Source organism: Streptomyces sp. NPDC030840, from assembly GCF_055572015.1.
The window spans coordinates 56,535-113,141 of the sequence record NZ_JBVIEE010000019.1; the positions used below are offsets into that span (position 1 = coordinate 56,535).

At 68.9% G+C, this 56,607-nt stretch carries 53 protein-coding genes and 3 pseudogenes (2 of these 56 running past the window's edge); 25 read left to right on the forward strand and 31 right to left on the reverse strand.

Going from position 1 to position 56,607, the window contains the following annotated elements:
- Together ACZ49J_RS32315 and ACZ49J_RS32320 are read right to left on the reverse strand one after the other, a co-directional pair.
- Positions 1-815 carry the 5' portion of a DUF6083 domain-containing protein gene (locus tag ACZ49J_RS32315; protein WP_467454223.1) on the reverse strand. It extends 46 nt beyond the left edge of the window, so the window shows 815 of its 861 coding nt (coding positions 1-815); the start codon lies at positions 813-815; its stop codon lies beyond the left edge, outside the window.
- A gap of 170 nt (positions 816-985) precedes the next feature.
- On the reverse strand, positions 986-1,249 hold the full coding sequence (locus tag ACZ49J_RS32320; protein ID WP_467454222.1) for a helix-turn-helix transcriptional regulator: 264 nt from the start codon (positions 1,247-1,249) through the stop codon (positions 986-988).
- Between the two features lie 177 nt (positions 1,250-1,426).
- Between ACZ49J_RS32320 and ACZ49J_RS32325 the strand changes: the two genes are divergently transcribed.
- From ACZ49J_RS32325 to ACZ49J_RS32350, 6 genes are all read left to right on the forward strand, one after another.
- On the forward strand, positions 1,427-2,488 hold the full coding sequence (locus ACZ49J_RS32325) for a hypothetical protein (RefSeq protein ID WP_467454220.1): 1,062 nt from the start codon (positions 1,427-1,429) through the stop codon (positions 2,486-2,488).
- A 180-nt stretch (positions 2,489-2,668) separates the two neighbouring features.
- On the forward strand, positions 2,669-3,313 hold the full coding sequence (locus tag ACZ49J_RS32330; RefSeq protein ID WP_467454219.1) for a hypothetical protein: 645 nt from the start codon (positions 2,669-2,671) through the stop codon (positions 3,311-3,313).
- Positions 3,314-4,375: 1,062 nt separating this feature from the next.
- On the forward strand, positions 4,376-4,642 hold the full coding sequence (locus ACZ49J_RS32335; RefSeq protein ID WP_467454217.1) for a hypothetical protein: 267 nt from the start codon (positions 4,376-4,378) through the stop codon (positions 4,640-4,642).
- 151 nt (positions 4,643-4,793) lie between these two features.
- Entirely contained in the window at positions 4,794-5,858 is a 1,065-nt protein-coding gene (locus ACZ49J_RS32340; protein ID WP_467454215.1) for a helix-turn-helix domain-containing protein, read from the forward strand.
- Positions 5,859-5,875: 17 nt separating this feature from the next.
- Positions 5,876-6,436 (forward strand): RNA polymerase sigma factor sigma-70 region 4 domain-containing protein, encoded by a 561-nt coding sequence (locus tag ACZ49J_RS32345; protein ID WP_467454213.1) that lies wholly within the window; start codon positions 5,876-5,878, stop codon positions 6,434-6,436.
- 158 nt (positions 6,437-6,594) lie between these two features.
- Positions 6,595-7,383: an SAM-dependent methyltransferase gene (locus ACZ49J_RS32350; RefSeq protein WP_467454212.1), complete on the forward strand. Its 789-nt coding sequence runs from the start codon at positions 6,595-6,597 to the stop codon at positions 7,381-7,383.
- Between the two features lie 31 nt (positions 7,384-7,414).
- On the opposite strand, the gene ACZ49J_RS32355 is transcribed toward ACZ49J_RS32350, so the two are convergent.
- Together ACZ49J_RS32355 and ACZ49J_RS32360 are read right to left on the reverse strand one after the other, a co-directional pair.
- Complete coding sequence (locus ACZ49J_RS32355) at positions 7,415-8,317, reverse strand: helix-turn-helix domain-containing protein (RefSeq protein WP_467454210.1); 903 nt, start codon at positions 8,315-8,317, stop codon at positions 7,415-7,417.
- A gap of 87 nt (positions 8,318-8,404) precedes the next feature.
- Positions 8,405-8,641, reverse strand: a complete 237-nt coding sequence (locus ACZ49J_RS32360; protein ID WP_467454208.1) for a DUF397 domain-containing protein — start codon at positions 8,639-8,641, stop codon at positions 8,405-8,407.
- A gap of 298 nt (positions 8,642-8,939) precedes the next feature.
- On the opposite strand from ACZ49J_RS32360, the gene ACZ49J_RS32365 reads away from it, so the two are divergent.
- Positions 8,940-9,392 (forward strand): ATP-binding protein, encoded by a 453-nt coding sequence (locus tag ACZ49J_RS32365; protein ID WP_467454207.1) that lies wholly within the window; start codon positions 8,940-8,942, stop codon positions 9,390-9,392.
- Positions 9,393-9,806: 414 nt separating this feature from the next.
- Here ACZ49J_RS32365 and ACZ49J_RS32370 read toward each other — a convergent pair.
- Together ACZ49J_RS32370 and ACZ49J_RS32375 are read right to left on the reverse strand one after the other, a co-directional pair.
- A pseudogene (locus ACZ49J_RS32370) lies at positions 9,807-10,028 on the reverse strand (helix-turn-helix domain-containing protein).
- A gap of 14 nt (positions 10,029-10,042) precedes the next feature.
- Entirely contained in the window at positions 10,043-10,342 is a 300-nt protein-coding gene (locus ACZ49J_RS32375) for a hypothetical protein (protein WP_467454206.1), read from the reverse strand.
- 150 nt (positions 10,343-10,492) lie between these two features.
- Between ACZ49J_RS32375 and istB the strand changes: the two genes are divergently transcribed.
- The 3 genes from istB to ACZ49J_RS32390 all read left to right on the forward strand — a co-directional run bounded on the left by istB (position 10,493) and on the right by ACZ49J_RS32390 (position 12,209).
- On the forward strand, positions 10,493-11,290 hold the full coding sequence (istB, locus tag ACZ49J_RS32380; protein ID WP_467454205.1) for an IS21-like element helper ATPase IstB: 798 nt from the start codon (positions 10,493-10,495) through the stop codon (positions 11,288-11,290).
- A gap of 47 nt (positions 11,291-11,337) precedes the next feature.
- Entirely contained in the window at positions 11,338-11,697 is a 360-nt protein-coding gene (locus tag ACZ49J_RS32385) for an Imm51 family immunity protein (RefSeq protein WP_467454204.1), read from the forward strand.
- Between the two features lie 167 nt (positions 11,698-11,864).
- A complete protein-coding gene (locus ACZ49J_RS32390; RefSeq protein ID WP_467454203.1) occupies positions 11,865-12,209 on the forward strand; it encodes a DUF2750 domain-containing protein in 345 nt (114 codons plus the stop codon).
- Here ACZ49J_RS32390 and ACZ49J_RS32395 read toward each other — a convergent pair.
- From ACZ49J_RS32395 to tpg, 6 genes are all read right to left on the reverse strand, one after another.
- Positions 12,206-13,053 (reverse strand): IS5 family transposase gene (locus tag ACZ49J_RS32395; protein WP_467454202.1). Its coding sequence is split into 2 segments (ribosomal slippage): positions 12,206-12,693 and positions 12,693-13,053, totalling 849 coding nucleotides; the frame shifts between segments, so codons are not numbered across the junction. The two genes, ACZ49J_RS32390 and ACZ49J_RS32395, sit on opposite strands and share 4 nt — an antisense overlap.
- 191 nt (positions 13,054-13,244) lie before the next feature.
- Entirely contained in the window at positions 13,245-13,964 is a 720-nt protein-coding gene (locus tag ACZ49J_RS32400) for a helix-turn-helix domain containing protein (protein WP_467454200.1), read from the reverse strand.
- Positions 13,964-16,000: a hypothetical protein gene (locus ACZ49J_RS32405; protein ID WP_467454198.1), complete on the reverse strand. Its 2,037-nt coding sequence runs from the start codon at positions 15,998-16,000 to the stop codon at positions 13,964-13,966. The genes ACZ49J_RS32400 and ACZ49J_RS32405 overlap by 1 nt, the downstream gene beginning before the upstream one ends.
- A gap of 23 nt (positions 16,001-16,023) precedes the next feature.
- Entirely contained in the window at positions 16,024-16,629 is a 606-nt protein-coding gene (locus ACZ49J_RS32410) for a DNA-binding protein (protein ID WP_467454197.1), read from the reverse strand.
- Between the two features lie 105 nt (positions 16,630-16,734).
- A complete protein-coding gene (locus ACZ49J_RS32415; protein ID WP_467454195.1) occupies positions 16,735-17,697 on the reverse strand; it encodes a hypothetical protein in 963 nt (320 codons plus the stop codon).
- A 15-nt stretch (positions 17,698-17,712) separates the two neighbouring features.
- Positions 17,713-18,282 carry a telomere-protecting terminal protein Tpg gene (gene tpg, locus ACZ49J_RS32420; RefSeq protein ID WP_467454193.1) on the reverse strand — a complete coding sequence of 190 codons (570 nt, stop codon included), beginning with the start codon at positions 18,280-18,282 and terminating at the stop codon, positions 17,713-17,715.
- A 102-nt stretch (positions 18,283-18,384) separates the two neighbouring features.
- On the opposite strand from tpg, the gene ACZ49J_RS32425 reads away from it, so the two are divergent.
- Positions 18,385-19,437: a hypothetical protein gene (locus ACZ49J_RS32425; protein ID WP_467454191.1), complete on the forward strand. Its 1,053-nt coding sequence runs from the start codon at positions 18,385-18,387 to the stop codon at positions 19,435-19,437.
- Positions 19,438-19,484: 47 nt separating this feature from the next.
- Here the strand turns inward: ACZ49J_RS32425 and tap are convergent, their stop codons facing one another.
- Positions 19,485-21,656, reverse strand: coding sequence for a telomere-associated protein Tap (gene tap, locus ACZ49J_RS32430; RefSeq protein ID WP_467454190.1), 2,172 nt, complete (start codon positions 21,654-21,656; stop codon positions 19,485-19,487).
- A 429-nt stretch (positions 21,657-22,085) separates the two neighbouring features.
- On the opposite strand from tap, the gene ACZ49J_RS32435 reads away from it, so the two are divergent.
- The 3 genes from ACZ49J_RS32435 (at position 22,086) to ACZ49J_RS32445 (ending at position 26,136) form a co-directional block, all read left to right on the forward strand.
- Positions 22,086-22,805 (forward strand): TnsA-like heteromeric transposase endonuclease subunit, encoded by a 720-nt coding sequence (locus ACZ49J_RS32435; protein WP_467454188.1) that lies wholly within the window; start codon positions 22,086-22,088, stop codon positions 22,803-22,805.
- Between the two features lie 38 nt (positions 22,806-22,843).
- Positions 22,844-25,039, forward strand: a complete 2,196-nt coding sequence (locus tag ACZ49J_RS32440) for a transposase (RefSeq protein ID WP_467454187.1) — start codon at positions 22,844-22,846, stop codon at positions 25,037-25,039.
- Positions 25,040-25,107: 68 nt separating this feature from the next.
- Positions 25,108-26,136, forward strand: coding sequence for a TniB family NTP-binding protein (locus tag ACZ49J_RS32445; protein WP_467454186.1), 1,029 nt, complete (start codon positions 25,108-25,110; stop codon positions 26,134-26,136).
- A 133-nt stretch (positions 26,137-26,269) separates the two neighbouring features.
- On the opposite strand, the gene ACZ49J_RS32450 is transcribed toward ACZ49J_RS32445, so the two are convergent.
- Complete coding sequence (locus tag ACZ49J_RS32450; protein ID WP_468351172.1) at positions 26,270-27,586, reverse strand: GNAT family N-acetyltransferase; 1,317 nt, start codon at positions 27,584-27,586, stop codon at positions 26,270-26,272.
- 98 nt (positions 27,587-27,684) lie between these two features.
- Entirely contained in the window at positions 27,685-28,425 is a 741-nt protein-coding gene (locus ACZ49J_RS32455) for a hypothetical protein (protein ID WP_467454182.1), read from the reverse strand.
- A gap of 512 nt (positions 28,426-28,937) precedes the next feature.
- Between ACZ49J_RS32455 and ACZ49J_RS32460 the strand changes: the two genes are divergently transcribed.
- Positions 28,938-30,794 carry a hypothetical protein gene (locus ACZ49J_RS32460; RefSeq protein ID WP_467454180.1) on the forward strand — a complete coding sequence of 619 codons (1,857 nt, stop codon included), beginning with the start codon at positions 28,938-28,940 and terminating at the stop codon, positions 30,792-30,794.
- 62 nt (positions 30,795-30,856) lie between these two features.
- Here the strand turns inward: ACZ49J_RS32460 and ACZ49J_RS32465 are convergent, their stop codons facing one another.
- Positions 30,857-32,242: a hypothetical protein gene (locus ACZ49J_RS32465; protein WP_467454179.1), complete on the reverse strand. Its 1,386-nt coding sequence runs from the start codon at positions 32,240-32,242 to the stop codon at positions 30,857-30,859.
- A 318-nt stretch (positions 32,243-32,560) separates the two neighbouring features.
- Here ACZ49J_RS32465 and ACZ49J_RS32470 point away from each other — a divergent pair, with 318 nt between their 5' ends.
- Positions 32,561-33,070: a hypothetical protein gene (locus tag ACZ49J_RS32470; protein ID WP_467454178.1), complete on the forward strand. Its 510-nt coding sequence runs from the start codon at positions 32,561-32,563 to the stop codon at positions 33,068-33,070.
- On the opposite strand, the gene ACZ49J_RS32475 is transcribed toward ACZ49J_RS32470, so the two are convergent.
- Positions 33,009-33,479 carry a transposase gene (locus ACZ49J_RS32475; RefSeq protein ID WP_468351177.1) on the reverse strand — a complete coding sequence of 157 codons (471 nt, stop codon included), beginning with the start codon at positions 33,477-33,479 and terminating at the stop codon, positions 33,009-33,011. The two genes, ACZ49J_RS32470 and ACZ49J_RS32475, sit on opposite strands and share 62 nt — an antisense overlap.
- Positions 33,480-33,746: 267 nt before the next feature.
- On the opposite strand from ACZ49J_RS32475, the gene ACZ49J_RS32480 reads away from it, so the two are divergent.
- Positions 33,747-34,049, forward strand: a complete 303-nt coding sequence (locus ACZ49J_RS32480) for an IS110 family transposase (RefSeq protein ID WP_467454174.1) — start codon at positions 33,747-33,749, stop codon at positions 34,047-34,049.
- A pseudogene (locus ACZ49J_RS32485) lies at positions 33,992-34,582 on the forward strand (transposase); the annotation flags it as partial. The gene ACZ49J_RS32480 and the pseudogene ACZ49J_RS32485, both read left to right, overlap by 58 nt.
- 216 nt (positions 34,583-34,798) lie before the next feature.
- Here ACZ49J_RS32485 and ACZ49J_RS32490 read toward each other — a convergent pair.
- From ACZ49J_RS32490 to ACZ49J_RS32555, 14 genes and pseudogenes are all read right to left on the reverse strand, one after another.
- A pseudogene (locus tag ACZ49J_RS32490) lies at positions 34,799-34,948 on the reverse strand (transposase); the annotation flags it as partial.
- A gap of 769 nt (positions 34,949-35,717) precedes the next feature.
- The gene (locus ACZ49J_RS32495) at positions 35,718-36,896 is read right to left on the reverse strand and encodes an MFS transporter (protein WP_467454173.1); all 1,179 of its coding nucleotides are present in this window, start codon (positions 36,894-36,896) and stop codon (positions 35,718-35,720) included.
- A complete protein-coding gene (locus tag ACZ49J_RS32500; protein WP_467454172.1) occupies positions 36,896-37,468 on the reverse strand; it encodes a glycosyltransferase in 573 nt (190 codons plus the stop codon). Before ACZ49J_RS32500 ends, ACZ49J_RS32495 begins: the two co-directional genes overlap by 1 nt.
- Before the next feature lie 694 nt (positions 37,469-38,162).
- Complete coding sequence (locus ACZ49J_RS32505; RefSeq protein WP_467454170.1) at positions 38,163-39,176, reverse strand: transketolase family protein; 1,014 nt, start codon at positions 39,174-39,176, stop codon at positions 38,163-38,165.
- Complete coding sequence (locus tag ACZ49J_RS32510) at positions 39,173-40,051, reverse strand: transketolase (protein ID WP_467454285.1); 879 nt, start codon at positions 40,049-40,051, stop codon at positions 39,173-39,175. The genes ACZ49J_RS32505 and ACZ49J_RS32510 overlap by 4 nt, the downstream gene beginning before the upstream one ends.
- A 256-nt stretch (positions 40,052-40,307) precedes the next feature.
- Positions 40,308-40,625, reverse strand: coding sequence for an ABC-2 family transporter protein (locus tag ACZ49J_RS32515; protein WP_467454169.1), 318 nt, complete (start codon positions 40,623-40,625; stop codon positions 40,308-40,310).
- A gap of 419 nt (positions 40,626-41,044) precedes the next feature.
- Positions 41,045-41,968 carry an SMP-30/gluconolactonase/LRE family protein gene (locus ACZ49J_RS32520; RefSeq protein ID WP_467454168.1) on the reverse strand — a complete coding sequence of 308 codons (924 nt, stop codon included), beginning with the start codon at positions 41,966-41,968 and terminating at the stop codon, positions 41,045-41,047.
- Positions 41,969-42,042: 74 nt separating this feature from the next.
- On the reverse strand, positions 42,043-43,251 hold the full coding sequence (locus tag ACZ49J_RS32525) for an amidase (protein ID WP_467454166.1): 1,209 nt from the start codon (positions 43,249-43,251) through the stop codon (positions 42,043-42,045).
- Positions 43,248-44,162, reverse strand: coding sequence for a sugar phosphate isomerase/epimerase family protein (locus ACZ49J_RS32530; RefSeq protein WP_467454165.1), 915 nt, complete (start codon positions 44,160-44,162; stop codon positions 43,248-43,250). Before ACZ49J_RS32530 ends, ACZ49J_RS32525 begins: the two co-directional genes overlap by 4 nt.
- Positions 44,163-44,238: 76 nt before the next feature.
- A complete protein-coding gene (locus tag ACZ49J_RS32535) occupies positions 44,239-45,096 on the reverse strand; it encodes a TauD/TfdA dioxygenase family protein (RefSeq protein ID WP_467454163.1) in 858 nt (285 codons plus the stop codon).
- A complete protein-coding gene (locus ACZ49J_RS32540; protein WP_467454162.1) occupies positions 45,080-46,318 on the reverse strand; it encodes a 3-deoxy-7-phosphoheptulonate synthase in 1,239 nt (412 codons plus the stop codon). The genes ACZ49J_RS32535 and ACZ49J_RS32540 overlap by 17 nt, the downstream gene beginning before the upstream one ends.
- Positions 46,319-46,408: 90 nt before the next feature.
- Entirely contained in the window at positions 46,409-47,278 is an 870-nt protein-coding gene (locus ACZ49J_RS32545; protein WP_467454161.1) for an SDR family NAD(P)-dependent oxidoreductase, read from the reverse strand.
- Between the two features lie 20 nt (positions 47,279-47,298).
- Positions 47,299-48,381 (reverse strand): SAM-dependent methyltransferase, encoded by a 1,083-nt coding sequence (locus tag ACZ49J_RS32550; protein ID WP_467454160.1) that lies wholly within the window; start codon positions 48,379-48,381, stop codon positions 47,299-47,301.
- A gap of 50 nt (positions 48,382-48,431) precedes the next feature.
- Entirely contained in the window at positions 48,432-49,367 is a 936-nt protein-coding gene (locus tag ACZ49J_RS32555; RefSeq protein ID WP_467454158.1) for a TIGR03560 family F420-dependent LLM class oxidoreductase, read from the reverse strand.
- A 305-nt stretch (positions 49,368-49,672) separates the two neighbouring features.
- Here ACZ49J_RS32555 and ACZ49J_RS32560 point away from each other — a divergent pair, with 305 nt between their 5' ends.
- The 7 genes from ACZ49J_RS32560 to ACZ49J_RS32590 all read left to right on the forward strand — a co-directional run.
- Positions 49,673-50,440: an ROK family protein gene (locus ACZ49J_RS32560; protein WP_468351234.1), complete on the forward strand. Its 768-nt coding sequence runs from the start codon at positions 49,673-49,675 to the stop codon at positions 50,438-50,440.
- Positions 50,437-51,141 carry an HAD family hydrolase gene (locus tag ACZ49J_RS32565; RefSeq protein ID WP_467454157.1) on the forward strand — a complete coding sequence of 235 codons (705 nt, stop codon included), beginning with the start codon at positions 50,437-50,439 and terminating at the stop codon, positions 51,139-51,141. Before ACZ49J_RS32560 ends, ACZ49J_RS32565 begins: the two co-directional genes overlap by 4 nt.
- Positions 51,138-52,208 (forward strand): Gfo/Idh/MocA family protein, encoded by a 1,071-nt coding sequence (locus ACZ49J_RS32570; protein ID WP_467454156.1) that lies wholly within the window; start codon positions 51,138-51,140, stop codon positions 52,206-52,208. Before ACZ49J_RS32565 ends, ACZ49J_RS32570 begins: the two co-directional genes overlap by 4 nt.
- A 68-nt stretch (positions 52,209-52,276) precedes the next feature.
- Complete coding sequence (locus ACZ49J_RS32575) at positions 52,277-53,164, forward strand: TauD/TfdA dioxygenase family protein (protein ID WP_467454155.1); 888 nt, start codon at positions 52,277-52,279, stop codon at positions 53,162-53,164.
- Between the two features lie 18 nt (positions 53,165-53,182).
- Positions 53,183-54,319, forward strand: a complete 1,137-nt coding sequence (locus ACZ49J_RS32580; protein ID WP_467454154.1) for a hypothetical protein — start codon at positions 53,183-53,185, stop codon at positions 54,317-54,319.
- A gap of 61 nt (positions 54,320-54,380) precedes the next feature.
- Positions 54,381-55,562 (forward strand): discoidin domain-containing protein, encoded by a 1,182-nt coding sequence (locus ACZ49J_RS32585; RefSeq protein WP_467454153.1) that lies wholly within the window; start codon positions 54,381-54,383, stop codon positions 55,560-55,562.
- On the forward strand, positions 55,559-56,607 hold the 5' portion of the coding sequence (locus ACZ49J_RS32590) for a DegT/DnrJ/EryC1/StrS family aminotransferase (protein WP_467454152.1). 181 nt of this gene lie beyond the right edge of the window; 1,049 of the gene's 1,230 nt are visible here — the first part of the coding sequence; the start codon lies at positions 55,559-55,561; the stop codon falls past the right edge of the window. Before ACZ49J_RS32585 ends, ACZ49J_RS32590 begins: the two co-directional genes overlap by 4 nt.

The following is a 56,607-nucleotide window of genomic DNA, read 5'->3' on the forward strand; positions in this document are numbered from 1 at the left end:
CGGATGTGTGCCGCGTGCAGGAAGGGGTCGAAGGCCTTCCATCCCGCCAGGACGAGGTCAGCGGCGCCGGGGGCAGCGGCGTGTGTGGGGCAGCGCTGGGCGCGCCAGCGCAGTTGCTCGCTGTAGGGGAGCTCGCTCAGGTCATAGACCGCCATCAGGACGTCGGGCAGGACCAGTTGGCCGCGGCCGGGTCCGGTGGGCAGTAGTTTCCAGGTGCCGGCCGGTGCTGTGGGGGCGAGGACGGGGTGGGTGCAGCGGTGGCGGTGGTGGGTCTGGGCCACGCAGCGGATGTGTTCGATCGCGTGCTCGCCGAGATAGCGGCACAGCAGGATCTGCACCACGGGACGAGCGGGGGCGTCGACGTCGAGGGCCTGTCCGCTGGTGAAGGGAAGGGCGGGAGTGAAGGCGCCGGTGTCAGCCAGACGGCGGGTACGGACGGCGAGTTGGCGGCGGATCGTCTCAAGGTAGGAGCCGGTTCGGCATGTGGGGGTGCGGCGGGGGCAGATCACGGCGTGCGGAATGCGGCACCAGGTGCTGCCGTCGCCGTGGGGGTAGGCGATGCCGCCGCTCAGGTGCCAGCGGCAGGGTTCGGGGACGTGAGCGGCGGTCAGTTCGTCAGGGTGCAGGGCAATGGGCCGCTGGTCGGCGCGCTGATAGAGGTCGATGCGGTTGCCGCACTGGCGGCATCGGCCGCTTTGGCCGGCGCGCAGCAGGCGGCTGGGGCTGGTGCCGGCCACCTGCAGGGGGCGAGGACGCCGGGTGATGCGCGGGCTGCCGTCCCAGTGACGGCCGGCGGGGGCGGGAGTGAAGCACATGGCCCGGACCGTGCCAGGCGACACGCGGATGTGGGCGGCGCGACGGCATGGGTGTCCCCTGACCGGCCCAGCGGAGCCGAACAGGCGACCCAGCGGGCAGTCTTCTGTTCGATGCCTGCTCGTCGGTACGGGTGATTTGCGGCATGCCTTGAGGGGCGAGTGCCGGGAGGTCAGGAGCCTTGCGTGCCGGGCGGAGTGTGGTCGTCGCAGAGGGTGGCGAGGAGGTCCTCGATGGGCACGTCGAAGGTGTGGGCGAGAGTGTGCCAGGTGGTGACACTGCCGGTGGTGCGGCCGTGTTCGAGGTCGATGAGGGTGCGCCGGGCCAGGCCGCTGCGTTCAGCAAGTTCGTCGAAGGTCCAGCCGCGCTCGCCCCGCAGGCGCGCGAGGTAGACGCGCAGTGCGGTGAGGTCAGGATCGGGCGGCAAGATCGTCACCCCACCATCCGACGGTGCAGAACCCTGCCCTGTCAGTGCAGACTTCTGCACTATCTGGCAGCGAAGGGGGCGTCAGCCGTAGTGCAGAAATCTGCACTACGGTGTCTCTGTTTCGGGCCCCTGATGCCGGGGGACACCGGTCACCGCACCATGTAAAGACGGGAGGGTAAGCAGCCGATGAGGCTTGTCGGCGCGCGTGCCGCAGTACGGCGCATCTGGACGGTGGAACTGCGTCCGCGGGCAGGCGGACCAACCCTCATCTGCGGCCACTGCACCGCCCACACCCCGCCCCTCGAGGCCGCCTCCGCGCGGTCCGCTGCCCTGGCTCACCTGGCCTGCCACGCCCGCGCCGAGGTGTTGCCGGACTATCTGCGCACCTGCCAGTGCCGGGAGAGAGGCTGCTCCTGGCATCCACGTCGCCGCGGCTGCGCCGGGCCGGTCCTGCTCGCCCTCACCCGCGACCGCAGTGGCCGTACGTGGCGGCTGGCCGATGCCTGCGCGGCCTGCGCGGCCGCAACCAGCCATACCGCCGTGGTCCCCGACACCCTGCTCACCGCCCGCTGGCCGCCTGCCCCGCGCCCCGCTCTCGCTGTCCGCATCGGCACCGATGACCGGGTGCGCGTGCGGGAGACACTCACCTACCTCTCCACCGCCCTGCCCCGGTGCACCTCCCCCGCCGCCCGGCTGCTGGCCCTCCAGTGCGCCCTGCGCGCCGACACTCGCGGCCACGTCCGGCTGCCCGGAGGGCTGCTGCGCGGCATGCGTCTGCACGGACGCCGGGAACTATGGGATGAGCTGTCCAACGCCGGCTGGCTGCAACTGCCTGACCTCAGGCCGACACACCTGGAGGTACGGCTGCTCGATGCCACTGCCCTGGATCAGGTGCCCGGCCGCGGCGCGCGCTGCCGCGCCGCCCACTGGGCGCTGCGCCCCACGCCACTGATCCTGCCGGGCCGTATCCCCCCGGCCCTGCGGCTGGCCGCCCTGGTCGTGGCCGCACACACCTGCCAGTGCACCGAGTTGGATATCCTCGCCCGCTTGTGCGGGCACTCCCCCCACCAGATGGAAGAACTCCTCGACCAGTTGGTGGCCGCACGCACCCTGACCAGCTGGCACCAGAACCAGACAGGCGAGGTGATGTGGCACCTTCCCCCACAGCCTGCAGAGGCCTGTCGCACGACCGGCCCCGGCAGTCGGTACATGACAGAGCCGACGGCACGACACCAGTCGTCACCATGACGGTGCGGAGGCGTTGAAGGCAGCACGGGAGGCGAACAACCAGGTCCCCTCATCCGTACTATCTCTGCGCTGGGACACCATCCATCGGTTGCACATCTGCTCAGCGGGCAGAAGTCACCACCAGCACTGTCACACGCCTCAGGCTTCAGGACTTCAACTGCCGCAGAAAGGCCAGTCACCATGCCGGACACGACACCCTCTACCAGCGAGTTGACTTCGCACTACATCGCCCAGGTAACCGGCGATCTCGAGAACAACACCAAAGAACGGGAACGCATCAGCGCAGAAATCGAGGCACTACAGGAGCAATTGCAGGCTCTCCAGCAAGACCACACCACCCTCGTGAACATGCAGCAGGCCCTCGGCGCCACGACATCACCCGTCCCGAGCAAGCCCGCGGGCGTGCCCGCACCCCGGGCGAAGAAGACCACCCCGCCGGCCCCGGCCCCGGCGAAGAAGACCACCTCCGCCAAGGGCGGCAAGACAGCCAAGAAGCCCACAGCGAAGAAGCAGACGCCGAAGAAGTCGACGGCGAAGTCGGAGACCTCGAAGACAGCAAGCCAGCCCACCCTGGTGGAACTTATCCGAGCCCACCTCACCGAGCAGAAGGAACCGCGCTCGGCAGCAGAAGTCGCCACCGCCCTCGGCCAGGCCCACCCCGACCGCCGCATCCAGACCACCGTCGTACGCACCACGCTCGAAGGACTCGTCGCCAAGAGCCACGCCCAGCGATCCAAGCAGGGCTCCTCCGTCTTCTACACCGCAAGCCCCGCCGACGCGCCCACCACGACCGCCTCAAACGACGCCCCGGCACAGGCAAGCTGACCTCGGGCCCATCCACGGCGAGGCCCGGCCGCCGCCGAGCACGCAACCAACAAGCAGCAGTGCTGCGGTGCACGGCGGCTCCGGGTCCGGCCTCCAGCCGTCGACCGACCTCTCGCAGCACAGGCAGAGCGGATCCAGACGCTCCCGCCCCGGGCGCTCCCACAGATCCACATCGAAGTCGCTCCCTTCGGCCGCATCGAAAGGGGATCGCCCACACCTCGGCTGACGGTGGAGGGCCGCACGCCCAGTCGCGCTCACCGACCTGATCGACAACGTCAGTCGCTACCTTCGAACGATAGTGGCGCGCGGGCGTAGAGCAGGGTGCTGACGCTTGGTTCACCTGGAACGGGAGCGAGCCGGTTGCCTCGCAGAGACTGGTGAGCTGGTGAGCGAAGGCGAGGACGGCTGCTTCGTCGAGTCCTTCGATGGTGATGCGGACCAGGCCGGGGTCGTGCAGATGGGCCGCATGCGAAGAGGTGGTGATGTCCTTTCAGGCGGGCGGCGCTGGGGGCGGCGTTGCAGGTGGGGGCGATGTTCACCCGCGGGCTGTACAGGCTGGTTGGGGTTGACCCGACAGGGCCTGCGTCTTGCGTGGGTTCTTGACGTGGGTTGAAGGGTTCCAACGCGGCACGAGCGGTGATGCGTTGCCTTCCCAGGGCGCAGTGCAAGTTTGCGCAAACGTTCGCGGGCGGTTGTGTCGGGCGGTTCCGGCCTGAGGGGCGTATTCGCCTTCCGGGTAGTGCGCTCAGTGGTACTGCGCGGCGGATTCGGCTGGAACGGCCACGGGGGTTGGTGCATTTATGCAGACGGATAGGCCGCTCGATCATTTGCGGTCACGGGTGGTCACAAAGCGGCCGGAGTGAAACCAGTCGTGTGTTCGCGGCGCCACCGTTCGGCAATTAGTCATCGCTGAGGCATTCGAACTTTGCGCGATGAACCGTTTATATAGCGCCGCGTGTGACGGAGGCATTACGGTCCGTTGACGCAGGGAACCCCGGACAGGCTGGCTACCGACTCCGGGGTCCCCCATGGACCAGACCAAGAAAGGCAGGTAAGTGCCCCGTGCTTGACCGGCTTTCCATTGCCGCCCTGTTCCAGACGGCAACTCGCGACGACGCTAGCATTCCGCGTCCTCCCCGGAAGGAAACACGTATTGCGAGTGCCTGGACTGTCACGGTGCAGGCAAGCGTGTTCCTGGCCGTCGTCGTGGTGGCTGTGATCTTGATCCGTGGCTGGTGGACGGCTCCCGCCACCGCGGCGGTCGTGGCGGGCCTGGTCATGGCGGTGCGTCAGTCGCACTGCCATTACCAGCGTCTTCGGCTGAGCTGACCGGTGGAGCGGGCGGCGGCGGACTATCCGGTGCGCCGCCGCCCGTCATCCCACCGGTTGATCTTGCACCGTGCCGAAACAACGAGTTCCTCTTCCGGATGCGCAAGAACCCGCGCATCGCGGAAAGAAACCTCAGCACTTGGGAGGAACGATGGCGGGCACCAGTCCCCGCTACGACATCTGCCGCCACTGCCGGGAACGTTTTGCCCAGGCCAACGGCCCAGGACGGAAGAAGGAGTACTGCAGCATCGCCTGCCGACAGAAGGCCCAGCGTGAGCGGGACGGCCGGCTGGGACAGCAGCAGGCACGCAGTGCGCATCCGCTGGGCCGGCGGATTGCGGAGGACCTGCAGGCTCTTGCGGCGGCGCTGCTGGAGGCCGAGTACGACGGGCGGCCGCTGGCCGAGCTCCTGCGCTACGCCGATGAGGTGACCCGGGAGGTGGAGTGCTATACGGCCGCGGCGGTCCACGACGCCCGCAACCAGGGTGCGGACTGGAAGCAGGTGGCTGCGGCCGCTCAGGTCAGCGCGACGACGGCGCGCACCCGGTGGGCGGAGAGCCGCGTGCAGACCCGGCTGAAGCGGCGGGCCGCAGAGCGCGCTGCGGTGCGGCAGCCTCATGCGCCGCCGGCTGGGGAAGGGACGCCACTGTCCAAGGCGGCCGAGCGGGCGTCGGCCAAGCTCGCCTCGGCACTGTCGTATCTGCACCGCTCCAGCAGCCTGACGATCAAGGAGGTGGCCGAGCAGACCACGCTCTCGCCGTCGTACGTGTCGCGGATCCTCTCGGGCGAGCGCACGCCGACCTGGCCGGTGGTGCGCACTCTGGTGGAGTTGTTCGGCGGGGACCCGGCTGAGCTGAGTGTGCTGTTCGAAAGCGCCCACGGGCTGGTGCCCACGCCCCGGCATGCGATCCCGGACGCGGTGGCCCGGCTGCAGGCGGCCTTGCAGGGGCTCCATCTGGCTGCCGGCCGCCCGCAGCTCGGCGTCATCCGCAAGGCGTCCCGGGGCACGCTGAACACCCAGACGATCAGCGACATCCTGAGTGGCCAGATGGTCCCCGGCTGGGAGCAAACGGCAGCCCTGGTGACGGCGCTGGGTGGCTGGCCCTCCGACATCCGGCCGTTGTGGGAGGCCATCCACTACGCCTTCTTGTACTGCCTGGACCCCATCCCGCAGGGCCCTCGACAGCTTCCCCCCGCCCGCCCCGAGTCCACCTGAGGCTGAAGAGAGGTGCCATGTTCTTGTCTTTGCGCCGCCGCCGCAGCGAGCCCGTCCTGGCTGCCTGTGCTCCGCTCGCACAGGACGAGACCGAGCAGCAGGTTCTCGTGCTGACGCTGCCGGTGGAATACACGGCCTTCTGCCTGCTGCACCGCGAGCGCTATCTGCGGTACGCCCGGGAGCGGGTGCAGGATGCGTGGGTGAGCCAGAAGGTTGTCGAAGCGGCTCTGGGCAACCTGGCCACGATCTGGCCGACGGTCATCAGCAGTTCGCGCCCGGCGGCGATTGCCTGGCGGCTGCTGGATGCTCTGATCGCTTCGGCGCTGCGCGGGCAGGGCGCCAGCAAGATCCAGCAGTTGGACGCGGTGCACCGGGTGCTGCCCAAGGCCCAGGCGGATGCGGTGATCTTGCGCTGCCGGCTGCGGCTGAGCGAAGCGCAGGCGGCCGAGCTGATGGGGGTAGAGAAGCCGGTGGTCGCTTCCCATCTGCGGATGGCCCAGCGGGCGTTGCCCGGCCTGTTAACGGACGTCCCCGCCGTGCCGGGGGCGCCTCGGGATAGCGGCCGCGTGCGCCGGTGAAGTGAACGCGCCGGGCGCTTGTAGCGCACTTCGGGCTGCCCTGGGTGGTTCTACTCAGAACTGCCCCACCGGAGAACGGTTTTCCTACCATGGAGGGCCCGCAGCATGCCGTGTGCTGTGGCTCGACGGGGTGGGGTGCCGTAGTGGAGCGCGGGCGGATGCCGCTGGGCGACATCGCCGATGTCGCATCGCCCAGTGTTGCCCGGATCAACAACTTCCTGCTGGGCGGCAAGGATCATTACCCGGCCGACCGGGAGGTGTGCGAGCAGCTGCTGCTCATCGCTCCTGGCGCCCGGCGGGCGGCCGAGGCCGGCCACCGGTTCCTTTTGCGGGTGACCAGCCGCCTGGCGCGTGAGTACGGTGTGCGGCAGTTCCTGGTCTTCGGCGCCGGGCTGCCTGCCCGGGTGGGCGTGCACCAGATCGCCCAGCACGTCGATCCGCGGGCACGTGTGGTGTATGCCGACGACGACTCCCTCGCGCTCGCGCACGCCCGTGCGGTGTGGGAGGACCGGCGCCGGACCATGGTGGTGCGGGCCGAGCCTGTCCAGGCCGCACACGTGGTGTTCGATCCGTCCGTGGGCAGGCTCATCGACATCAGCCAGCCCGTGGCCGCACTGTTCGTCTCGGCGCTGCACACGGTGTACGAGCCAGCCGGACTGCTGGGGCACACCGCGTCGCTGCTGGCGCCGGGAAGCTTCGTCGCGGCCAGCCACCTGACCAGTGAGGACGCGGTGGTGCGGCAGCGGGCCACCCGTCTGATGCGTCAGGCGACGGCCGGACGGTGGGGTCGTGTGCGCTCCCGTGAGGAGGTCGACGAGCTCTTCGGCAGGCTGCGGCTGCTGGCGCCGGGGCTGGTCGATGTCTCGCAGTGGCGGCCGGGCGGTGACCGGGGCGTTGAGACGGGCCCGGAATGGGCCGAGTACGGCGGCGTGGCCTGCGCGCCCTGATCCGCGCAGCGGGGTCGCAGGACGGGGGGGCTCAGCTGAAGCGGTGCTCGAGCAGGTCCAGGCTTTCCTGGGGGGAGAGCGCGGCCTGGGCTAGGCCGTCCAGGACGGAGCGGTAGTGGTCGGTCTCTTCGGGCTTGTTCAGGTATTCGGCGTCGCGCAGTTGCTCGAGGTAGACGATGTCGGGCAGGGCGGGCAGGTTGAAACGCAGGTGGGTTATGGGAAAGCCGGCCGCGACGCAGGCCGGGCGGCTGAACGGTGCGATCTGCAGGGTGATGTGGTCGAGTTGGGCCATCTTCACGAGGTGGTGCACCTGTTCGCGCATGATGTGCTCGCCTCCGATGGCGTGGTGGAGAACGGCCTCGTCGAGGACCGCCCACAGGTGGGGGGCGTCCGAGCGGGCGAGGAGGGTTTGGCGGGCCATCCTCAGCTCCACGCGGATGTCGATCTCTTCCTGCTGGGCCAAGGGGTAGCCCAAGCGCATCACCGCCTCGGTGTAGGCGGGGGTCTGCAGGAGGCCGGGGATCAGCTGGATCTCGTAGGTGCGGATCATGGAGGCGGCTTCCTGCAGGCCGATCAGTTTGCCGCACCAGTCCGGCAGGACTCCGTCGAAGCGGTGCCACCAGCCGGGCTGGCGGGAGGCGCGCACCATCTCGGCGAAGTGGGCGAGGACTTGACTGTCGCTCACGCCGTAGAGGGCGAGCAGGTCCGTCACATCGTCGAGCTTGCAGGTGACCTGGGCCCGTTCCATCCGGGAGATCTTCGCCTCGGAGGCGCGAATGGACCGGCCCGCCGCCTCCGCGTCGATGCCGGATGCCTTGCGCAGCGTGCGCAGGAGGTGGCCCAGCACCAGGCGCAGCGCTATCGGGCTACGCGCGGAGGCGGCGAGGTAGTACTCCAGGGTCGGGGCATCGACCGGGCGGGCGGACGTGGGCATCGAGTCTCCTGTGAAGGACGGACGACGAGCGTCAGTTTCCCAGGATGCCGCCCGGCAAGGACCCAATTGGGCCTTTCTTCTTGCGCGTTAGCCGACGATCGGGTCGAACTCGCCGTCCTTCACCCCCGCGATGAAGGCCGCGATCTCCGCCCGCCTGTACACCAGCGCGGGGCCCTGCGGGTCCCGCGAGTCGCGCACGGCCACCGCTCCCCCGGCCAGTAACGCCAGCTCGACGCAGTTCCCGTCGGCCGTGCTGTGCCGGCTCTTCACCCAAACCGCCCCGCGCAGTGAATCCGCCGGGACACCGCTGCTGATCTGCTCCATCTCTCGCCTTCTTTCAGTGCTGTCCGAAGTTCTCCTGCCTCTGGTCCTTTCCAGCCTTCACTCTGGGGACATGCGTTCCCTTTCCGTCCCGTTCGGATGCAAGTCACCGATGCAATTGCATCCGGGGCGGGGCGGCGAGGATACTTACCGGTCAGGGCGAGGTGTTCACAGCCCGTCAGCTGGACGTCTTCCGGGGGGATGAACAGTGGCAATAACAAGGACAGCGGCACTCAGCCGGGCCACCGGAGTCTCTCCGACTCTGTTTCCCGCCCATCCGGGTCCGTTCGAACACGCGACGATGGCACCGCCCACCACACCGGACTGGGGCCTCGCCCTCGGTATCAGCGCGGCGGGCTTCGCCGCCCGTGCTTTCACCTGCGAACGCGAAAGTCTGGAAACTGTCCGCCGCTTCGCCCGCGACGTGGTCCACGACTGGGAGCTTGACGCCCTTGCCGACGACATGACCACCGTGGTCGGCGAACTCACCGCCAACGCCGTACGGCACGCCCTTGATGGACAGCGCGAACACTCCGGCAAGGCATGGCTTGGCATGGCCCGCACCGGAGGCGCCCTCATCTGCACGGTCGCTGACCCCAGCCCTGCTCCCCCCTCCCCACGCCAGCCTCACCCCCTCGCCGAAACAGGATGGGGACTCCTCATCGTCAACGCCCTGACCAGCCAGTGGGGTTACTCCGAACCCGACCCCACCGGAAAAACTGTCTGGGCACGCATCGCCACCCCCAGTCGTTAATCCCCATCAACGATGCAAGCCGGGCTCCGGCCCAGCCGTCCAGCCCTTGCGCGATCTCACTCATCGCCGCCTCGCGGCCGCTCGGTGGCGCACCGAGGTGGATCGGTCTGACTAACTGCCGACGCTCCCAGCGTGTAACCCGCCTGTTCTGTCGGCCAGATCGGACGCAGGAAGTGCGCAGACATGGCCTCCCTGATCGCTGGTGGAGATGCAGACTTGCGTCATGCGGAGCGAGGCCATGCCACCAGTGCAGCGAACAGCCCTCGCGTAATTCGAGAACGATGGTCGCGCTTCACTCGGACCAGCGAGGCCACGAACACCGGCGCGCTCTGTGCGTGCGCCGGATCCCGTCGACTTGGACGGCTGGGCCAGCGAACGGCCGGGCATCACCGTTCTGTGCCCGTTGCTTCGGTGTCACCGGCGTTGTGGGGTGCGCCAACGTGTTGGTGGCAGGCATTCGCAGGCGCGGGTAGGACCGGCCAGCAAGTCGATGACGTCGATTCCGTAGTGCTCGGCCAGGTGGTCGCAGTCGTCCAGAGGCCATGCTGCGTGGCCGGACTGACGGCGGCTGACCTGTGCTTAGCTTATTCCCAGCGCCGCCGCGAGGTCGGCCTGCGACTCTCCCGTCAACTGCATGAGTGCGGTGGCATTCACGCTCTGATTCGGCTCCACTTTCCGGCTTGAGTTGGCCCCACCCCTGGGGGCGTACGGGAGCGTTCACCGCTGCCCACGAAGCGTTCTGGGCTGCGGCGAACAAGGCCGAAGGCGACACCGAGGGCACCAAGCAACTGGTCCACGTGCTCTTGCTGCACCGGCATCTCGAACACCGCGATGTGATCGCCGGAATCCGATCCGCCCTCGCGGTCGGCGCCCACGCCGCCGACATCATCGCCCTCGAAGCCCGCAAGGCCGCTCAGAACGATGGCCGTTCCCCCCACCGTGACGGTCACCGGGCCGGCACCTGTCCTGCAAGGGCCGGCACCCAGTGAGGTGGTCAGCCTCAACGCCCGCCGGGCCGTCCGCCTCCCCACCGACCAGCGTCCCCTGCCTTCTCTCGACCGCTGGGACCAGCTGCTGAACCGTTCCAGGAAGGACGCGCCATGACCGGCCTGCACCACAACCTGACCGAGACTGCCTCCGACGCGGCGATCGACACCGCCTGCAGGGTCCTGCGGCTACCCACGATGCGGGCGCAGTTCCCCGACCTCGTCGCCCGCGCCGAACGCGAACAGCTCTCCTACCGAGGGTTCCTGGCCGAGCTGCTGATGTCCGAGTGCGAAGACCGCGACCGGCGACGCTCGGAGCGACGGATCCGGGCGGCCGGCTTCCCCCGCCAGAAATGGCTCTCCGACTTCGACTACAACGCCAACCCCAACGTTGTCCCGGCTGTGGTCAACAACCTCGCCACCTGCGACTGGGTCAAGAAGGGCGAGCCGCTCTGCCTGATCGGGGACTCCGGCACCGGCAAGTCCCACCTGCTGATCGGTCTCGGGACGGCAGCGGCCATGGCCGGCTGTCGCGTCCGCTATGCGCTGGCCGCCAAGCTCGTCAACGAGCTCGTGGAGGCCGCCGACGAGAAGCAGCTGTCCAAGACGATCGCCCGCTACGGGCGCGTCGATCTTCTCTGCATCGATGAGCTGGGCTATCTCGAGCTCGACCGGCGGGGCGCGGAGATGCTGTTCCAGGTTCTGACCGAGAGGGAGGAGAAGAACAGCGTGGCGATCGCTTCGAACGAGTCGTTCGGAGGCTGGACCAAGACGTTCACCGACCCGCGGCTCTGCGCGGCCATCGTCGACCGGCTCACCTTCAACGGCACCATTATCGAGACCGGCACCGAGTCCTACCGGCTCGCCCAGACCAAAGCCAGGACGGCGAAGACGAACGCACGCTCAGCCTGACGAACCGCCCCGTCCCGACCAAGACCAGGGCACCTACCATCACCCCCATGAGTGACCCATCAGCCCTGGCCCCATTCCACCTGGACGAAACCGGCGAACCCGACCCCTCCCACTGCCTCTATCTCTTCGACGGCGACATGGAGCAGGTCGCCGACGTCTTCGAGGAGCACAACGCCGAGAGCCATGGTCACGGCTGGGAGGGGCTGGCCGAGTCACTGGTCCATTCCCGCATGCCCGGCAGCGCGGACAAGCTCCACTTCGGATCAGAAGCCGGCACGTTCGTCGTCTCGAGCAGCGACCTCAAAGCCCTCACGGAGCTGGCCGTCCTCTTGCACTTCGCCTTCCACAACCGCGAACTCCTCAGCCAGTACATCCTGACGGCCGACCCACGCTTTCTGGACCGATAGGGCCTGTGAGTGGGGCCAGCACTGACCGGAACCCGGGGCCGCCTCAGACCGTTCTGACAGCACCAGACTCCGCTGAATGGGGCCACCCTAGACCGGAAAAGTGGGGCCAAAACAAGGCGTTAGAACCGCTAACGAAATGAGTGACGGGGGCACTAGGCTCACTCGGCATGAGTCAGAGTGGTTCGCAAGCGGCAGCCTTCTTCCGAGAGGTTGGCCAGAGCGGAGTGGTCTGGTTTGTTCGGGATGACGAGGGAAGTCCGGCTCCCCTCTCCGCGGACGGCACGCGGAGTCTTCCCTACTGGTCGACCGCGGCCCGCGCTCAGAGGGCCGCGAAGGTCTGGGGGCATGGGCTACGTGTTGAATCCATGTCCCTGGATGCCTGGCGCGATCGTGATCTGCCTGATGCCGCTCGAAAGGGATACATGATCGGCATCAACTGGAGCGGACCGCGCCTCGTCGGCTGGAGCCTCACCCCAGGGGAAGTTCTCAACCGACTCGCAGCGGGCGCCTAGCCCACGGCGCCGCACAACACAGAGCGCAGTCGCCGCCAACAGATCAGCGCGCATCCGAGGGTGAGAAACGCTTCGTGGATGTCGTCGCGGATCTCCCACCGGATCCGCAGGCGACGGAACCAGTGCAGATGGGCGAACGCGCGCTCCACGACCCAGCGTTGCGCGCCGAGCCCGGATCCGTGGGAGGTTTCCCGGCGGGCGATCCGCGGTTTCACACCGAGGCCCCAGACCAGACGGCGGTACTTGTCATGGTCGTAGCCGCGGTCGCCCAGGACCACGTCCGGACGGTGCCGGGGCCTGCCGCGTTTGCCCCGCACGGCTGGCACGGCCTCAAGGAGGGGGATCAGCTGGGTGACGTCGTTGCGGTTGCCGCCGGTCAGGGTCACGGCAAGCGGGATGCCGGTGGCATCGGTGATCAGGTGATGTTTGCTGCCCGTCCTGCCCCGGTCGACAGGGCTTCGTCCGGTCTTGGGGCCCCCTTTAGAGCCCTGATGTGGGAGCCGTCGACCGCCGCCCGGGAGAAGTCCAGGGCGTTCGCGCTGCGGAGTTCGGCGAGGAGAACCTCGTGCAGTTGGGACCACACGTCGGCCTCGGTCCACTCGGCCAGGCGGCGCCAGCAGGTCATGCCCGAGCCGAAGCCGAGCTCCTGCGGCAGGTGTTCCCAGGCGATCCCGGTGTGCAGCACGAACAGGATGCCCTGGAACACCAGCCGGTCCGCATGCCGCTTGCGTCCCGGATGCCGGGCTCGACGCTCAACCCTGGGCAACAGCGGCTCGATCACCGCCCACAGCTCGTCGTCGACCTCCCATGGCTTCGGCCGCGCCACTGCCCACCTCCGGATCATCGCTCCCGGAGTGGTCCAACCACCTCGAAGATCATTTGGTTAGGAGTTCTTATAGCCAGTGCGGCCACCGCCGCCCGCAACCGTTCCCCCGACGACAGACCCATACCGTGCAACCTACCGGTCATCACGCTGTGCTGGTGCTGCAAGTGGCTGCAGTTGGTGTGGGGGCGTGCGGTGGTGGGTCTGTTTGCTCAGCGCGGGCGCCAGGTGCGGACTTCAAGGTGGGTGATGTGGGCGTCGGCGCGGATACGGCCGGTTTCTACCAGCCACTGGTGCACGGCGGCGGTGACGTCGCCGCTGGCTGCGTCGACGCGGCGGGCGAAGTCGGCGGCGTCGAAGCCGCCGGTCTGAGCGGAGCCGTAGGAGCGTTCCTCGGTGTGGTCGGCGCGCTGGATGACGTCGCGGCGGATGCCGGGTGAGTCGGTGCGGCTGCCGGAGGGGTGCAGGTAGCCGGTCTTGGCAAGGCGGACGGTGAAGGCCAGGCGCAGGCCCCGGCGGGCGGCTTCGGCGATGAGGGGGCGCAGGCTGGCGGAGCCGGAGGCGATGGCCTGGGCGCCGACGCGTCCCGTGCCGGAGCCGGTGGGGGTGATGAGGACGGCTTTGCCGCGTACGCGGGCGCGGGCGCCGGAGGCGGTGGTTCGGCGGTGGGTGTGGCGTGCGGCGATGGCGGCGAGTTCGGGCAGGTCGGTGATGCCTGCGGTTTCGATGGCGGTGAGGACTTCGCGCAGGGCGGTGACGAAGGCTGCGCCTTTGCTTTTTGTGTAGAACTGCGAGACCAGGGAGGGGTCGCGGTTGATGATGCGGGCGATGTCGCGTTTGGTGTAGCCGGCTTGTTGGAGTTGGTCGGCGAGTTGGGCGGCTTCGTTCAGCGTGGGCCGGGAGGCTGGCTGGTTTCGGCGTCGGGGCGGCATCAGGCCTCTTCTGGTGCTGTGGTCAGGGCTTGACGGCCGGTGTCGCGCAGGGTGAGGAGTTCTTCTTCGCTGGTGGGGGCGTTGACGGGGCCGGGGAGGTGGCCCTTGAGGAGGTAGTCGCCAGGGCGGTGGCGGTAGGGCCAGTTCTGCGCCGTGGTGAGGTAGACGGCGTCGGTGCGGAAGGCGACGACGGTACCGGGGGGTGTGTGCAGGGCTCCGGCGTGGGTGTCGTCGTCGCGGTGGTACTGGGTGAGCAGGGCGGCACGTGCGGCGGACCAGATGGCGGCGGACCATTCGGGGTGGGCGTTGGGGTCGCGGGCGAAGCCGGTGGGGCGCTGCCAGGTGATCAGCTCGTCGTCGAAGCCGACGATTTCGGCGTCTGGGGGTACGTCGCGCTCCATGCTGCGGGGGGTGGTGCCGGTGACCATGCGGGGGCGCTGGGCGAAGGAGCCGATGCCGTACAGCAGGATGGAGCGCACGGCGCGGGAGGCGAGGTGGGCGGCCCGGGCCTGCTGGGCGTCGCCCTGGAAGTGGGCTTGGGCGGAGAGGTTGGTCCAGGCTTCCTTGAGCTTCTTGGACCATTCGTCGAGGGGTTTGCCCGCCTCCCACAGGATGCCGTCGAGGATCTCGACCTTCCACGGCTGGATGGGGTTGGCCAGGGCGGTGTGGACTTCGGGCCCGCCGGCCCAGGTGGTGAAGGTGGCGCCGGGCGCAGCCGGGTAGTGCCAGGCGCGCTCGCCGGGGGCTGGGGCGGGCAGCAGGCCGACGTGGTTCCAGCCGTCGGGGACGGTGACGCGGATGTGCCAGTGGCTGCAGCCGTATAGGGCGTCGTGCTGTTCTTTGGCCGACCAGGAGGCGAAGGTCTTGCCGGTGACGCGGCGGGGGGCGCCGACCGGGGATTTCCAGGTGTGTTTGGCGTAGGCGAAGGTGCGGTCGTATTCGATCAGCGCGGGCAGTTGCTCAGGGACGCGGGGCGGGATGATGAGTTCGTTGCGGCCCTGTCCTGCGGTGGCGTGCAGCAGGCCGCGCAGTTCTTCGGACAGGACGGGGAAGCCGTCGGCGTGTTTGCCCAGGCGGGGGATGGTGCGGGTCCACAAATCCCGGCCGGTCTGGGAGGGCGAGCCGAGGACGACGGCGTCGCTGAAGTGGCGGCGCAGTTCCTCCCACAGCAGGCGGAAGGCGTCGCGGACGATGCCGGGGTGGTCGGTTTGGTCGAGGTCGAACCACTCCCCCACGCTGCGGATTTCGACGTGGTGGTCGCCGTTCTCGCGCTGGTAGCGGGCGACGGGGTTGCGGGCGTGGACGAAGTGTCCGGCCATCCGGTCACGGCCGCGGCCGGTGTCGACGCGCCAGCCGGGGGTGGGCGCGTTCATCCAGGCGGCGACGGCGTCCCGGAGGTAGGGGTAGCGGTCGGCGTCGCGGTGCCACGGGGCCCCGGCGGTGATGTAGATGCGCTGGATGGTGTGGGGGACGGTGTGGAAGACGGCGGTCAGGATGGCGGTGGCCGACCGGTCACCCAGGTCGAGGCGGATGGTCTGGTCGCGGTGGACGAGGACCCCGGTTGCGGCGTCCAGGAAGACGGTGGGGTGGGCATTCTGGGTGAAGTTGGGGTACTGGGAGACCAGGCCAGCGGTGGGGGTGAACCAGCGTCCGGTGTCGGTGTCCTGGGGCAGGGTGGGCAGTTCGCGGGGGGTGGTGGGGTCGGTCGGCTGCTGGAGCGGCGCGGGGGGCGCCGGATCGGGTGCGGAGGCGGCCGGTTGGGGATCGGGCTGTGCCTGTTCGGTGGCGCCCGGGGCGGGGGTGGTGATGTCCAGGGTCTGGGGGGCGAGCCTGGGGGCGAGGGCGACGACGGCGGCGATGCTGAGTCCGGCCGCGGGCGCGATCCGCTCGGCCTTGGCCTTGTCGTGGGCGGCGAGTGCTGTGACGGACTTGTCTCGTTGTGCTTCCAGGCGGGCCAGGGCTGCCGAGGTCTTTTTGATGTCGTCGCGCAGCGTGCGCAGCTCAGCGAGGCCTTCTGTGTAGGTCTGTGCATCCATCGTGGTTCCTCGTGGGCGCTCGGTCAGCCGGCGGTGGTGTCGGGGGTGACGTAGGCGATCGCGCCGCCGGAGTGGGATTCCAGGCGGGTGCCGAGCAGCAGGGTGGCGAGGGCGCGGTCGTCGTGTCGGGCGGAGGTCAGTTCTGTTGTGGGGGCGGCGAGGTCGGTGATGTAGCCGGCCAGGCGGGCGTCGGGGAAGGCGTAGCGGCCCTGGTCGTTGCGCTGCCAGGTGTCCAGGCCGGTCAGGACGGCGACGACATAGCCGGACAGGGTGACGGGCAGCATGCCTGCGGCGGCGATGCTGACGGGGTCGCAGCGCCACCAGCCGCGGAGGCTCTTGAGGAGGTGGGGGGCACCGAGGTGGGGGGCGTAGCCGATCCAGGTGCGGTCGTCCTGGTCGACGCGGCGTGCCGCGTCGACGCGCAGGACGGCGATCTCCCGGGTGTCGAGGCGGTGCAGCGGGGCGTGCGGGCGCTGGTGGAGGGCCTGGACGACGTGGAGGGGGATCATGACGCGGACGCCGCGGTGGGAGAGGCCGGGCAGGACGTCGGCGCGGATGAGGCGGCGCAGCGTGGTGATGGCGCAGTCCAGTTCGGCGGCGGCCTGGCCCGTGGTCAGCAGCACGGCCATTTTCTGTCTCCCCGGTTGTGTGGTTCCGCAGCAGGACGTTAGCGGCACACACTCAGCATTGCAAGCCAGATCAGATATCTGATTTGGCTTGCAATGAGGGTGGTGTTACAGGGCGTTGAGGCGGGCTTGGTCTGCGGCGGGGCCGACTGCTGCGATCTTCAACAGCCTGCTTTCGATGGCCTGTTCGCTGCGGCCGAACTCGTTGCTGAGCTCGGGGGTTAGGACTCCGTCGGCGCAGCGCTGGGCCAGCTTCCGCTCCTCTTCGTCGCTCCAGCGGGCGTGGGAGTTGGGGTGGATCTGGCGGCGTTGCTGCATGACGTCGGAGAGGGGGCGGCTGGCGGGGGCGGTGCGGCCGGATCCGGGCGTGCGGATCAGTCCCTGGCGTTTGAGTTCTTCGTAGATGGCGCCGCGGCGACAGCCGAACTCCGCGGCCAGGATGGTGACGTCGCGTTCCTGGTGGAACCGGGCGGCGAGCCGCGCGCTGTCCGCGGGCGCCCACCCGCCGCCGTGGCGGGGCGGGGGGATGGAGGCGGGGGCGGAGGCGGTGAGAGTGTGGGAGGCGGCGTCCAGGAGACGGACCAGGGACGCGAGGTCGTCAGCGGCGATGGCGCCGCAGAGTTCTCCTTGGATGTCTCCCCGCTCGCTGCTGACGGTGAGTTCCAGGGTGAGCTGTCCGTTGTCGCAGCGGGTGCCGGTCAGGACGTAGCGGCGGCCGTTTTCGGTGAAGGCGGACTCCAGGCAGGGTGCCGGTGCGGGGTCGGGCGGCGTGTCGGACGGTACGGGAGCGGTGCCCATCGGGGCGGCGAGGAGGGTGTGGATGTGCCAGGTGGCCAGGAAGCGGCCGCCGGTGTCGAGTTGGTAGGTGACGGGGCCGGCCTCCAGGTCGGTGACGCCGTACAGGACGGTGAGCCGCTGGCCGGCGAAGGGGCTGGCCGCTTCGGGGGTTCCGGGCACGGGCTGGTAGCTCAGGATTCCGCGGCCGGGCTCCTCTGCAGGGTCGAGCAGGGGGGCGCCGGGGTCGCCGTGCCAGCGTCCGCTGCTGTCCTGGAAGGCGTAAATGATGGTCATGGGTGGGCTCCTTACTCAGTAGTGGAACTGGATGAGGTGCAGGTCGCTGATGGTCACGGCGGCCTGCTGCTGGTCGGCAGGCAGGGCGCGGAAGAAGTAGGCCTCGCCGATGCCGTCGGCGAGGATGCGGCGCAGCTCGTCTTCTTCGGCGTCACGGTGGCGGGCGTCGAAGAGTTGGCGGGCGTGGAGGGCGGGCAGGTCCTCGATCACGCGCAGCAGGCGGGGGTCATGGAATTCGCCGCTGAGGGTGGTGTAGGCGAAACGGGCGTGGAGCTCGGCGGTGACGCAGCCGCCGCGGTCGAGGATCTGCTGGTGCGCGCGGCGGCGGATGTCCGGTTGCCAGGTGCGGTAGATCTCGCGCTCGATGAGGGTGGCCTGGGCGGGCGTGAGGTCGCTGAGGTCGCCCTCGGCCCACCGGGTGAGGGCGTGGGGATAGGCGAACAGTCGCGGCGCCAGGACGCTGGGGCTGTGATCGCGCAGCAGGTGGCGCAGGCGTGTGACGGGGCGCTTGGGGGGTTGCCGTGTCCAGTGCCGGGCGTCGGCGAGGTCGAGCGCGTGGGCGACGGACGTGTTCAGCAGCGGCACGGTGGGGTGGTCTCCTGCCGGGGGTTACCGGGGTGGGGGCTGGTCGTTGTCCGCCGTGAGGGGCTGGGCGGGTGGCCTGGGCCGGGGATGCGGGAGGCGGGCATGGACGAGGAAGCGGTGCCGAAACCGGTGGGACTGGAGCCGGTGCCGGGCGAGGCGGCGGCATCCTTTGTCCGGCGGCTGGCGTACCTCAACGGACTGCCTGTGGAGGAGGTGCTGCGGGAGGCGGGAGCGAGCCGGCCGCCCCGGGAGCTGGATCCGTGGGCGCAGGAGGTGTTCCTGGGTGAACAGGCGGCCTCGCGGCTGGCGGTGATGGCCTGGCGCACAACGGAGGAGCTGTGCCGCGCCCTGCCCACCCTGGCTGACGGTGGCGGTCGCGGCCGACGGCGGCCGGTGCGGGTGGAGCCCTGGCCCGGGCAGTGGACGCCGCTTGAGCCGTGCGCGGGGTGCCTGGCCCGGCACGACGATCTCGTGACGCCGGTGGTGCTGGCCGGTGGCGATCCGTGGCAGGTGTGCGTGCGCCACGGCCGGTGGCTGCGCAGCACCGACGGCGGCGGTCCTGCCCAGGTTTCCCTGGCCGGGCTGGAGGAGGTGGTGCGGGCGCATCGGCGGCGGGTACGGCTGCAGCAGCGGGTGGGACCGTATGCGCGGGCGCTGCTGGCCGATGCGCTGCAGGTGGCCGCGGTCTGGTGGCAGGGCCGCCAAATGGCCTCGGAAACGCTCTGGGCTGGTCGGGAGGCGGTGCTGGGCACGGGGCGGCAGCGGTGGGCGGTGCCGCTGGTCGTCTACCCGGAGGCCGTCGTCGTCGCCGAGGCCATGGCCGTGTACGAGCGGCAGCGGCGCTGGGGCCGGGAGTTCGCAGGCGGTGCACCAGGCTGGGTCTCGCGGCGCTGGATCGCCTTCGTGGGCGAGCGGCTGGGAATGGCCGGCCCGATGGAGCACGACGGTTACCGGATGCTGCGCCAGTGGACGCTGCAGCATCGCATCACCGCACCCGTGGTGGCCCGGCTGGCCCAGCCGGCGCCGCCGCCCGGCTACCGGGCCGAACACCTGCCGGTGATGGACCCGCATGACGGCATGCCGGAGCGAGGGCCGCTGGAGGACGCCTCGTGTCTTGACTGGCGGCTGGGCCGGCCCGTGACCGCCGTGGAGTGAGGAGGCGGCCCGCAGCCGGCAGGGGACGCCGCGGGCGGGCGGGGCGGTCACCATGACGGGCAGGTGCTCTTCAGCAGCTGGGCGGGGTTTACGCCTTCGGCGCAGCGGGCCGTGTACCAGTGCAGGGGGTGCACCGCGACGGGACGGACGTGGCCGGGAGAGATGCCGATCCGGAAGTCGCTGTAGGGGGTGTCGGTGATCTCGGTCAGGTGAGGGGTGCGGGTGGCGTAGACGATGTGGTCGCCGGCGACGGCGAGGGGGAAGTAGCCGCTGCGGGATGTGCGGGCGAGTTTGCGGTGGAGGTTGGCGCGGGCGTTGGCGATGACCGCGGCGCGCAGGTCGGGGCGCCAGGTGGGCTCCTTTGGGGTGGGCCAGGCGGCCAGCGCGGCTTGGTCGGGCTGGCCGGGTGGCTGGGCCAGGGCTGTGAAGGCGTCCTGGGCGGTGGCGTGCAGGGCGTGCAGCAGGGTTCGCTGCAGCGGGTCGGCTTGGGGTAGGTCGGCCAGGGCGGCCAGGAGGTCGGGGGTGTCCATGGTGGGGGTGATGCCGAGGCGTTCGAGGACGGCCAGGCGGGCCAGGCGCAGGTGGTCGTACCAGGGGGCCAGGTAGGGGCTGGTCGGGCCGGGGCGCAGCCAGCCCTGGACGGGTTGTAGCTGGGCTGCGCCCACGCGCAGCGCGGCGTAGGCGACGGCGGGTGTGGTGTGCCAGGCCAGACCGGTGCTGGCGAAGGCCGGGGGCAGCAGGGGGTGTTGGGGGACGGCGGAGAGGTCGACGAGCCAGCTGCCGGGCCGCTTGGGGTCGAAGGGTGGGTGGTGGAGGTGGTGGGCCGGGCCGTCGGCGACCCGGATCTCGTTGCTGCCGGCGAGGTGGAGCAGGTTCACCGCTAGGCACAGCACGTATGCGCGGTCGGTTTCGTCGGGGGCGGGTTGGCGCCACCAGTCGATGTCGGTGTCGGCGAGGGCGTCCTGCTCGGCGCGGTGGCTGGCCAGTTGGTGGCCGGGCGGGGCCTCGCAGGGGGCCGGGTCGACGGGGGTCGTTAGGGCTCCGCGGACCCCCACGGTCAGCAGGGCGCCGGTGGTGGTGTGGCGGTGTGCGGGCGGTCGTAGGTCGCGCATGAGCTGGTGGCCGCAGGTACCTGGGGGGCCCAGCGGGGTGCGCACCAGCGCGGTGTACTGGCCCAGGGTGGCGGCGAGTTCGCCGGGGGTGAGCCGTTCGGGCAGGTTCCAGGCGTCGTGGTGCAGGGCGCCCCAGTCGGTGACGGCGAGGTGGATGCTGTCGCAGGCGGGATCGCCGGTGTTGGGGTGCAGCCGCGTCCAGGGGCCCAGGCCGTCGGTGTCGCTCTGCCAGCCGATCGCGCGGGCCTGCTGCAGCAGCGGGTGGTCGCTGCGCGGATGCCGTGCGGGCGGCTCGGGCAGGTCGGCGGGCAGCGCCAGGCGGGCGCGGGCGGTGGGCGTGAGCACCAGTAGTGGTCCGGGCGGCAGGGCTTCGCGGCGGACGGGGGCCGCGCCGAGCGGGGCGTTCACGGCCCAGGCCAGCAGCCCGTGCAGGTCGTCGGCGGGGCAGGTGCGGGTGCGGCCGTCGGCGAGGTGGGCGATCAGTCCCGACGGGCCGGCCTCGAGGACGGCCAGGGGGCCGTCAGAGATGTCCCTGGCCTTGATGGGCGGATAGGCCAGCCGCACCGTGGGGCCGGTCTCGCGTGGCGGCCGCTGCGCCGGCAGCGAGGGGTGGGCGGCTGGAGGCTGGGCGGGGGCCGGCCGGGAGGCGGGGGAGGCAGGCGGGAGCTGGCCGGCGTCCGCGGGGGGTGCGGGGCAGCGGGTGCCCAGGTGCTGGGGGTGGCCGCCGACACGGTGCTGCGTGGGTTGCTGGCAGCGGCGGCACGGTGCGGGCAGTGCGGTCTGGGTGGGGATCTCGTGCCGCAGGGCGCCCAGGGCTGCCCAGTCCGGCGTGTGGGCGGGTGGGGGCTGGGGTGCGGCCTGGCCCTTCAGCCGGGCGTCCAGCGCGGCCAGCAGGTGGCGGTAGATGGCCGCGGTGGCGCCGCGCGGGGTGGTTCTGCCCTGTTCCCAGGCGTGGACGGTGTTTTCGCTGACGCCGCAGGCGTCGGCGATCTGGTACAGGGAGAGTCCGGACTCGCGGCGCAGTCTGCGCCGCTGTGCCGCCACGGGCAGGCCGCCGCTCGTCGGGCCGGGCTGTGGGATGGCGTCGAAGTCGAACAGTCCGTCCATGGTTGGGTCGGCTCCCCCGCTGGTGCTTGGTCTCGGATGCGGCCCTGCCGGTCCGAGCAGATGCGCTTGGCAGCGCAGCATGCAGGAATCCGCAAAGCATGCGTCACACGCATAAACGTTCAGGTGGGCTTTAGCCTGCACAAACACCGTGGGAGCGGGCTGGAAATCTGCTCCGTTCGAGCGATGCGCGCACTCCGTGTTGCCCTGCGCCCCCCTTTCCTGGCCTCCGAGACGCGGGTTCACCTGGCACGACGGCCGGTTCGCCCATGCGATCGAACGGCGCGCGGGTGCGGCGCGCGCTCGCTCGTTCGAGGGTGTTCGACCCGGATCGCTTTCCTTGCGCGCAGCGGGCGGCCACGGTGATCGGCATCGCCCGGATCGATCACACGGGCGACGTGCGTGCTTTCGCTGTGGTGAGAGGTGTTGAACGTGGCTGAGGCGGTGTGGGCGCAGTTTTTGTCCCCGGCCGGGCGGCTGCTGGAAAAACCTGTGCGCCAGGTCCGTCAGGAGCGGCTGGAGGAGCGGGGTGAGGTGTGGAGACCGACGCGGTACCGGGGCCGGCGGGCGATCGCCACCTGGTGGCGGCCGGCGGGGCAGGCCCGGCACGCGGGCTGCGCCAGCCTCGGTGCTCTGGAGGCGGCGCTGTCCTTGGAGTTCGATCCACAGGTGGTGTCGTTCACGGGCTGGCCGGTGCGGCTGGCCTGGGCGAACAGCGCAGAGGGATATGTGCCGGACTTCTTCGCCCGGCTGGCCGACGGGCGGGCGCGGCTGCTGGTATGCCGGACACCGGAGCGGGCCGCGGGCGGCTGGGAGGAGACATCGAGGCTCCTTCAGGCGGCCGGTGAGCAGGCCGGCTGGGAGGTGCGGGTGCACCCGGGCGCGGATGACCCGGCCGCGGCCGCGAATCGGCAGCGGCTGGCCCGCTACCGGCACGCGCGGCTGGCAGACGCCGACACCGCGCGCGTCCTGCATCAGGTGTTCGCCCGGCCGCGCCCGTTCACTGACGGGGTGACAGCCAGCGCCCTGCCCGAACTGGCCACGGTGGCCCGGGCGTTGCACCTGGTGTGGACGCGCGAGCTGCTCATCGACTGGAGCAGCCCGTTCGTGCCGGCCCGCTCCCTGGTGTGGTCGCCGCAGGGGGTGCGCTGATGGCAGTTCACGCACCGGCTAGGCCCGAGGTTGTGACGGTGGGCAGCGCCGTGCGCTGGCGCGGTGAGACGTATGTGGTGGCGGCGCTGCAGGGCAGCAGTGTGCACCTGCTCAGCCAGCACGCCGACGGCGAGGACGCCGTCGTGCTGCTGGACGCGCTGCACCACTCCCCCGGCTTCCGGGTGCTGGGCGGACCCGATGTGCCGGCCGAGGAGGACGGCCCCGCCCCGCCGTCGGTGCCCTCGCGCAGGCCCCTGGGCGGAGCGGACCTGCTGGAGGGGCTGTCGGACCAGGCCCGTCAGGAGGTCGACTTCTGGCTCGACCATGTGCTGGAAGTGCACACGGGACTGCCCGGGTTCGCCGCCCCGGGCACCGTGCCGCGCCCCTGCTACGACCCCGAGGCCACCACCCTGCGCGACCGGTATGCGACCAAGGCCGCCGAACTGCGCGCGGCTCATCACCAGGTGTCGGCGGCCACGGTGGAGCGCAAGCGGCTGGCCTGGCTGGAGCAGGGCGTGTGGGGACTGGTCGACAAACGGCGGGTACGTGGTGCGAGCCGGCACGGCCGTGTCGACGAGCAGGTCATCAAGCTGCTGTGGAAGGTGCACAAGCGGCAGGAGAAGCGGTCCATCGGGACCAGGTCACGGCTGTTTGAGCTGCTCAGGAGGGCATGCGTGCGCAAGTTCAAGAAGAAGGCGGACACGCTGATGCCGTCCAGGGCGACGTTCTACCGGCTGCTGGACCGGCTCGGGATCGTCTGCGGAAAGCAGGCCGCCGCCCGGCGCGGGGACGGCAGTCATCGTCCCGAGCCGCCGTTCACGCTCGCCGTGGCCACGGCGCCTGGCGAGCAGGTGCAGATCGACACCACCTCGCTGGACGTGCTGGCCGTGGACGAGACCGGACGCGTCGTCTCGGTGGAGCTGACCGCGGCCATCGACGTGGTCAGCCGGACGATCCTGGCCGCGGTCATCCGGCCCAAGTCCAGCGGCACCAAGGCCGGTAGCAAGTCCCGCCGTCACGGCGGGCGGGCCACCAAGGCCGTGGACGCCCTGTTGCTGCTGGCTGAGATGTGCACCCCGCAGCCGATGCGCCCGCACTGGTCGCTCAAGGCGGGCGCGAAGGGCTCCGATCTGCCCTACGCGCAGCTGGTGGAGGCCGACGAGCGGATGGAGGGCGCGGCCGCCCGCCCGGTGATCATCCCGGAGATGATCATCATGGACAACGGGAAGGTGTTCGCCGGGCGGGCCTTCATGGACGCCTGCGCCCAGCTCGGCATCTCCGTGCGCCCGGCCTGTGCCTACTCCCCCACCCACAAGGCGATCATCGAGCGGACCTTCGGCTCGGTCAAAAGCCTCTTCAGCCAGTTCCTGACCGGCTACACCGGCAAGGACCTCACCCACCGCGGCAAGCACGTCGCCGGTGAGCGGCTGTGGCGCATCGACCAGATCAACGACTTCCTGCAGCAGTGGATCGCCCTGGGCTGGCAGCAGCGCCCGCACAGCGAACTGCGCAACCCCTTCCTGCCGTCCATGCCGCCGCGCACCCCCAACCAGGTGTTCGCCGCCCACGTCGCCAGCAGCGGCTACGTCCCCCTGCGCCTTAGCGCCGAAGACCGGCTGCGGCTGCTGCCCACCGCCTGGGTGCAGGTCACCGACAAGGGCATCCGGCTCAACAACCGTACCTACGACAGCCGCGCCCTGAACGGTTACCGCAACGCCCGCTCCGGGTGGCCGGGCAAGGGCCAGCGGTGGCCGGTGCGCTACCACCCCCACCAGCCGGAGAAGGTCTGGCTCGAGGACCACCCCAACAACACCTGGGCACAGGCCGACTTCGTCTACCAGCGGCTGATCGGCGATGCCTGGAGCGAGCACGTCTGGGACCAGGCCACCGCCGCCCACCTGGACAAGGGCGGCACCACCCGCGACGAGTGGGCCATCGCCCGGCTGGTGCGCTCCCTACTGGAGCGCACCAGCCGCGGCCCCTCCCGCACCGCCACACCTCAGCCAGCTCCCGTCGACCGTGGCATGCACGTCGGGCCGGCGCGCGTGCATGACCCCTACCGCGGCATCCCCTCCCCCGTCTTTAACAGCGTGGCCAGCCTGCCGGTCATCGACGTCGACCCGCGCCCGCTGTGCGCGCCGGCTGTACGCCTGGCTCTGCCGGGCGGGTCGTCGGGCCCATCGCTGACGGGCGATGACGGCAGTCACGGCGGCGCATCCGCCGAACACTCGTAGCTCTCCTTCCCAGTGGCCGGTGCGGGTGCCCGCGCCGGCCACCGCCAGCTTCCCCGAGGACACGTGCCATGTCTGTGCCCGAAACTCCTGTCACCGCCGACCGGTTCCTGCCCCTGACGACCCGCGCGGGCTGGCAGGCTCGGCTCGACCGCGTCATCGAACCGCCCGACCTGGCGGCCTGCCCGCTCACCGACAGTCCCGTCGCACTGGATGATCCGCGGCTTCTGTACCACGCCACGATGCGCACCGTGCAGACTCCGGCGCTGAAGAAGGCGGTGGCCGTCGCTCGGCGGCTGTGGCTGGTGGGCGGCCCGCGCAGCGAGGGGCCGCTGCACCTGGCCGTGGACGGGCCGGGTGAGACCGGGATGACCACGGTGCTGCGGCAGATCGGCCGGGCCTACGAGAAAATCGTGCGGGACCGGCTGCCTGCCGACCCCAAGCGGACCCCGGTCGTCCACATCAACACGCCCCTGGCCCCGAGCAGCAAGCTGGACATGTCGATTCCGTTCGCCGAGTTCCTCGGGCACAAGCACACCAAAGACCCCGAAAGCAGCCAGCGCAGCACCGACATGACCGGACCCGTGTGCCACGTCATGAAGACCCGCGGCACCCGGCTGGTCCTCGTCGACGGCATCGACCGGCTGGACAACTGCGAACTGAAAACGGCCTTCGACTACTTCGGCTATCTCGCCGCCGAATGCAACGTGTCCTTCGTCTACTGCGGGGTCGGCTCCCAGGAGATCGTCAACGAGGCCCGGCGCGGCAAGCGGCCTGGGCCGCCCGACGGCGGCGCAGGCGGCATCCCCACGCTGGCGGTCAATCCCATCCCCTACAGCGCTGACGACTACGAGCTGTTCCACCAGGTCGTCAAGGCCCTCGATGAGGGCCTGTGCCTGCACCACCACCGCCCTGGCGACCTGCTCAAGCTCGCCGCCCACCTGCACCGCCGCACCGGCGGCTACATGAAGCCGCTGTCCTACCTCGTGTGCCAGGCCGCGCAGGAGGCCATCGAGACCGGCACCGAGGCCATCACCGAGGAACTGCTGGACAGCCAGTTGGTGGGCCGCTTCGACGACGATCCGCTCCAAGCATGGTGAAAGGATCCTGGGCGCGCCCGGTGGGTGCGGCGGCCCGCCGGTGTAGGTGCGGCCGAGCTGCGCGGGCTCTGCGCACCTGCACGGGATGAAACGCCGGGCACCGAGGATGCGGTGCCCGGCCGGTGCGGCGTTGTCAGAAGGGCGGCTCGGCGCTGCGGTACGGGCTAGAGAGGGAGACCAGAAGAGAGCAATGGAGATTGCGCAGCGCCGCCTGTTTGGTCTGCCCCCTGCGGGACCGGTCGAGCACCGTCAGGCTGGGGGCGACACGGTGGAATCCGACGGCTTGTACGAGGTGGCTGGCCGGGGAGTCCGTGTCGTCGACATCGGTGGCGACCACCCGGCAGTCCCGGCCGAGGACGTCAAGGGCCTGGCTGGTGAGGATGGCACCGAGCCCGAAACCCCGCCATGCCGGGTCCAGTTCCACATTGAGCAGGAGCAGCAGGTTGCCGTCCTGGCCAACGTCCAGTTGGTGGATCGGACTGTGCGGGTTGTCGACGGCGTCGAAGGCGGCGGCCGCAGTGACGCCGGCGCAGAATGGTGCGTCGCCGGTGGCGAGCATCTGGGGGTCCTGCCTCCAGATGGTCTTTGCCAGCACCAGTTGGCCGACTTGCCCCATGTCGCGTTCTGCATCTGCCTGCGCCCCGTCCGGCAGGCGGTGGTGTACGCCCACGTGCCAGTACTGGATGTGGTTCTCGGACTCCCAGGAGGGCGGGGCCTCCATGGTGCACCTGTAGTCCAGCACCAAGTGGTCCGGGGAGCCGGGAAGTTGGAGCGGGTCGAGAGGGCCGATCTGGCGAGCGGCGCCGCGGCTGGTCGGGGCCGGCTCCTTGGGGGGCCGGACTCCGACATAGCTCAGCAGGCGCCACCGGTCCTCGTTGATCTCGATCTCGTGATCGTCGTAGTCCCAGTCCTGCGCGCTGTCGGCGTCGGGCAGGTGGAGCCGCACGGCGAAGTAGTGAGCGTGCTCTGCCGCCGGGATGCCGACGGCGAGCGCGGCCTCCATCAGCTGCCGCAGGGCCTGGTCGCGGCTGAAGTGGGCGAGCTCACTGTCCCCTTGCAGGCCCTGGGCGACCAGGCAGGTCTCTTCCTTCACTGCTGGTGGGCCGGCGGCCTTCATGTGCGGGTCGCACAGGGTGCGGTGCCGGTCGAGCCCGAGGTTGCATCCGGGCTGCCGGCACAGCTGGTACACCCCGGAGCTGTAGCCGTGGCCCAGCCGGAAGCGCCGGGCCCGCCGCGTGGTCTCGGCCAGGACGGTGCCCTCCCTGTCGTGGCCTTCCAGGCGCAGGGATGTGTCTTCCAGTTCGCTGCCGGAGGCGGCCAGCAGGTCGGCCAGGCCAAGGAGGCTGTCGCGGGTCACCGGGACGCCCAGCAGGCTGGAGGTGTAGGTCATGGTGCCGCCCTGGCAGGGGTGAGCGGGGGCGTGCAGGGCCTCGTGGAGGAGCTCCCACACGGACACCGTGCGGGATGCGCGGGGGTCGGCTGCGGGCGGACAGGAGGCAGGCAGGGCAGGGGAGTTCACTGGGAGGGTCCTATGCAGGCGTGGGGGACTCAGACGTGCTGCATGTCGCTACAGGGGCAGTGCGAGCACGGCTCGTCCTGCTCTGCGTTGGTGGGGTGGCACGACCAGTCGTGTCCGCAGGTGCACAGGATGCCGCCCTCGGCGGCGGAGAAGGAGCAGATGTTGCAGGCCGCGCTCTCCGGCTGGGGGTTCTCGGGGGAAGTGGTCTGGAGTTGTTCAGGCAAGTGCTCGAGCAGTTCACTCGGCAGGGCGGAGCGGCCCTGGTTGAGGATGATCTCGCACAGCTCGTGGTCGAGCCAGGCCTGGGCGGGGTCAGCGGTGTTGGCGATCAGCCAGCTGCGAAACCCGGCCGGTGCGTCGTCCAGTAGTGCCGCTTGTCCCCGGCTGGCGGTCTCCATCAAGTGGGCGAGGCGGGAGGTGAGTTCGCAGCCGAGTTCGTGGCGGTCGGCAGCGGCCTTGCGCGCGTGCAGCAGGACGCTGGTGCCGCGCGGCTGCACGGTGATTTCGGCTGGTAGATCGGGGCCCGATGCTCCGGCCACGGGGTTGGTGTGCCAAGGGCAGGGCACGATCGGGCGGCTGATGCACCAGTTGCTGAACGTCATCGGGTCGGCGGTCTGGCTGCTCCATCCCCAGTCGACTACGCAGCCGCATGCCTGCTTCAGCGGTGTCCAGGCGATCTGCGCCGCGCAGGCCTTGGCGCTTCGGCGCTGGCTGGTGTCGTGCAGCCCGCGCAGCTTGTGGCGTGGCTTGTTCTTCTTCGTGCGTCCCATGGATGCCCTCTGCTTCGTCACGGAGGTCACCGCCCGTGTGGTCGGCGGTGTCCCTCCCCCAGGGCAACGACCGATGAGACCAAGAGCAGTGGATGTGATCGCCTTCTCGCTACTTCGTGTGATGGTCGAGCATTTACGCGATCCGGTGGCAGGCATATGAGGTACTTCCCCGGGCGGATTCGGCTTGTGCTGCGGCCCGGGTCTGCGTGGGGTGACGTCGCGTCAACTCTTCAACATAGCAGCGGGTTGACGCTCCAGGACAACGCCTTCCTGACCGGTGGTGGAGTGTCTGGCCACCGGCGGGGCTTCGACGCCGTGCGTCATCGGGGGTGCCGTGCCGGCGGCCTGGTCGGTCGGGGGTGTGCCGTGCGGGGCCCGGCCGGAAGGTCACGCCTGCGTCTGCTGATCATCCGTGCGGATGAGATGCGGCGGCGCCCGTCACGTGCGGCGCGGGCTGTTCGTTGGCGCCAGGGCACTCGGCCATGCGGGCCGGGCGGAGGGAGATGTGCACGGTGCGTCGGCGGTCTTTCATCATCGAGCGGCACGAATTCCAGGTCCTGGAGTCCTGGGTGGGTCAGGTCTTCACTGGCGTGGTGACGTTGCTCGTGGGGTGCTCCGGGTCGGGCAAGTCAACGGGTTTTGAGTCGCTGCTGTACCCGCTGGGCCTGAACAGCGGGAAGATCATGCACGCGGTGAGGTCGTGTACCCAGGTCCGCCTGATCTTCCGTATCGGCGATACGCGCTGGCAGGCGACGCGGCCGGCCCTGCACCGCGGCGGCTATGTGTCCTTCGAGAATCTCAGTGACCCGACGGTCGGCGAGGTGCGTCGGCCGGTCGCCCGCGGGCGCGGCGTCGAGCAGAGCGCCAGTGAGTTCGTCATGGAGTTGCTGGGGATCCCGATCGTGGGCAGCGGCGGGGGCCGGGTCGGGCTGGCCGAGGTCGAGCGGTGGATGTCGCTGCGGCAGTCGACCATTGCCACCGCCTACCTGGGCGGGGGAAGCGACGCGGTCCGTCGGCTGACCGGGCGGGTGTTGCTGGGCCTGCACGACGAGCACATCGATGCCCTCCAGCAACGGTTCCAGGAGGCCAAGTCGGCCCATGCGCAGGCGAAGGCGTCGGCCGCAGCGATGCGCGCGGCACGCCGTGACGCCGGGCTGCCCGGCCCGATGGACCTGGAGGCGACCGAACTGCTGTGGAAGCAGGAGCACGCGATCACGGCCGAGCGGGCGAGGCAGGCCCAGGAGGAGTTGAGCAGGCATCAGCGGCACCTGGCCGAGCTGGACAAACAGCGCGATCAGGCGAGGTCCGCGCAGCACTCGGCACGCCGGCATACCGGTGCGGTGGAGGAGCGGCTGCGCCAGGCCCAGCGCCATGAGAGCCACCTGGAAGGCCGCTTGGAGGGGTTGAGGCAGCAGGCGTCCCTGCCCCAGCACTGCCCGCAGTGCACTCAGGTGCTGTGCGCGGACGGCCTTCCCGAAGACCACTGCCGGGTGTGCAAACAGCAGGACAGGCTCCACGCGGAGCGGCTGTCGGGCCAGGCGGCGCAGTTGGCGCAGGCGGAGCAGGCGCTCGCCTCCGCACGTCAGGCCTGCGGGCGGCTGGAGACCGAGCTGACGCGGGCACAGGAGACGGAAGACACGGCACGGGAGACGGTGCGGGCGGCCGAGCTGTCGATCAATGACTTCACGTGTTCGACACTGGACCCGTGCCGGGCATCGGCCCTGGCGCACGAGAAGGAAGCCGCTCACCTTGCCGGGCGTCTGGAGCAGCTCCGGGAACGGATCAAGGAAGTGGGGGTGCTGGCGGCACTGGAGGCTGAACGGGACCGGCTGCTGGAGGCGAGAAACCAGGCGCACGAGGTGTGGAAGGAGGCGGAGAAGAAGCTCGCCACCGAGCTCAAGCAGCTGGTGGAGCAGTGGTCGCAGCACTTCCCCACCCGGCTCAGGGCGGTCAACCCTGACGTGCGCCACGCCCGCATCGATTCGGAGACGTTCCTGCCCCATGTGGACGGGCTGGCCTTCGACGACCAGGCGGTGGCCGGCGGGCCGCAGACGCTGGCCAACCTCTGCGCCATGCTGGCCCTGCGCGATCTGGCCCGTTGTGTGCCGACGGTGCTGCTCCCGCTGTTCTTGATGGTCGACTCGCCGCTCAGCGGCCTGGGCGGCCAGGGACTGGATGGGCAGATGGCCGAGCGGCTCATGGAACAGCTCGCCGACGCAGCCGCCGTCGCGGATGCGGACGGCACGCCGGTGCAGATCATCGCCGCGGTCAACGACCCCCTGACCCGTCCACTGACTGGGGTGCGTGAAATCCGCCTGGACCGCAGCAACCGCTACATCCCTGCCCAGCTGGACGCAGAGGCGGCCTGACCAGCACGAAGTGCCAGTCAGGACGAGTCAGTGCGGCCGACCGGCCCTTCGTGTCCGTCGGCTTACTCGTCGGCCAGCCATCGCGCGGCGTGGGTGTCGTAGTTGGGAGCCAGCAGGCGCTGGACGCCGGTGACGTACTCGGCGGCCGGTCGGCCCTCGGGCGCAGCCAGGACACCGGCGTGGACCAGGTTGGCGGACACGACCCGCATGGTCGGTACGGTCGGGCCGGACCAGCCGTCAAAGTCGGGCACGTTCACCGTGGGTGCGCTGCCCGATGCACGCCACGCGGCCTGCCGCAGCTGACGGTTGCTGCTGAAGGCGTGGTGTGCAAGGTCGGCCAGGACCCGTGCCGTGGTGCCCGCTGCCAGCCCGAGCCGCTCGTCCGTCCCGGGAGCTACATCCGGCCCCAGCACGCGCAGGGCCTGCGAATCCAGCCGCAGCAGCAGATCCGCCATCGGCTGGGTGAGCATCGGATCGCGCAACAGATCCGCGAGCAGTTGGCGCACCTGGTCTTGTAGTGGGGCCGGGATGTCCAGGTCACAATGGGCTGCGGCGGTGGCCACCAGGCAGATCTCCGGGTGCCGCCGCCTATCGTCGTGGTGGTGCTCGAGCATGAGGCACAACTGGCGTTCCTCGTCGGCCAGCAGTTGCAGCGCGCGAGCCGCCGGGGTGTCGCCGAGCCACCGGATGAACTGAGCGGGGCTGTCGACCAGCCGACCTGCTTGAGCCATGCGATACCAGGGTGCTACGGCATACATGCACCAGGGCACGAGCCCGATCATCTGCTCCAGCCGGGCAAGGTCAGTACGTCGCCGGCGCAGCACGATGGAGCAGATGCGGTAGTGCAGCTGTTGGCGGGGGCCTTTGTCGCCGTAGCTGTGCAGGTCCTGCAGCTCGCAGAACAGGGCGTCGACCGCGTCCGTCAGCGGGCCTTCGAGGCGGTCGGTGTGTTCCCGGGTGCTGAAGCGTTCGGAGAAGGTCAGGGTGTCGCGATCGATGTCGGGCAGCACGGGGATGTGAGTCCTGACCGGCTCGGGCAGCCGCATCGCCGTCGTGGAACTCGGCGGGAAGGGCCCGCCCAGGCGTGTGCGCAGGGCGTGCGCCATCTCGGCCCAGGCGGCGGCCTCATCGGCTGCGCGCTGGGCCATCACCCGTTCCTGGCGCAGCTTGCGCCCCTTGGCGGCGCCCTGTTCGTTCAGGAGCGGGGCTCCCGCGGCAAGGCGCTCGGTCAGCTCCTCCTGCAGGACACGTTTCGCCTCGGCGGCCGGCACCTGGTCGCGGACGACCTCCACCGCCGGGGTGTGGCCGGCTTCCTGCAGACCGCGCACCCAGGCGGCCACAGCATGGGCGGTAGGTTGCTTCTTCAACACGCCTTCAACGACAGGCAGTTGGGAGGGGACGGCGATCTGGCCCAGGTATCGCTGGGTGTTGTCGCGGGGATCGACCAACGCGTAGATGACGCGGGCACCGGCGGCAGGGTGTGGAGAAGGCACGGACGCCGATGGTAGAGGGCGGGCACCGGCGGCAGGCATTCCGTCACCCGGGCGAGTGGTGTCGCGCGAGGGCGGATGACGTCAGACACCTGGCAGGCTGTGCCGATACCACTGTGGGCCGCGGCTGTCCTGAACAACTCAGATGCCAGTGAGAGGTCGTTTTCTTTCCGAACCTCGTGTGCGGTTTCTGCTGGTCAGGCGTGAGAGCCCGGTTGTCGCGGGAGTCTCGGTTCGTTGCTGGGCGAGATGTCGTGGGGGTGGCGGGTGCCATCGATGCGGGCGGTTCTGGAAGCGCGGCAGAAGGCCGCGGCGATGCGGGTGGAGGACCTCGAAGCCGAGCTGGAGCGGGTGCGGGCGGCTCTGTCAGAGGCGGAAGAGGTGCTCAGGCGCCGGGTGATCGGCCTGGAGCAGTATCTGGAGGCGCTGGCCGAGGCGGATGCACCCGCCGTGACGCCCGAGAGAGTGTCGCAGAGGAAGCCGGTGGGGCCGCGCCGGGCGGTGCCTCACCGCCAGGACGCGGCTGGCACCGAGGTGTTGTCGGTGGACTACCAGGCGTTGATGGCCGCCGCCGTGGAGGCGGGAGCCGACGGACTCGGTGCCCGGCGGGCGGCGGTGGTGCTGGGCTGGGACAGCGCGTCCGCCTCGCGCGTCGAGGGAGCGCGGGCCCGGCTGAAACGGCTGGTGGAGCGGGGCTGGCTGGTCGAGGAGAAGCCGGGCAGGTTCATGCTGCCTGTGCCGGAGCCTGACCCTGCTGGTGCTGGGCGGCCAGGCGGCGGCTCATGAGCATGGTCATCGACCACAGGATGACGCTCTCGCTGGTGTCGGTGCGTCGTTCGTAGTCACGGCCCAGGCGTCGGCTGCGCAGGAGCCAGGCGAAGGATCTTTCGACAACCCAGCGGCGTGGCAGGACCTGAATACCTTGGACATCGTCGCTGCGGCGGACGCAGTCCGAGGTGCTGGGTGGTCCAGTCGGTGAGGTGGCCGGAGTAACCACCGTCGGCCCAGATCCGCACCAGCCGCCGGAAGTGATTCTTTGCTGTGGGCAGCAGGACGGGCGGCGTCCCGGTCGGTGGTGGATGCCGGCGTGACCAGCACGGCCAGAAGGAGCCCGAGGGGGTCGGTCAGCAGGTGGCGCTTGCGCCCGTTGATCTAATGGGCGGCAGCTGACACGGCTGAAGCCCACCTTCGTCACCGACCGCCAGCGCCAGCACAACGCCCTCCGTTGATCCGGGCCCCTGAGCCCTCAAAGAAGACTGACGTGTGCTGGCACTCGCCGTTGGCGACGAGGGGCGCCCCTAGATGGCCGATGATGATCATGGTTCAAGCCTCCTGCAGAGACCACCTCCTACGCGATCGGGAGCCTCCAGCTCCGTTGCAGACCGAGGGCCCCGCAGGTCGCTGGGGGTCATGAACGGCTAATCGGATGTCGGGCCGCTGAGCCCTTCCATTAGAGAGACGCATGCCCTGCACGGCTTCGACCAGCCCAAACGCAGGAAGCAGACGAGAGAGCTGGAGCAAGGTGAGAGTGTTCTGCGGCATCGACTGGGCCAGCGACCACCACGACATAGCCGTCGTGGACGAAACGGGCGTCCTCAAGGCCCGAGCCCGCATCGACGACACCATCGACGGACTGAACGAGCTGCTCCAGCTCCTCGCCGAGCACGGCGACACGGCGGAGAACCCCACACCGGTGGCCATCGAGGCCTCGAGCGTCTGCACACCGCCCTCAGAGCACCCAGGATGCGCCAACTCTCGTTGGTAGAGGAGGCGATGGGAAGGCAGACCCTCGCGCTCCTGCGGCAGCTGGATGCCGCGTGCACCAGCGCGGAAGACCTCGCCGCAGCCACCACCGAGGCGTTCGAGGAGCACCCCGACGCTGAGATCATCATCAGTTTCCCCGGACTAGGCCCGCTCAGCGGCGCCCGTGTCCTGGCCGAGATCGGCGACGACCGCTCCCGCTTCGCCGATGCCCGGGGCCTGAAGGCGTACGCGGGTGCCGCACCCGTGACCAGGGCCTCCGGCAGGAACACGGTGGTCATGGCCCGCAGGGTGAAGAACCAGCGGCTGGCCGGGGTCGGCTATATGTGGGCTTTCTCGGCACTGTCCCACTCAACCGGAGCCAGGGCCCACTGCGACCGTCGCCGTGAAGCCGGCGACCGGCACACCGCAGCCCAGCGCAACCTCTTCAACCGCATGATCGGCTGCCTCCACCACTGCCTCACCCGGCGCACCCACTTCGACGAGGCCGTCGCGTTCCCGGCGCCACGAGAAGCCCATCTGACCCTGGCGGCTTGACAACTCTTCCGCATCGGATGTCTTCTTCCCGGCGTCGTATCCCCGGGAGGCCAGGGTGACGGTGGCGTCCGCCTTCACGGACTGCGAGTCCACGACCGCCGCGGTCGGCTCCGAGCTTCGGCCCTCAGCTACGCGGACGGCTCCGCGCAGCCGGTCGTGCAGCTCGGCCGCCAGTCCCGTGTCCCGCCAGCGGGTGAAGAAGGCGTAGACCCGTGGCCAGGGCGGGAAGTCGGCGGGCATCGCCCGCCACTTGATGCCGTTGTCGACGAGGTAACGCACCGCGTCGATCATCTGCCGGTGGCAGTAGCTCTCCGGCCTGCCGCCCCGGCCCGCCAGCCATCCGGGTACCGGCAGCAGATCCCGCACCAGTGCCTACTCCGCATCGCTCATGTCCGAGTCATACCGAGGCCGGCGCTCCGGCCGGTCGGCCGCGTTCCCGAACCGATGGGCGATGCAGTCACACCCAGGAGTGGACGAACTGGACTCGGCGACCAGGACCACGCGACACTTCGGCAACAGGGCCTCTTGCTTCTCGCTGGATTCGACAACCGCGAGCTACCAAGAGGCCCTTCTTCCATGCACCCGAACCGGCCGACTCACCCGAACCAGGCCCTCGTTCGAATCCCACCGACCACACGGACGGATAGAGAACGGCCAGTTACCGACCCTCTGTGGCGATCCGTACACTAGCCAGCATTTCAGAACGCCCCGTGTACCGGCCGGTGTTTGCGCGCCTCGGCCTGTCTGCACAGACAGGGTCACGGAACATGTCGCTGTTGTGCCGCTGAGATTGCCAGGGCGGGCAGGCCCGCGACATCACCACGGGGGAAGCAGGCTGCCGTCGGCGTCGAAGCCGTAGAGAACCTCATCCTCGTTCGGCGGTGTCCCCTGGCGGGGCCTGTCAGATGAACGGCCCTGTCTTGTTTTCGGTGGTGCCGGAGCGTACTGCAACCTGAGGGGGATGCGGTGCCGAAGCAGACCCTCGCCACGGCGACCCCACAGCCGGGGAGGTCAACAGTCCGCCCCCGGGAACTCCTGCTGTCCCTTGACACGAGACCGTAAGGGAGGGCGGCCACCGGGCCGCAACGTGTCTCCCGCACGCTGTTCAGCAAGGGCACACAGAGAAGCCCCGAGGTCAAGGCGCCCTAGTCCCAGACTCCAGGAGGCCGAAGCGCAAGGCGAGGATGATCCCCCCCAGGCATGCGCTTCCGGCCGCTGTGCAGATGGCAAACGATGCCCCGAAGGACTGCGTTTGCACCCCAGCCAGCGTCAGCCCGACAGCCCTGCCCAATTCCTCAGCCGACACCATCCACATCATGGACCCGACCGCGGCCCCCTGCGGGGCATGCCTATCTAGTAGTTCGAACTGGCAGACCGTCATTGGGGCCAGCGCCCCACCCGCGATGACCAGGACAATCGCTAGTGGTACTCCAACGGGAACGAAGGCCGACAAAACCAGCGCAAGAGTGAGCCAGACAAAGCCCACGAGATAGCCGACCGTTGGAGCAATTTGCTGCCGACGTGCACCGAACCACAGACCGGCGAGTGCGCTGCCGACGGCGAGGCAGGCGAACAGCCAACCGGCATTTGCTGCCGCTCCGTGCTCGGAGGCCCGGCCGGGCAGGCCCACCGTCAGCGCGCCGAGACAGGCCCCCGTGGTCATATTGGCCAGGAGGAGCAATCGCAGACCGGGCAACGCCACCACAGCGCGCACAGGGCTCGTCTTGGAAGGTATTTTCCGAGCGGGCTCGACCGGCAGACGGCCGACAACAACCAAGAAGGTGCCGACCACCACGAGCGCTCCAGCTGTGACCACGCCCAGCCGTGGGGATTGAGTCGCTACTACCGCAGCAATGAGTGGCCCACAGACCTTGGCCATCTCGCTGAGTACCGCGTCCATCGCGTAGGCACCGCGTACCAGGTTCCGGTGCACGAGGCGAGCCCACAGAGGGCGGATGCTGGCCATGATCGGAGGTGCGCCTGCCCCAGCGAGAACGCCGAAGACCACCAGCAAAATGACGTTCGTGGCGGTGGCCAGTCCCGTGACGGCCACAATGGTCACCAGCGACAAAGCAGTCAGGGGCAGCCGATGACCGTAGCGGTCAACCAGGTGACCGCGGAGCGGTCCCGTCACCGGCCCGCCGATGTTCCACGCTGCGGCAACCAACCCCGCATCGACGAACGACCCCGACGGGCCGTGGCCCAACAGAACCATCGCCAGAGGGAACGAGGCGAAACCGAACTTTCCGGCCGCCGTAGCCGCGATCAACCTGCGAGCTGTCGATTTCCGGACCAAGGCTGCATAAGCACGCATCACATCAGCCTCAGTACGAGAGGGTAACCACGCCCGGTTTCCCCTTCCACCGGGACTGAACAAGCAGGCCGAATCGGTTCACTCAAAGTCGGAGAGCCCTCCTTCAGGTAGCCGGTAACGAGATCGGCAAAGACGCCGGACGCCAGCTTCAGACCCCCTCCGTAGTGGTCAAGGACGTCCAGCATTCCCTTCCGTTTGTTCCACACGTGGCGGTGCCGATGTGCCCACCGGGAGGCCTCGCGGCCCATCGCGGCGGCCTCCGCGCGGCGAGACGCGACCCATGTCAGGTGCTTCGCCACGTCCCGCACGTCCGGGACGCCGCGAATGCCGCCGCGCGGGAAGCCTGGCAAGCCGGCAGGATCCCACCGTGCCGGAGGCACTGCGAGCACGAGTTCGCCGGCGTCGGTGCAGACATCGCCTTGTCCCTCGGAGGCCAGCGCGATGACGGAGAGCCCGGTGGCCATTACCTCCACGAGCACCCGAGCGAACCCCTCGCTGCCTAGGGCGAGCAGCACGTCGACCTGCTCGTACCAGTGCCGGATGCCCCGCGATGGCTCGCTCTCGTCCACCATGGTGATGCATTCGTCGTGCGGGACGGCGAGGTCACCCCGCCCCAGCGGCCGAACCGCGTCTTGATCACCAGCCGTGCCGTGGGATCCCCGTCGAACGCCGTCTGCCACGCGGCGATGACTTCTGCGACATGTTTCCGGGGCTGGATCGTGCCCACGACGAGCGTGGTGACGCCCTCCCGCTCGGGCCACTCGACGTAGGGGTAAACATCTGGATCCACACCTTCGGGGACCACCTCGACGGAGACAGAGAGGCCGCAGGATCGGAAGGCGCCGGCGACGAACCGGCTGGGCACCATCACGGCCCAGCTCCGGTTCAGGCGCCCGGGCCAATCGGCGGGCAGGTGGCTGGATTCCCACATGGTGTGCACGTAGTGCTCGGCACAGGCACAGCGTTCGAGTTCCGGGCGCGGCCATGAGTTGTACAGGACGGGGCCGACAGTGAACGGTGTGGCCCGCGACAGCAGGCTCCGCACCTCCTGAGACAGGCCCCTGGTCTGGAGTCTCAACGGCACCACGTCCACCTGGACACCCGCGCGAGCCATCCCGACCGCCACGTACCCGGACATGCTCCCATAGCCGTCGTACACGCAGATGTCGGTCACGAAGTTCACCCGTATTCACCGGGTCGGCGGCAGAAGGGTTGGTCACGTGTGCTCCTTCAAGTGCGAAGCCGAGAGGCCTGGCCGATGACTGCCTACGTGGATCGTGCCGAGACCTCCTGCGGGAGCAGTCGCAGGACGGCGTCCCGGATCGCCGGGGCGTCGATTCCGAACGAGGAGAGCAGTCTCTTGCGCGGGCCAGCCGCCACTCCGCGGGGTTCAATGGCGAGGCTTGCCATGGCCCCGCCGAAGGCGTCCCTCAGCAGGTATTCGGCGACCAGTGCCGCGAGCGGCCCTGGACGCGCGTGTTCCTCCACGACGACGGCCGCACGTTTGCCACGCGCCGCCTCGGAGACGGCTTCGGCTACCAGCGGCCTCATTGAACCGACGTTGACGACCGCGCAGTCGACTCCGTCCCGGGCCAGTTCCTCCGCCGCGACCAGTGCCTCCGACACGCATACCCCGTTGGCGAAGACGACGGCCTGGTCGCCGGGGCGGAGCATTTCGAGCCGGCCCGGAGCAAAGCCGTCGGACGAACGGTGGATCACCGGATCGGTACGAGCCCCGAGCCGCACATAGGCCGGCCCAGCCGTCCGGGCAGCAGTCTCCAGCGCCCAGACCGCCTCAAGTGCATCGGCTGGAACGAAAACGCGAATTCCGGGCATGGTCAGGAAGACGGAGAGATCCTCGATAACGTGGTGACTCGTCCCGAACTCCTCGCAGGCGAACCCTCCGCCGACGCCGACGAACGTGACATCAGCGCCGTAGTTGCAGACGTCGCTGCGGATCTGCTCCGCGGCCCGGCGCACCAGAAAGGCCGCCAGGGACGCTACAATGCATTTCTTCCCGGAACGCGCGAGGCCGGCTGCCACGCCCACCAGGTTGGACTCGGCAATGCCCACATCGATGAACCGCTCAGGGGATCGGCGGGCCAGTTCCGAGAAGACGGAGCGGCTGTCCGGCCCCAGGCCGACCATATTCGGGAATTCCTCACCCAACGCGGCGATGACGGGAACACAGGCCTGCAACATCGACTGGGGTTCCAGCTCCAGTCGGGATCCGTTACTTTCGTTGCTCCGGCCTTTTCCGTTGGCGTGGACTTCTCTCACTCGACCCTCCCGAGAACGCTCGCCGACCCGGCCCCCCGCACTTCCCCCAGGGCCCTGTGCAGTTCTTGTTCGGTGAGTCTTCCCATATGCCAGGCGACCGGGTCGTCCGCGATAAAGGAGACACCGTGCCCCTTTGTGGTGTTCGCCACCAGAAGTGTCGGCGTGTCACCGCAGTAGGCGCTGTCCAGCGCCATGCACAACTGGGGGAAGTCGTGCCCGTCGACTGTCATGACCCGCCAGCCGAATGCCCGCCATTTCTCGTCGATCGGGTCGAGGCGAATAGTCGACTCCGTGGGACCTTCCTGCTGATAACCGTTCCGGTCGATGATGCCGATAAGGGAGCCGAGGCGGTGGTGCGCCGCGAACATCGCCGCCTCCCAGACCGAGCCCTCATTGAGTTCTCCGTCGCCGAGCACGGCCACGGTGCGGTAGTCACGCTCATCCAGTTGGGCGGCCAGCGCCATACCCGCCGCCACGGACAGGCCGTGTCCCAGTGCCCCCGTCGCCAGTTCAACTCCGGGCACGTTCTCGGTGGGATGGCAGCAGAGCCGCTGGTCCGGTGAGCCGACCGACTCGAACTCCTCCGCCGCGATCAGGCCGAGTCGGCCGAGCACGGCGTAGAGGGCGAACGCCGAGTGGCCCTTGCTGAGGATCAGTCGGTCACGGTCAGGGGACTTGGGATCGGCCGGATCGAAGCGCATACGGCGGAAGTACAGTGCCGTCAGGATGTCCGTCACGGAAAGAGCCGCGCCCAGGTGCACGGAGCATTTTCCAGCCAATTTCAGGACGTGACTCCGTACCTCTCGTGCAGTCTGAGCGAGAAAGGCCAGGGTTTCCTCGTCGGGTGGCGGAAGGGTCCGCTCTCCCGGAGTCACTGCCGCGTGACTGCCACCTCTTTCTTGATATGCCACGTTCATCCTCTCGACGAGAATTGGGCGAGGCGCGACGAGGACAGTTCCACCCCGCCGCCCAACGCACCATAATTAGTCATAGAAAACGGGTCAAGGAGGTCATTGCATGGTACGGAACGCACTCCTAGTGCCCTGAGCTGCTGTAATGGCGCACCTGGCCGCCACAAGAGATATACGCAAGTGAGCAGGGCTGGGCCAACGACCGGGGCGGCGAACGCGATCATCGATTCACGAATAATTCCTGGGAGCGGCCGAGGAGCACCCCGGCCGGGAGATAGGCGACCAAGGAGAGCGGGAAGACGAAAGTGATCGAAAAACGGATGGCGGGGGGAAATATTTTCATGGGGTAGCCATCGAAGGTGTTGAAGATGTTGTCGAGCAGGAGGTGCATGGCCTGCGCGCCCAGGTGCGTGCGCTGTGTTCCTATCGGGCCGACGACGTCATCTTCGGCCTGCTCACGCTGCTGCTCCAGATCTACCTGTAGGGCGATCTGATGCAGCGTCCAGTCTCCGACCCCGGCCGAACCGTTCCACCACAATCCACACGAAGGCCAGTCCCCCGAATCGGTTCAGGCAACGGAGCCAATTGTGGTGGGACCTGCCGTTGCGCGACTCCCTCGGCCACAGCGATGTTCCGGGCGTTACGTTCCCGCTCCCTCCACGGCACCAGGCCAGCCACCTTGACCATGCCTGAAGTGGGCTCCAGGATTCCCGCGAGCATCTTGATGGTGGCCGACTTGCCCCCCGTTAGGACCGAGGTAACCGACCAGCTCGCCTTCCTCCAGACTGAAGTCCACCCGGTCGACGACGGCCCGCTTAACCATGTACTGCCGGGTCAGAAGGGTACGAACACCTCCCAGCGGCCCCGAGTGCCGCCGGGGGCGGCGGTACTCCTTGACCAGGTCCCGCACCTCGATGATCGGCGCCAAGGTCTGTCTCCCTTCCGGCTCACCGCGGCTCACCGGTCGGGTGACGCCTGTGGGCCGTACAGCACTCGACCGCGGTACGAGGAGCGGGCAGGGCCGGTGGTCCCCGGCTCGACCATGAACAGACTGCCCGCGTCGGGCTGCCTGGCGAGTTCGCCCGGGGTGAGGCGGAAGCGCGCCGTGGTGATGTAAAGCGTGGAGCCGTCCGGTCCGCCGAAGGCGCAGGCCGTCGGCCTCGCTACGGGCAGCCGTACGGTGGCCACGTGCCGCCCGGCTGGATCGAACCGCCGTACCTGGCCTCCGCGCCAAAGCGCCACCCACAAGCAGCCGTCGTCGTCGACGGCGAGACCGTCGGGTGCGCCGTCGCGGGCGTCGATCTCCACCAGCAGGCGACGACGTCCGATGCGCCCGTCGTCGCCGTCGAAGTCCCAGGCGGTCACCGTCCCGTCCGCGGTGTCAACGTGGTACATGACGTCGCCGTCGGGACTCCAGCCGATGCCGTTGGAGATCGTGACGCCGCTCAGGACAGGGGTCACCGTACCGTCGAGATCCATGCGGTAGACGGTCCCAACGCCGGCGGACTTGTCGTAGGAGAGGCTGCCGGCCCAGAACCTGCCCTGCGGATCGCATGCGCCGTCGTTCAACCGCATGGTGCCGCCGCGATGTTCGTCGAGCTCGCACAGGTAGGTGAGCGTCCCGCTGTCCGTGAGGTGAGCGAAGCCCCGGGCGACGGCCAGGAGCCAGCCACCCTCGACGGCGGGCACCGCGGCTCCAGTGTGGACGCCGGTGTGGTACTGGCAGACCTCGCGAAGGCGCCTGCCCTCAAAGCGTGCCCGGTGCAGGACACCCCGGTAGATGTCCACCCATTGCAACTCGCCTCGCAGAGCGTCCCAACCGGGTCCTTCCGGCAGGTCGCCGTCCGCGTCGGAACACGGTGTCGCCACGAGTTCCCGCATTTCCCTCCTCAGCGGTCGGCTTCCGCGTCCGGCCGTGCCGGTCAGGGAAGCGGGCAGGTGGTGAGGTACGGCGTTCAGGCAGCCTCTGTGAGTGCCCTTTCCAGGGCAAGAGCGACTGACGCCAGTCGCCCGTCGCGCCCTCGGTGGCCGACCACCTGGAGACCCACCGGCATGCCGTCGCCCGCAAGGGGGAAGGTGATGGCCGGGTGGCCGGTGGTACTGAACGCCATGGTGAAGCGTGACATGGGTTCCCGCAGGTCCTCGAGTCCGTTCTGGGATGTCACGGCGTCGATCCGCGGGGCGACACAGGCTGTGGTCGGCAGGACGATCGCGTCCCATCCGGCCATCGCGTCGTCGACGCGGCCGCGAAGGTCGCCCAGGCGCCGTCTCGCAGACTGATAGTCGCTTTCCGTGATGCGCTGCGCCTCTTCGAGATGGCGGCGCACATCCGCACCGTAACGGTCGGCGTACCTGGAGAACCTCTCCCGGTGGACGACGGCGGCCTCGGCGTACAGGACAGTGCGGCCTATGGCGTCGAGTTCCTTCCTCGGTGGAAACGGGATTCGGGGGAGCCCGTCGGCCGCTCTCCGCCACGCGCGCGCCGTCTCCGCGTCAAGGTCCGCGACCCATCCGTCGGGCACGGCCACACGCACGTCCCGCAGGGACACCTCCTCCGTGGTGAGCGGCGTGGCGCGCATCGCCTCGAGGGCGCTCACCACGGACCGCACGTCGGCGGCCATCGGGCCCGCGATGTCGAGGGACGGGCTGAGCGGGACGATCCCGTCGGTCGGCACCGATCCCCCGGTGGGGCGGAAACCCGCCACCCCGCACAACGCCGCGGAGATACGTACGGACCCGCCGGTGTCGGTACCGATGGCCCAGTCGCACATGCCGAGTGCGACCGCGACGGCGGAACCGCCGGACGACCCTCCGGCGATGCGGGCGAAGTCCCGCGGGTTGTGGACCGTGCCAAAGAAGGGGTTGACGCTGGTCGGGCCGAAGGCCCACTCATGAAGGTTGGTCTTGCCGATGAAGGTGCAGCCCGCGTCGCGCATCGCACGGATCAGGGGCGCGTCGCGGGTCGCCGGTGTGCGGGGAAGCAGATCACTGCCGCCGGTTGTCACCGTGCCTTTGACATCGATGACGTCCTTGACGGCGACCACAGGACCGGGTCCGTCCTCGTCCGTCAGCGAGATGAAGGCGTTGTACCGCTCCAACTGCCGGATAAGGTCCCGGAACTGGCTGTTCCGGCCCTCGGGGGCGCGCACAGGCACGCCGGTCATCCGACAACCCTCCCCGGGGCGAAATGGGGTCGCCAGAAGTCGACGGAGGCCCGCAGGTCGCTGATCACCTTCTCCTCAGGAACGTCCGGGCGAAATCCGATCTCAAGCATCAGATCGACCGTCTCGACGTCCCAGCCGGCGACTGCCTTCAGGATCCGTTCGGGGTCGACGACCCCCTTCTCGTTGAATTCCTCGGTGAACGGCCAGTGCCGGTCCTGCGTTCCGTCCGTCTGTTGCAGCTGGACGATGCGGGTGTGCATGCCGAACCTGTCGAGCCACGCGTAGGGATCCCGGTCCTCGGCGGATCCGCCGGGAAGACACGCGTGCCCCAGGTCCAGGCAGAGTTTCACGGGGAGAGATGCCGCGCCGACCTCTTCGAGGAGTTCCTCGGTCTCCTCGATGTTCACCGGGTACTCACGGCGGGTCGGTTGCACCTCCCAGGCGAGGTACTCCAGCCCCGCTCGCTCCGTGATTCCGGCCAGCCGGAACACTGCCCCCCGGATCTGCCGCACCACCTGGGCACGGGTTTCCCGGTCCCTCATCTGTGCGAGCGTCAGTGTGCCCATGTAGCCGCCGACCCCGCGTGCGCCGAGCCGCGAGGCCGCCGTGATGGCCTGCTCGTACCACTGCTCCGCCCGCTCGCGCATGCCGGGACGAGGATCGGCCAGCATGTTGAGCAGGAAGACGCTGGTGCCGGTGGTGGCCGACGACACAACGATGTCGTTCTTCTCGCATTGCGCACGGACAGCGCTGAACAGGTCCAGGTCGCAGGCCATGAGGGGGTCCAGGACATCGAAGGAGAACTCGACGTGCCGTAGTCCCAGTTCTCTGACGACTCTGATCCACTGCTCCGGCTCCGGCCAGCGTTTCGCGGCGAACGCGATATTGGTTCCGAAGACTGTCTCCGCCATGCCATCACATCCGGTGGACGAGTGAGGGTGCCGCAGTCAGGGGGAGTTCACCTGCTGCGCCAGGTGGTCGGCCGTCTCAAACGACGGTGGTTCGGTGCAGGAGCCTCTGGTACCGGGTTCGGTCACAAGGCGTCGCGGTGTGGATCGCTGTCCGGTTGTCCCACCACACCAGGTCTCCGTCGCGCCATTGGTGGCGGTAGACGTACTCGCCCTGAGTGGCGTGCTCCAGCAGCTGCCGGCATAGTGACCGGCCCTCCTCCACGTCCATTCCGCGCAGCTCCTTTATCGTCATCGAGCTGACGAACAGGGCCTTGCGACCGGTGACGGGATGACTGCGCACCAACGGATGCACGACATCCGGCATGGCGCTCCTGCGCTCCTCGATGTCGTCGGGTTGCACTTCGTCGTCCGCCTGCCGCCGTTGCTCCAGCAGATAGGACATGCTGTGCACTGCTTGCAGGTCGGCGATGCGCATACGGACATCGGCGGGCAGCGCCTCGTAGGCGGCGTCGGCCGCGCAGAACAGCGTGTCGCCGCCGACCTGTGCGGAGGTGACGGAGTACAGGAACGACATCGCGCTGGGCCGTGGCGATGTGCCGTGGTCCACGTGCCAGTCCACTTGCCCGCCCTCGTACAGCCCGGCTTTCCGGCCGTTCTCGAAGATGTTGCTGATGATCAGCACTTCAGGATGGCCCGGCACGCAGAACTCCTGGAGCGGGTGTATCTCCAGCTCGCCGTACATGCGTGAGAATTCGGCCTGGTGCCTGGGCGTGAGCTGCTGATCGCGGAACACGAGGACCTTCCGCTCGTGCAGCAGCTTCAGCAGATGGTCACGCATGTCCGGGCGCACCGGATCTCCCAGGTCGATGCCCGAGACCTCCGAGCCGATATGAGGGCTGACGTTCCTGACGGTCAGTTCATCGAGTGCAGACATTCCACCTTCCTTGGTCGCGCGTCGATGCGGACGCAGCTTTGCTCGCCAGGGTCACGAACTCCATGGCCTGGCTGGCATTGAGGCGCGGGTCGCAGGCACTCTCGTACCGCAGTGGGAGTTCGTCCTCCGTGACGCCGCAACTGCCGCCCAAACATTCGGTCACGTCGCCTTCGGTCACTTCCAGGTGCAATCCCGCTGGCACGCTGCCGAGGGACTGGTGCACCTCGAAGTACGCCACGGTCTCCTCGACCATCACGTCGAATTCGCGGGTCTTGTGTCCGCTCACCGCTCTGCGGGTGTTGCCGTGCATCGGGTCACACATCCAGGCCGGACACATCCCTTCCTTGCGCAGCCTCTCGACCAGAGGAGGCAGCACATCGCGGATGCGCCGTGCGCCGAGACGTGTGATCAGGGTGATGCGTCCCGGGACACGGTGGGGGTCCAGGCGTTCCACGAGCCTCACGACATCCTCGGCCGTGGCGGAGGCGGCGAGCTTCACCGCGATGGGATTGGCCAGCTGGCGGACGAACTCGATGTGCGCTTCGTCGAGCGCACGGGTGCGCTCGCCGATCCAGAGCAGATGTCCGGACAGACCGTACGGCCGGCCACTGGGAGTGTCCCAGCGCACCAGAGCGCTCTCGTACTCGAGTAACAGTGCTTCGTGACTGGTGTAGACGGGCTTCTGTGCGTCCGAGCGCAGAACGTCGACGGTACGGGCGGAGGCGTGATAAGCGCGCAGCATCCGCTGGGGGTCCGGGGCCCGGGCCGCGCTGTCGCATTCCACTGAATTGACCGCGTCACCGCGGTAGGAGAACAACTCCGTGACTCCCCCGTCCGGTTGAGGGGCGAGTTCCAGGTGACTCGACCGGGGTTTGGCGTACTGCCCTCCGATTCGGCCGACGACAACGACGGGGAGTCTCAGGGAGTCGGTGAGTATGCGTGCCATGCGATGCAGGACGTCCGCCTTACGGCGGATACGGGTCGGCACGGCCGAAGCGAACGTCTCCGCGCAGTCCCCGGCCTGAAGGACAAAGGCTTCCCCGCGGGACGCTTCGGCCATCCTCCTTTGCAGGTCCCTGCATTCCCGCGGTGTGACGATGGGGGGCAGGTCTTCCAGGTGCCGGCGCACCCGCTGCACGTGCTGCCGCGACGGCCAGGAGGGCTGCTGCGAAATCGGCAGGGTCCGCCAGGAGTTACGAACGTGCCTGAGTCCTGAATTCACTGAGCTCCTTACGGTTCGGTCCGCGTTCGCCGGCTGTGTGGGCCGGTTCTGGGGCCCGTCCTCACTGGCTTGCCGGATCCCTGTGCCTCTTCACCGTTGGACAAGCGGACTCGGGTTCCGGTCCGCCAGGATGTCCTCATAGCGTCGGCGTATCTGCTCCCTCACCTCCGGATGGGGCAGCACATAGAACCGGTTGTGTCGAACGGCGTCCACCACGGTGAGCGCGACCTGCCTCGGAGGCATCCCCTCGGACGTGAGCATGCTGTGGAAGTGGCCGCGCAGTTGCTCCCGCCGCGCGAGCGTCGCCGCGTCCAGAGATTCCCGCAGGGTCTCGGGGCGGTTGCGCTCGGCCCGCATGAGCTCGGTCGCGACGGTGCCGGGACAGAGCACGGAGACGCCCACGGGAGCGCCTGTGTCGAGAAGCTCGTAGTACAGACCCTCGGCCAGCCGGGTCACGGCGTGCTTCGACACGGCGTAGATCGAGCCAGGGCCGGTGGTGAGCCCCATCGCCGAGGATGTGATGACCACATGGGCCTCGACGGACTGCCGCAACATCACCGGGACGAACGTCTGGATGCCGTGCACTACTCCCATCACGTTGGTGTCCAGGAGCCAGCGCCAGTCGCTGATGTGGCTGTCCCACAGCGGGCCTCCCCCCGCACCGGCCGAACCCGGGGAGGCCACACCGGCGTTGAGACACGCCACGTGCACCGCGCCGTAGCGATCGACCGCTGCATCGACGAGCTGGACCACTGACTGGCGTCGGGTCACATCAGTCTCAACACCTGTGACTTGGCCTCCTTTCGTCGTCAACTCCCGCTCGGCCGCCGCGAGTGCGGGCCCGTCGATATCGGCGAGAACCACCTTCATCCCCTCGGTCAGGAAGCGGTCGACCAAGGCACGCCCGATCCCGCTAGCCGCTCCGGTGACGACGGCCACCTTGTCCTGGAGCTCACGCATGCTCAGCTCCCGGGCGTCGTTTACGCGGGAACGAGGTCGAAGAACACAACGCGCTGCCCGGCCTCAGGACGGGCGAACATCCGCCTGCACCGCAGCTCACTGCGTTCGAAGACGTCGAACCACAGCTCGTGCCGCAGAGGAAACCCTTGGGCGGTGAGGGCGTGCACCAGGAAGAACTCGGAGTCGTCCTCCTCGTTGTCGTAGCGTAGCTGGGGCTCGCCCAGGATGAACCCCTTCATGCCCGCGCGGAGCAGGCTTGCGAACGTGTCGAACAGAGCGACCACCTGGTCCTCGCCCTCGCGGAAGAACTCGTGGACCACGCCAACCGCCACCAGCGCGTCGGCCTCGCGGCAGACAGCGGGCCACAACTCGGGGTGGAACGCGTCGCCGACCACGAACTCCAGGCGGTCCGCCACTCCTGCAGCCGATGCCAGCTCGCGGGCCACCTCGATCGCCTCGTGGGAGATGTCGAGGCCGACACCCCGCATGTCCGGATTCTGGATACAGGCGTCCACCAGGAGCCGGCCCGCTCCGCAGCCGACGTCGAGGATGCACCGGGCGCCGAGGTCGGCCAGGGCACTCAGCACCGTCGGAGTGTGAAAGCGGTGGAAGAGCGTGGCACTGTGGCGGCCAAGAGCGGCAGCGTCACGCTTCACGTCCCAGCCGTAGGCCGCGCGCCCAGCCAGGAGTTCCGCCGTCTGCGAGAGCACCGGCCCGTATGCCTGTCCGTAGAAACCGAGCATGGCGCGCGATGCCTCGCTGGTCAGCAGCTGGCCCCGGTCAGTCAGCTGCCAGGTCCCACCCGGCCCGCCGGTGACGACGCCCTGGAGTTCCAGGTAACGGACGACGGATTCGGCCAGACTCCTGTCCAGGCCCTCAAATAGTTCCTCCGGAGCGCTCTTTCCCTCGGCCAGCCGGTCCAGCAACCCAGTGCGCGCGCACGCGTCCAGGGTCATGAACAGGTACGTGTTCTTGATCAGCACGTCCATGCCGGATTCGCGGTATTCACGCCATACGGACCTGGGGACGGTGTCGGCCAGCTCCACGGTCTCCGGGACGGGCCGGACCTGGATCGCATCGGTTGAGGCGGACTCCGCCTTCATAACTCACCTCGTTCGTCGGATGACGGCTTTTCGGGAAGGCAGGGAGGAACTCACGGAAGATGAGGCAGAACCTCTGCCGCGACAAGCTTCAGGTGGTCGATGTCGGTCGGGTCAAGGAATTGTAGATAGACCCTATCGACTCCGGCTTCCGCATAGGCGGAGATACGGTCGATGACCTCGCCCGGCCTTCCCCAACACGTCCCGTCCGTGCGGTAGACGTTCTGTTGGAGCTGTGTCACGGATTGGCGGCGTTGCAGCTCGGCGGCGGTCTCTCCGCAGCAGATGTTGAGAGCGACGGATTTTCTGGCCAGGCTTGGATCGCGCGCGTATTGCGTACAGGCTCGGTTGAATCGCGTGAACAGGTCCCGGACCTGTGCGGTATCGGCAAAAGGGACGTTATATTCGGTGGCGAAACGGGCTGCGATATGCACGCTCCGGCGTCGGCCGCGACCTCCCAGAATGAGGGGGAGGCCGGCGGGCTGTACCGGTTTGGGAAGGGCGGGCGAGTCGGCGATCCGGTAGTGCCGTCCCGCGTAGGAGAGGCGGTCACCTGCGGGGAGATGCCACCAAGCGGTCACGATGTCAAGTTGTTCCTCCAGCCGCTGGAACCTCTCGGAACCGTCGGGAAACGGGATCCCGCAGGCCGCGTGTTCCTCGGCGCACCAACCGGCTCCCAGTCCCAGCTCGACACGCCCGCCGCTCATCGCGTCGACCTGAGCGGTGATCACCGCCAGCTGTCCCGGAGGGCGAAAGGTAACCGGCGAAACCAGTGTGCCCAGGCGTATGCGCGCGGTCTCCCGGGCCAGTCCTGCCAGCACGGTCCACGCGTCACACGGCCCGGGAAGCCCGTTCCCAGGTCCTTGCGGCACGTAGTGATCGGCGCAGAAGAATCCCGTGAAGCCAGCCGCTTCGGCGGCCGTCGCCGCGGTGCGCAGCGTTTCATAGGTGCCTCCCTCCTGCGGTTCAACGAATACACACGTATCCATGTTCAGGGAATCCGACCTTCAGCAATGCGCTGAACCGGCATTGGTGTCGTTGCGGGGAGAAAGCTCACGTTAGCAGGCAGGCACCGTATGTCAGCCGCCAGGAAGGCAGTATTCCGTGTGGTGCAACGCCACTCGCTTTGTTTCACAGCGTGCAACGGGACGTCTTGACCGCCCGGTGTGGCGGTGGTTGCGTTCCCTCAGGAATGGTGAATAACAAGGGTTGACCTCGGAAAGCTACGGAAGGGAGGCCGAAAATTCTCCATGCCTCTGGACCGGGCGGCGACGACGGATTCGTCGGGCTCGACATCGGTGCCTCGAAATGGGTGGCCTGGCAACCCGGGAAAAGCTCCGGCATGGTGCGCGGAAGCGTGTATGACGACCCGGAGCGCACACTCGGTGAACTGGCCGCGGCTCTGGACGAACGCTACGCGCAGGCGACAAGGACCGGCTGTGCCTTCGCCGGGGTCATGGACGGGCACGGGGTCGTGGGTACCTGGCCGAACCGCCCGGAGTGGGCCGGTTTCCCGCTGGCCCGGGAACTGTCCCGTATCGCCCGGAGCGACGTGGTCATCGCCGACGACGGCTCCTGCGCGGCAGTGGGCGAGCACCGCGAGGGCAGCGCCCGCGAAGTGGACGACTTCCTGTGCGTGACGTTCGGCACGGGGATCGGAAGCGGACTCTTCCTCAACGGAACGCTGCGCACGACGAGGGCCGGACAGCCGAACGGCCTCGGGCACTTCCGCGGGGACCTCGAACCGCGTTGCAGATGCGGTGCCGTCGGCTGCCTTCAGGCGGGGCTGTTCGCCGGCCCTTCGTGGAGCAACCGTTTCGTCAGGCGGTTCACCGAGGTGGTGGCGGACTTGATGAACCTACTCGATCTCCCCGCAGTAATCCTGACCGGAGGGCGGTTGATGCACACACCAACGCTAGGACGTACTCTCGCGCGTCATCTCCAGGGGGAATTGGCCGATGCCCTCCGCACGGTGCGGATCTCCCCCTGGCCGGACCAGTCGGCCGTTCGCGGCGCCTACCACGTGGCCGCCATGGCCCAGGCAGGGCAGGCGATGTTATGAAGTGTCTGGTCATCTTCGATCTCGACGGCACCCTAGTGGACTCCAAGGCCACGATGGAGGCCGCTTTCCGTCAGGCTTACGCCGAGACAGTCGGGCATGGGGAGCCTCCGCTCGAAAAGTTCTTCGGCCTGCTGGGCGAGTCGTTCCCCCGCATTCTGGAGACTCTCGGTCTCCCTCTGGCCATGTGGGAGCCCTTCCGCTCGGCTTCCCGGGAACGGATCGCGCAGATCGCGCCCTACCCTGGCCTCCTGGGTCTGTGCGAGCATCTGCGCAGCAAGGGATGCACCCTGGCGGTCCTCACCGGAAAGGACCGCGAGCGCACCGTCGAACTGCTCGACCGCCTCGCGATGGAGCATCTCTTCGACGCTGTCGTCACCAGCTCGGACGGCCTGCCCGCGAAGCCGGCCCCGGAAGCCGTGCTCGCCCTCTGCGATCGCCTCGCCGTTCGCCCCGAACGGACCGTGATCGTCGGCGACGCCGCCTTCGACATCCTCGCCGGACGACGAGCCGGCGCATCGGCGGTCGGCTGCCGCTGGGGCATCGGATCGGCCGAGAGCCTGCGCGAAGCAGGACCGGACGCGCTGGTCGAATCCCCCGACGATCTCAAACGCGTATTGGACGAGTGGTACGCGCGGGCTGTCGGCCCCGTCCAGCCCTTCAAGGTCGGCAGTGGTCCAACGGTCATGGGCAACCAGACATGAACGGCACCCTGCGGACCCACACTCCCTGGAAGGTGGCGGTCTCAGGGCTCGGTTGGATCGCACGCACCGTACACCTGCCTTATCTGGACGCCGCTCCGTTCGCCACGCTGGTCGGGGTCCACGACAGCGACCCGTCCCGGACACGGGAGACGGCCGACCGGTACGACGTCGCCGGGTTCGAGTCTCTCCAGGATCTGCTGGATTCGGACACAGACGTGGTCTTCGTCTGTACCCCACCCAGTGACCATGCGAAGTCCACGGCCGAGGCTCTGCGCCGCGGTAAGCACGTCGTATGCGAGAAGCCGCTCGCGACCTCCGCAGCCGACGCCGAGCACCTGGAGCGCCTCGCTCTGGAGAGTGGCCGGGCGTTGTTCTGTTGCCTCACCAACCGCTACCGCGAAGACATCGCCAGGCTCCGGCAGGAGGTGGCGCATGGAATCATCGGAAGCCCGGTGTATCTGCGCGCCTCGTGGTTGCGCGCTCAGGGGATCCCCACCAGTGCCGGGGCCGTGGAGCTCGGCGTGCTGTGGGATCTGGGGAGCCATATGGCGGATCTCGCCCTGTGGCTCACCGGCTGGCGTGCCCCCTCGCTCGTGACCGCGGCACAGCTGCGCTCGTCGCACGACACGCGTGAGGCTGCCGCCGCCTGGCACTCCGGCGGTGAGTGGAACGGGCTCGGAAAGGACACAGCCGACACCGCGGTGATCGACATGACGTTCGGTGGCGACGCGGCTGCGCACATCGAGGTCTCCTGGGCGGCGCGGGTTCCGGACGACCGAGTGGAACTGCTGCTCGTCGGGACGGACGGCGCCTGCCGACTGCGCTCGGTGTTCGGGTGGAGTCCTGCCCGGATGACGGTGCCGGATCCGCCGCTCGCCGTCGCCGACCGGCAGGCACGACGGTGGCGTCCGCTGATGCCGCACCAGCAGCGAAAGCAGGTCGAGTACGCGGCCCAGCTCGATCACTTCTTCGGCGGCCTGGACCAGGGCCGGTTCCACCGGGAGGACCTGGCCACCGCCGTCGACGTGACGAAGGTCGTCGCCGCGGCCGCCGCACGTGCCAGCTGACCGATCAGACCGTACCTGTAAGCGCAACTCCCTGATGGCTACTGGCCCGAGGAGGGGGCGGAGGACCCGTGAGCATCCAGATAACGCCGCTCTCGCGGCACTTCGGTGCCGAGATCAAAGGCGTCGACACAGCCGGCCCGCTGGACGAGACCACGAGGCGTGAGATCGCCGACGCCTTCCACCGGTACCTGGTGATCGTCTTCCGGGACCAGCACATCGAACCGCAAGACCACATCCGCTTCAGCCGGCACTTCGGCGAGCTGGAGACCCACGTACTGACGCAGTACCTCCATCCTGGTCATCCGGAGATCATCGTCATCAGCAACGTCGTGGGCGGCGACGGCGTACGCAAAGGGCTCTTCGACGTCTACACAGCTGACGACCCCGAGTGGCACGCCGACTACTCGTGGAGCCGACGGCCCAGCCTCGGTTCGCTCCTGTACTGCCTAGAAGCGCCCGCTACCGGAGGCCAGACCATGTTCGCCACCTCCCAGGCCGCCTACGACGCGCTGCCGGCGGGCACCCGGGAACGCGTCGCCGGACTCAGCGCCGTCCACAGCCTCGACCACCTCAACGAGCGACTGCGCGAGTCCAACCCGGCGAAGCCGCCGCTCACCGACGAGCAACGACGGCAGGCTCCCCCGGTCACTCACCCCCTGGTGCGAGTCCACCCCGTCACCGGCAGGCGGTCCCTGTTCATCGGGAACAAGTGCATCAGCGAGGTGATCGGCCTGGGGCCGGAGACCGGTCAGTCCCTGGTCGATGAGTTGGTGGCTCACACCACCTCCGAGGAGTTCGTGTACACGCACACATGGCGTCCGGGCGACCTCCTGCTCTGGGACAACCGCAGCACGCTGCACGCCGGACCGACCCCGTACGACGTCGACCGGGAACGGCGGACCATGCACCGGACGACGATCGCCGGAGACGTCCCGCTGGCCGCTCCCCGTCCATAGATCGAGAGGGCAACAGCGATGAAAGTCCCCGAGACGGTTCGAGACGTCGTCTACCACACGGTCATGGACGAGGCGGACCTCGACCGCGAGCAACTGCGTCTGGCTTTCGACGCGCTCCTGGACGTCGAGGACGTCCGTGTCCGCGCGGCCCTGTGCGCGACCCTGTCCACGGCTCTGCTCCAGCGGGGTCCGCGGACACACGAGGTGGTGGCCCTCTGGGACGTTCTCATGGAGCGCGAGGACCACCATCGAGAGCGGCCGTATGCCGCTCCGCTGCCCCAGCGCGGCCGGGTCGTGACACTGATGGGCAGCGGGAAGAAGGGGATCCGCTGTTTGAACATCTCCACGCCCAGCTCCCTGCTCGCCAGTGCGGCGGGTGCGGCGGTCGCGAAGGTCGGCGCCAACTGCACGTCACGGATCACCAGTTCCATCGAACTCGTCGCACTGCTCGGAGTGAATCTCGATCTTGGGCAGGACGCCATGCTGGAGGTTCTGGAGCGCACCGGCTTCGGATATTTCCGTGGTGGTGACGCCATGGCACCGGCGTTCTTCGAGACCTACAAGGGCACGTGTGTGGCCCCCCATGCGCTGATGTTCGGATGGCCACTGCTCGCTCCGATCAGGACAGACGCCTTCATGTACGGCCTCACCCACTGGAATGTCCGTACGAGCGCGGAAGTCGTCCGGCATTTCGGTCTCGCTGGTGACCACGGAAGCGTCGTCTCCTCGTACGGCGGCGGCGCGCGGCTCGACGAAGCCCTGCCATTCGGGACCACCTATCTGTGCCGCACCGCCGACGGGCAGGTGGCTCTGCCGGAACAGCACAGGTTCGACAAGGAGCTGTGCCTGGTGGATCCGGCTGGCGCTGTCCCGGCGGGTGGGGGTGGGATCGAGGGTCTGCTCGCACGCGGCTCGACCACCGAGGACATCTCCACGACCGTGCAGGCCCTCGCAGGAAAGGGGAGCCGGACCTACGCGGACGCCCTCGCGCTCAACGCCGCGTTGATCGCCCAGGCTGGCGGCGTGGCTCCCGACCTGTCGGCGGGCTTCGCCTTGTGCCGGTCGGCACTGGACAGCGGACTGGCCCTGGAGAAGCTGCGTGAAGTCGTCGACGCCACGGGCGGGGACCGGCAGGCACTGGAGCGATGGCTGTAGCCGAGCCCGCATTCCGCGCGTCGGTTCGCACGCGTCACCTGGACAATCGGAGGAGGCAGACTTGACCGCGCCCGCCATTCGCCTGTTCTACGCCGCGTGGGACGGCGACTCCGTGACGCGATGCCAAGAGATCGCTGGTCTTGGACTCGGCGCGGAATGCGAGCTGATCGACGTCGCGGCAGACGAACCGCGCTGGCGGGCCAGTGCGTTGCGGACCGTGCCCGCCGCGCAGGTCCTGCGCGAGGGTGCGGTGGTGGCACAGTTCGACGGACGGCTGCCTGCCGACGCCATCAGGGACGCGTTGAACGGGACCGGTTCGCGCTGCGATCAACTGATCGCGCCCGTTGAAGTGACGGGTTCCAGTGGCACCTACCGGTACGGCCGATGGAGCGAGCCCTCGGTCGTCAACCGTGAGACGCCCGGTCTTGGGTGGAGCTCCTCCAGCCGCGAGGTGCCTCATCAGCCGTGGCTGATCCTGGACACCCTCAGGGCCCACCGTTTCGGCGCGATCGGCATCACGCCGCGCGACTGGGCCGTCGACCCCAACCTGCGTCAGTGCCTGCCGCCCGACTTCGACATCTCGGTGAGCACTGACGCCGCACACTGGACTCCGGCGCTCGAAGTGCGCGGTTACAGCTGGCTTCGCGGCTACACACACTATTGGGACGTTGACGCGGCCGGCCGCTACGTCAGGTTCCAGGCGCGGAAGCTGCACAGGCGGGACAACGGCCGGTACGTCTGCCAGCTTCACGATCTCGAACTGTGGGGCATTCCCGTCGAGCCGGCGGAGATCCGGCACCCGTCCACGGGGCAGTGGCGCCTGCCCGCGGAGGAGGGCGACGGGACAGCTGTGCGCAAGCGCGGGATCTGGCACGCGCAGCATGAGGGAACCACCGCCACGACGTGGCACCTGGCGCCGGGCGCGAGGCTGCCGCCCCGGGGACTGCTGCGCGGCCGGGCCATGTGGCTGGTGCTCGAGGGCACCGTTGCCATACGCGTCGCGGGGCTTCCGGAGGAACAGCGGGTCGAACACGGCACATGGCTGACTCAGTGGCCTTCGTACGGGCTCGTCGTCGCCAACGCTTCATCACTCGAGCCGGCGACCCTGCTCGAGATCCGCAGCGCTCCGGAAACGGCTGAAGTCTGGGGCGCGCCCCGCCGCGGTTCGCCGTCGGAGGGGACGGGTCGTTCCAGCGACCGAGCAAGGGACCAACAGCCCACCACTGGAGGCGGAACGCGATGAGCCTCACCGAAGACACAGGCGCCGACCGTCTCGCCGCGCTGGGCGGGTGCCCGGTCCGGACAAGTGACTTTCCTCCGTGGCCCCAGGCGCCGCAAGGCACCAAGGAGGTGCTGGAGCGGGTGCTCGGCAGTGGCCACTGGTGGCAGTCGGGGAACGGACTCGCCGAGGAACTTGAGGCCAGGCTGGCTTCTTACCACGCGGCTGAGGGAGCCGTGGCGGTCACCAACGGCACGCACGCCCTGGAACTGGCTCTGCGTGGCGTTGGCGTCAGGCCGGGCGACCAGGTACTCGTCTCCGCACTCACGTTCATCTCGAGTGCCGCCGCGGCCAGCCTGCTCGGGGCTGTCCCGGTCCCCGTGGATGTCGAGCCGGACACGCTCGGCATGGCACCGGCTGACCTGGAGCGCAAGCTCACAGGAGCCGTGAAAGCCATCGTGCCCGTACACCTTGGCGGCAATCCCGTGGACATGCGCGCCGTGGGGAGCCTCGCCGACCGGGCCGGCGTTCCCGTGATCGAGGACTGTGCCCAAGCAGTGGGAGCCGAGTGGGAGGGACGACGCGTCGGGGGGCTCGGCACTCTCGCAGTGCACAGCTTTCAGGCGAACAAGTTGCTCACAGCTGGTGAAGGCGGAGCGGTCATCGTCAGGTCCGACCCGGAGCTGCTGGATCGGCTCGTCCTGCTGGGCAACTGTGGTCGAGGCCGCGGCGTCATGGCCCCCGACCACGAACTGATCGGCTCCAACTACCGCATGACAGAGTTCCAGGCGGGCATCCTGCTCGCGCAGTTGGATGCCTACGAGGAGCTCTGGGCACGCCGGCAGGCCGCAGGACAGGCGCTGGTCACCGCGCTCCGGGAGGAGAACCTGGCGGTCCCGGTGCCCGTGGCGCCGGGTGTCACGCGTGCCGCCTGGTACAACGTCCTGTTCCGACTGACGCCGGCGCTGGCCCGGCGGATGACGGGCAGCGAGTTCGCCGCCGCTCTCACCGCGGAGGGTATACCCGCTCGCCCGCTGCATCCCCCGTTCCATCTCACACCCGCCTACCG

Coding starts and splice junctions, on each gene's coding strand:
- ACZ49J_RS32350 (WP_467454212.1), top strand. CDS start 6,595: ATGCCGCTGGGCGACATCGCCGATGTCGCATCGCCCAGTGTTGCCCGG.
- ACZ49J_RS32520 (WP_467454168.1), bottom strand. CDS start 41,968: ATGCGGGAACTCGTGGCGACACCGTGTTCCGACGCGGACGGCGACCTG.
- ACZ49J_RS32400 (WP_467454200.1), bottom strand. CDS start 13,964: ATGCCGCCCCGACGCCGAAACCAGCCAGCCTCCCGGCCCACGCTGAAC.
- ACZ49J_RS32535 (WP_467454163.1), bottom strand. CDS start 45,096: ATGTCTGCACTCGATGAACTGACCGTCAGGAACGTCAGCCCTCATATC.
- ACZ49J_RS32500 (WP_467454172.1), bottom strand. CDS start 37,468: ATGGTGGACGAGAGCGAGCCATCGCGGGGCATCCGGCACTGGTACGAG.
- ACZ49J_RS32555 (WP_467454158.1), bottom strand. CDS start 49,367: ATGGATACGTGTGTATTCGTTGAACCGCAGGAGGGAGGCACCTATGAA.
- ACZ49J_RS32325 (WP_467454220.1), top strand. CDS start 1,427: ATGAGGCTTGTCGGCGCGCGTGCCGCAGTACGGCGCATCTGGACGGTG.
- ACZ49J_RS32550 (WP_467454160.1), bottom strand. CDS start 48,381: ATGAAGGCGGAGTCCGCCTCAACCGATGCGATCCAGGTCCGGCCCGTC.
- ACZ49J_RS32495 (WP_467454173.1), bottom strand. CDS start 36,896: ATGCGTGCTTATGCAGCCTTGGTCCGGAAATCGACAGCTCGCAGGTTG.
- ACZ49J_RS32390 (WP_467454203.1), top strand. CDS start 11,865: ATGAGTCAGAGTGGTTCGCAAGCGGCAGCCTTCTTCCGAGAGGTTGGC.
- ACZ49J_RS32405 (WP_467454198.1), bottom strand. CDS start 16,000: ATGGATGCACAGACCTACACAGAAGGCCTCGCTGAGCTGCGCACGCTG.
- ACZ49J_RS32415 (WP_467454195.1), bottom strand. CDS start 17,697: ATGACCATCATTTACGCCTTCCAGGACAGCAGCGGACGCTGGCACGGC.
- ACZ49J_RS32480 (WP_467454174.1), top strand. CDS start 33,747: ATGCCCTGCACGGCTTCGACCAGCCCAAACGCAGGAAGCAGACGAGAG.
- ACZ49J_RS32365 (WP_467454207.1), top strand. CDS start 8,940: ATGGCACCGCCCACCACACCGGACTGGGGCCTCGCCCTCGGTATCAGC.
- ACZ49J_RS32385 (WP_467454204.1), top strand. CDS start 11,338: ATGAGTGACCCATCAGCCCTGGCCCCATTCCACCTGGACGAAACCGGC.
- ACZ49J_RS32565 (WP_467454157.1), top strand. CDS start 50,437: ATGAAGTGTCTGGTCATCTTCGATCTCGACGGCACCCTAGTGGACTCC.
- ACZ49J_RS32330 (WP_467454219.1), top strand. CDS start 2,669: ATGCCGGACACGACACCCTCTACCAGCGAGTTGACTTCGCACTACATC.
- ACZ49J_RS32455 (WP_467454182.1), bottom strand. CDS start 28,425: ATGGGACGCACGAAGAAGAACAAGCCACGCCACAAGCTGCGCGGGCTG.
- ACZ49J_RS32445 (WP_467454186.1), top strand. CDS start 25,108: ATGTCTGTGCCCGAAACTCCTGTCACCGCCGACCGGTTCCTGCCCCTG.
- ACZ49J_RS32340 (WP_467454215.1), top strand. CDS start 4,794: ATGGCGGGCACCAGTCCCCGCTACGACATCTGCCGCCACTGCCGGGAA.
- ACZ49J_RS32425 (WP_467454191.1), top strand. CDS start 18,385: ATGGACGAGGAAGCGGTGCCGAAACCGGTGGGACTGGAGCCGGTGCCG.
- ACZ49J_RS32570 (WP_467454156.1), top strand. CDS start 51,138: ATGAACGGCACCCTGCGGACCCACACTCCCTGGAAGGTGGCGGTCTCA.
- tap (WP_467454190.1), bottom strand. CDS start 21,656: ATGGACGGACTGTTCGACTTCGACGCCATCCCACAGCCCGGCCCGACG.
- ACZ49J_RS32545 (WP_467454161.1), bottom strand. CDS start 47,278: ATGCGTGAGCTCCAGGACAAGGTGGCCGTCGTCACCGGAGCGGCTAGC.
- istB (WP_467454205.1), top strand. CDS start 10,493: ATGACCGGCCTGCACCACAACCTGACCGAGACTGCCTCCGACGCGGCG.
- ACZ49J_RS32470 (WP_467454178.1), top strand. CDS start 32,561: ATGCGGGCGGTTCTGGAAGCGCGGCAGAAGGCCGCGGCGATGCGGGTG.
- ACZ49J_RS32525 (WP_467454166.1), bottom strand. CDS start 43,251: ATGACCGGCGTGCCTGTGCGCGCCCCCGAGGGCCGGAACAGCCAGTTC.
- ACZ49J_RS32580 (WP_467454154.1), top strand. CDS start 53,183: ATGAAAGTCCCCGAGACGGTTCGAGACGTCGTCTACCACACGGTCATG.
- ACZ49J_RS32410 (WP_467454197.1), bottom strand. CDS start 16,629: ATGGCCGTGCTGCTGACCACGGGCCAGGCCGCCGCCGAACTGGACTGC.
- ACZ49J_RS32355 (WP_467454210.1), bottom strand. CDS start 8,317: ATGCCCACGTCCGCCCGCCCGGTCGATGCCCCGACCCTGGAGTACTAC.
- ACZ49J_RS32345 (WP_467454213.1), top strand. CDS start 5,876: ATGTTCTTGTCTTTGCGCCGCCGCCGCAGCGAGCCCGTCCTGGCTGCC.
- ACZ49J_RS32530 (WP_467454165.1), bottom strand. CDS start 44,162: ATGGCGGAGACAGTCTTCGGAACCAATATCGCGTTCGCCGCGAAACGC.
- ACZ49J_RS32360 (WP_467454208.1), bottom strand. CDS start 8,641: ATGGAGCAGATCAGCAGCGGTGTCCCGGCGGATTCACTGCGCGGGGCG.